Here is a 57,016-nt window from a genome sequence, read left to right as displayed (position 1 = left end):
GTGATCCCGTTCAGGCTATTCGTTGAGTTCATGGAAGAGTCTCCTGTGTAAAAGTGCCGGTGATGGCGCGTGCTTCGGATCCCGGGAGGACCTGAAAACACGCGCCATCAGCAAAAGTAAGGGAGGGGCGGGCGGGGCCCCTGCGCGGCGACGGAGTCGCTGGGAAAGGGCCCGCCCATCCCGTTAGTGGAACTGCTGGGCTTCGGTGGAGCCTGCCAGTGCGAGGGTGCCGCTGTTCGGGTTCAGGGCGGTCGCCACCAGATCGAAGTAGCCTGTGCCTACTTCACGCTGGTGCTTGGTTGCGGTGTAGCCGCGGGATTCGGAGTCGAATTCACGCTCCTGCAGTTCGACGTAGGAACTCATGCCGTTGCGGGCGTAGCCATGGGCAAGATCAAACATCGAGTAGTTCAGGGAGTGGAAACCAGCCAGTGTGATGAACTGGAAGGTGTATCCCATGGCGCCAAGCTCTCGTTGGAACTTGGCGATCGTTGCGTCGTCCAGGTGCTTTTTCCAGTTGAACGACGGTGAGCAGTTGTAAGCAAGCATCTGGTCGGGGAACTCGGACTTGACGCCTTCGGCAAACTTTTTGGCGTGCTCAAGGTCCGGAGTTCCGGTCTCCATCCAGATGAGGTCTGAGAATGGTGCGTAGGCGCGGGCCCTGGCAATGGAAGGCTCCAGCCCGTTCTTGACGTGGTAGAAACCTTCCGCCGTGCGCTCGCCGGTGAGGAACGGCTGATCGCGTTCATCCACATCCGAGGTGATCAGGGTTGCTGCCTCGGCGTCGGTGCGGGCAATGATCACCGAGGGGACGCCGGCGACGTCGGCCGCGAGCCTTGCCGCGTTCAGCGTGCGGACATGCTGGGCCGTGGGGATCAGGACCTTGCCGCCCAGATGCCCGCACTTCTTCTCGCTGGCAAGCTGGTCTTCCCAGTGCACGCCGGCTGCGCCGGAGGTGATCATGGACTTCATAAGCTCGTAGGCGTTGAGCGGGCCACCAAAGCCGGCCTCGGCGTCGGCCACGATCGGGACCAGCCAGTCTTCAACGCTTTGCAGGCCTTCGGAGAATTCAATCTGGTCGGAGCGCAGGAGCGCGTTGTTGATGCGGCGGACCACCTTGGGAACCGAATCAACGGGGTAGAGGGACTGGTCCGGGTAGGTGTTGCCGTTGGAGTTTGCATCTGCAGCAACCTGCCAACCGGAGAGATAGATGGCCTTCAATCCGGCCTTGACCTGCTGGACGGCCTGGTTGCCGGTCAGTGCACCCAGTGCGTTGGTGTACCCGCCCGGTGCTGCGGTGGTCAGCTGGTTCCACAGTTTCTCGGAACCGCGGCGGGCCAGGGTGTGTTCCTCCTGGACCCGGCCCCTGAGGTTGACGACATCATCGGCAGTGAAGGAGCGTTCGGTGCCATTCCAGCGGGGGTTGGCTGCCCACTCGAGTTCGAGGGCTGCGGCAGCCTGTGCGTTGCTCTGCTCCGGCGTCGTTGCGGGTTCAAATGCTGCAGTCATGGTGGAAAGCTCCTTGTAGTGGGCGATCCCGGTTGCTCTTGAGCGAGCTGGCCGGGATCCGTGGTTCTTCTTCGTGATTTCTACTATTCAGCGCTTTTCAAGGGGTTACTAGAGGAAAGTGGTGGAAAGATTTGCAGTTCTTCACGTATCATCAAGAAATGACTAATGTGGGCTGGAACACAGGCGAAGCGCTCGGGGTAGGCGGCAAGGTAGCTGCCCCAAGCAATGAATTGGACATCATTTCTCTGGGCCGCAGGGTGCGGCATCTGCGCAAAGCCTTGGGCATGACCCTGGACGATTTGGGTGCAAAGGTCGGGTCCGCGCCGTCGCAGCTTTCCTTGATTGAAAACGGCAAGCGGGAACCCAAACTGGGGCTGCTGCAGGCACTGGCCGGGGCACTCGGCGTCGGGCTTGATCAGATGCTGGGCAACGAGCCGCCCAGCCGTCGGGCGGCGCTGGAAATTGAGTTGGAAAGGGCGCAGCGGGGGCCGCTGTACCAGTCGCTGGGGCTGCCCACTGTCCGCGTCAGCTCGCGGCTTTCCAGCGAAGTGCTCGAGTCGCTGGTGGGGTTGCAGCATGAGTTGGAACGGCGCCTGGATGAGCAGTCGGCCACGCCGGAGGAGGCCCGGCGGGCCAACAATGAGCTGCGGCTGGAAATGCGTGAACGCAACAACTATTACCCGGAGATTGAACGTCAGGCTCAGGAGCTGCTGACGGCCGTGGGGCATGACAGCGGGCCGCTGTCCCATCACGTGGCTGCGGACGTGGCCGAGCACCTTGGTTTTGACCTGCATTATGTGGGGATCTGCCGCATTCAACCCGTTCCGTGACGGATTTGAAGAATCGCCGAATTTATCTCACGCATGGCCAGCGCTCCGACCATGACCCGCGATCGGTGCTGTTGCAGGCGCTGGGGCACTATGTTTTGGGGCATCGGACGCCGCGCAACTATGCAGATTTTCTGCGCCAGCGCGTGTACACGAATTACTTTGCGGCCTCGCTGCTCATGCCGGAACGGGCCACCGTGGACTTCCTGCAAGCCGCAAAATCTGCGAAGGAGCTGGCCATTGAGGACATTCGTGACGCCTTTGCGGTGTCCTATGAAACGGCCGCGCACCGGTTTACCAACCTGGCCACGGAGCATCTGGGGATTCCCACCCACTTCCAGAAGGTGCATGAATCCGGGATCATCCACAAGGCCTACGAGAACGACGGCGTGAACTTTCCTGCCGATCACACCGGCGCCATCGAAGGCCAAGCCGTGTGCCGGTTTTGGACCTCCCGAGCCGTCTTCGATGTGCCGGACAAGTTCCGCGCCTTCAACCAGTACACGGACACGGCCGCCGGGACGTATTGGTGCACGGCCCGCACAGAGCGGCACTCCTCCGGCGAATACTCGCTGAGCATTGGTGTGCCGTATGAGCAGGTGAAATGGTTCCGGGGCCGGGAAACCACTGAACGTTCACAGTCGCGGTGTCCGGATCCGGATTGCTGCCGCCGCCCACCGGCCGAGCTTTCGGCGCAGTGGGCTGGCAATGCGTGGCCGTCCACCAGGGCCAATTCCCACTTGTTGGCGGCCATGCCGCAGGGCGCCTTTCCTGGTGTCGATGAAACCGAGGTGTACAGATTTCTGGCCGCACACGAGGGAAAGTAGGGGGCAGGCGTAGCCCGCTGCACGGGGTGAAACGTTCCCTAGCTCTTCGTCTGACGTTCACTCGGAGCAGGGGGGCCTGTCCGGAAAGTCGCTTAGCGTGAAGAGGTCAGCTGAACCAAGGACTCCACGTTAAGGAACCCCATGACCACGCACCACATTCCCGTTGTCCTGACCGCCGCGGGCGCTGCCGGCAACAACGAGGACGTCGTCGGGGACAACGTCTCCGTTGTCAACGAAATGTACCGCTCGCTTCTCAACGCCGAGGAAATAGCACCGAACGCCCTGCGCAGCTACTTTGCTGACTTCTATCTCACACAGGCGCTCGACGGTGGATTTGCCCAGTATGTTTTCATGACGCCGGACCGCGCAGAACTCGATGGCTACATCCGCGAAGGACTTGAAGCCATGGGTGCCAAGGCCCACCTTGAGCTGTTCAACCGAGCAGCTGCGCTCTATGACCTGCTGACCGAAACGGAGCTGCAGGACTATCTTGAGGACGGTGCCACCACAGAAGACAACGCAGAGGGCACTGCAGAGGGCACTGCAGCAGGCGGTCACCGTGCCGACGGCGCCGCCGCGATGGAACTGCTGGACGCAGAGTTTGAGGACCTGTTTGAGGCCGAAGACGTCACGGGGCTCAATGCCGACTGGCTGCGCAACCAGCCCTCCCTGCTGATTCTGACGGAGCAGGAACTGGCCGCCCATATTGCCGACCGAGTGGCACAGGTCCCGGACATGGAGGAGCGCAGGGCCGAGGAAGAGCGTGAGAACGGCCCGGAATTTGAGCTCATCATCCGTGAACTCTGCGCCGTTGCCGGCCATGAACTGGTGAAAATCTCCATGGGTGACCCCAACCACGAGCACCATGGCGAAACCGTCCTGGCCTGGCACTTCACCACAGACCAGGGCGAATTCATCATGATTGACGACGACGAAGAGGCCGTCATGATCAACCCGCAAACCCAGGAGATCCTCGCCACCGTGGAATTTGAGCTGGATGAAGACTTCGTTGAGGCTTGAGGCTTGAGGCTTGAGGCTTGAGGCCTGAGGTTGCCGCAGTCCTTGCGTGCTGCAAGGCTGCGGCGAACCGGGCAACGGGAATGCCGCGGTATTGCCGTAAGGTCAACGCATGGAAGATCTCAAATGGACAAAGACTGCGCCTGCCAAAACCGCCTGGCAGGAGATGCCCTTCGGCCCCGGCATCTACAAGTGCTACCTGACGGGCGGCCTGCCCAAAAACGTGGTCTGGCCCGCCGAATTGAAACCCCTCAAGAAGGGGGATTTGATCTATGTGGGACGGGCAACGAACTTGCGCAGCCGGGCCCGCCACCACGACGTGCAAACATCAAAGTCCACTTTCCGCCGTTCGCTGGCCGCCATCCTGGGGCTCCAGGCGCAGTGGCACGGGCGGTCCGCGCATCCGCGGCTGACCGACAAGGACGAGGAACTCCTCAGTGCATGGATGGTGAGCAACCTCGGCACGTCCTTTAGCCTCGTTCCGGACGCGGACCGTGTTGTCGCCCTAGAAGATGCAATGCGCGCAGAACTCCGCCCGCCCTTTAATCGCGACGGCCTGACGCCCGAGCAGTTGTACGTCTCGAGCGCTACTACGGAAGCAAACCGCAACGCGCTCCGCGACAAGGGCTGAGAAGGACTACGGGCGCGCGGAAACGTTCGTCCGGGCCACGGTCCCTTGACCGTTGCCGAAAACGGCAGCATGCTGGCAGTGGTTACTGCCCGGTGATCGCGAGGCTCAACGATGAGGACCGCCATGCCCCACACAAGCATGCCAGCAACGCCGTATCCGGCCCAAAGGTTTACCGGCAAGAGCGCCATAGTCACCGGCGCCAGCCGGGGGATCGGGCTTGCCATAGCCCAAAGGCTCACACATGAGGGTGCGCGCGTCCTCATTACCGCCCGCCGTCAGGAACCGCTTGATGCGGCCCTGGCCGTACTAGGGGGCACGGCCCTTGCCGTTGCCGGGCACGCGGATGATCCGGACCACCGCGCGGAGGTGCTGGCCGCAGCAGAACATCATTTCGGTGGGCTGGACATCCTGGTCAACAACGCCGGCATCAACCCCGTGTACGGGCCGCTGGAGACGGCGGACCTGGACGCGGCACGCAAGATTTTTGAGGTCAATGTGCTCGGCACGCTCGCCTGGACGCAGGCGGTGCTAGCCCATCCTGGATTGCGGTTCCGTGAGCGGCGCGGAAATGTGGTGAATGTGAGTTCAGTCAGCGGCGACGTGCCCGCCCCGGGCCTGGGCCTGTATGGCGTCAGCAAGGCCGCCGTCTCGCACCTGACACGCACGCTGTCCATGGAGCTCGCGCCGGATATCCGGGTGAACGCGGTGGCGCCGGCCGTGATCAAGACCCGTTTTGCTAGCGCCCTGTATGAAGGGCGTGAGGCCGAGGTTGCCGCATCCTATCCGCTGGGGCGGCTGGGGGAGCCCGACGACGTTGCTGCAGCCGTTGCCTACCTCGCCTCCGCCGACGCGGCCTGGGTGACGGGGCAGGTACTCACGCTCGATGGCGGCCTGTGCAACGCGGGAGGGCTGGGATGAACGGCACACCCCCGGCCGGCCTTTACCCGGGCGCCGTTGAAGATCTTCGCCAGCGCACACGCACCTTCATCCGCAGCACGGTGATCCCGGCCGAGCCCCGGCCCGGGCAGGCATTGAACATGGCCGTCCGGAGAGAACTACAGGGGGCTGCGAGGGAAGCGGGAGTTTTTGCCCCGCACGTGCCCGTGGAATTTGGTGGGCAGGGGCTGGCCGTGGAGCACTGGTCGCCTGTGTTCCAAGAGGCGGGCTATTCGCCGATCGGCCCGGCTGTGTTGAATGCCATGGCGCCGGACGAGGGCAACATGCACATGCTGAACCTGATCGGCAGCGCTGCGCAAAAGCGGCAGTTTCTGGCGCCGCTGGCGGCAGGGGAGATCAGTTCGTGCTTTGCCATGACGGAGCCGCACCCGGGTGCCGGATCCGATCCCGACGCGCTGACCACCACCGCCGTCCGGGACGGCAGCGGCTGGCTGATCACCGGGCACAAGCGGTTCACGAGCGGTGCCACTTTCGCCTCCTTTGCCATCGTCATGGCGCGCACCGTGGTGGACGCGGCAGGCGGGCAGGGTGCGGAGCACGGTGAGGGTGGGCCGGGTCCAGGTGCGGCAGGCGCGCCAGCCTCGACTGCCGCCTCGGCCGGCGCAGTCTCGGTTGGCGCGGTCTGGGCGGGCGCCACGATGTTCCTGGTGCCCATGGACACTCCGGGGGTGCGGATCGGCACCCCCATCCACACCGTAGACAGGTACCTGCCCGGCGGTCACCCCAATGTCCATTTCGACGGCGTCCACGTTCCCAGATCGGCAGTCCTCGGCGAGGCGGGGCTGGGTTTCAAATACGCCCAGGTGCGGCTGGGCCCGGCACGGCTGACCCACTGCATGCGCTGGCTGGGGCTGGCCCGCCGCGCCATGGACATCATGCTGGACCGCGCCAACACCCGGGAAATCTTTGGGGCGCACCTCTCGCAGCTGGGCATCGCACAGGAGCTGATCGCCCAGTCGGTGATTGACATTGAAACCTCCGACGCCATCATCGCCAAGTGCGCGGCGCTGCTGGCCGTGGATGCGAAGGCAGGGTCGGCGCTGTCATCGGTGGCGAAGGTGCATGTTTCCGAGGCCGTGTACCGCGTGATCGACAGGGCCGTGCAGCTGTGCGGCGGCGACGGCGTCTCCGACGGGCTGCCGCTGGCCCAATACCTGAACGAGGTCCGCCCGTTCCGCATCTACGACGGCTCCACCGAAACCCACAAGTGGGCCATCGCCCGCCGCGCGGCGTCTGACCGCCGCCGCGCCGTCCACGGCGGGGAATCATTCCAGGGCGCTGCGAAAATCTATGAAGGGGAACGCTGATGGGCGCCAGCCAGGACATTGTGCGGACCACCGAAGAAGCCGCCCGGCAGGACTCGCCGCCACTGCTGATTCTGGAACGCGTGGAGGAATTCCTTGATGCCCGCGGCATCGGCTCCGGCCCGGTGCACGCCCGCCGCATTGGCGAGGGAGCGTCCAACGTGACGTTCCAGATCAAACGGAAGGGGTCCGACGTCGTGCTTCGCAGGGGGCCGCGGCCACCACTGCCGCCGTCCACGCACGACATGGTCCGGGAGGCGCACATCCAGTCGCTGCTGGCGCCGCTGGGCATCCCGGTGCCGAAGATCCTGGCCGTCTGCGCGGATGAGCACGTGCTCGGCGTGCCTTTTTACGTGATGAACCATGTGGACGGCGACGTCATCACCAACTCAATTCCGGCGCACCTGAACACGCCCGCCCAGCGCCGCGCCACGAGCGAGGTGGCCGTGGACATGTTGGTGCGGCTGCACGCTGTGGACATTGGCAGCGGCGACATCGCCGGAATCGGACGCCCCGAGGGGTACTTGAAACGGCAAGTCGCACGATTTGCGGCGCTGTGGGACATGGGCGCCACACGGGATCTGCCGCAAGTGGCGGAGCTGGCGACGTGGCTGGAATCGAACCGGCCGGACACGCAGCGCAACGCTTTGATCCACGGTGACTACCGGCTCGGGAACCTGATGTTCGCCCGGCAGGGTCCCGCGCACGTGAAGAGCGTGCTGGATTGGGAGATGGCAACGCTGGGCGACCCGCTGGCCGATCTTGGCTACTTGAGCGCCACGTATGCGCAGAACGGAACGCCCGCCACGCTGCTGGAACTCACGCCCGTGACGGGGCAGCCCGGATACTTGGACCGCGACGAGTTGGCGCAACGGTACAACGCGCACCTTGGCCTGGACCTGTCAGCGCTGCCCTGGTACCAGGCGCTCGCGCTGTGGAAGGCCGCCGTTTTCAGCGAGGCCATTTACACGCGCTGGAAGAACGGTGAGCGCGCCGATGGCGGGGATTTTGGGGCAGCGCTGAAGTCCGGCGTGCCGCGGCTGCTGGAAACCGCCGCCGCACATGCCGCCCGGCTGCCTTAGCGTTTCATGCTTCCGGCAGTCATGTCCGGCTGCCGCGAGTCGCTGCCATGTCCGGCTGCCACGGGTCACCGCATACCTCCCCGCTTCCCGCGCATGTACCTACGTATGCGAAAAGTGGGAACGTACGCGGCCACCCCTGAAGCGGCCGTCCGGTTCAAGCGAGTTGTGAAAATACTGCATCGATGGCGGAGCGCAGCATCCACTTGCGTGAGATGGCACACACAATTATGCTTAGTGTGCGCTATTGGAACTTGATGTTCAGATAGTGAATAACCTTGAGCGGTGGTGAACGAACCGCCCACAATGTAGTGAGGAGATTCTTGTGCAGTTCCACCACCACGGATATGTTTCCGGTGACCCGCGCGTCAAAGCAGCGGCAGGGACCGGCATTGACCGTCCCGAGGAGCTTCCTGACGAGGTGGATGTGCTCATTGTTGGCTCCGGCCCGGCCGGCATGCTGACGGCCGCCCAGCTCGCCCAATTCCCGGGCATCACCACACGGATCGTGGAGCGACGGGAAGGCCGTCTCGCCATCGGCCAGGCCGACGGTATTCAGGCCCGCAGTGTTGAAACCTTCCAGGCATTCGGCTTTGCCGAGCGAATTGTTGCTGAGGCTTACACCATTAGCGAGATGGCGTTCTGGCGTCCGGACACCGAAGATCCCACGCGCATCGTGCGCGGCGGCCGCGCCGTCGACGACACCACCGGCATCAGCGAATTCCCGCACCTCATCGTCAACCAGGCCCGCGTGCTTGACTACTTTGCCGAGGTCGCAGTTAACTCTCCCACGCGCTTGACTCCCGACTACGGCTGGGACTTTAAAACGCTGGAGGTTGCCGATGACGGCGAATACCCAGTCAAGGTCACGCTCGTGCGCACCGCAGGCCCGGACGAGGGCGCCGAGCGCATCGTCCACGCAAAGTATGTTGTGGGCTGCGATGGGGCACGCAGCAAGGTCCGCGCGGCGATCGGCTGCACCATGGCCGGGGACCAGGCCAGTCACGCGTGGGGTGTCATGGATGTGTTGGCCTCCACCGACTTCCCCGACATCCGGCTCAAGTGCGCCATCCAGTCCCACGACGGCGGATCCATTCTGCACATCCCCCGTGAAGGAGGGTACCTCTTCCGCATGTACGTCGACCTTGGCGTGGTGCCTGAGGGCGACAACGGTGCCGTACGCAAGACCAGCATGGAGGACATTATTGCCAGAGCCAATGCGATCCTGCACCCCTACACGCTCGATGTTCGCAACGTCGCGTGGAACAGTGTGTACGAGGTGGGCCACCGCCTCACGGACCGGTTCGACGACGTCCTGCCGGAGCAGCTCGGCACCCGGACCCCGCACGTCTTCATCACCGGGGATGCCTGCCACACACACAGTGCCAAGGCCGGCCAGGGCATGAACGTTTCCATGCAGGACGGTTTCAACATCGGCTGGAAGCTGGCCCATGTACTCGAAGGCCGCAGCCCGGAAAGCCTGTTGTCCACCTACTCGGCAGAGCGACAAGTGGTGGCGAAAAACCTCATCGACTTCGACAAGGAATGGTCTTCGATGATGGCCAAGAAGCCGGAGGAGTTTGACAGCCCCTCGGCCCTCGAGGACTTCTACGTGCGTACCGCAGAGTTCCCTGCCGGCTTCATGACCGAATACGCTCCCTCCATGCTCACGGGAGCTGCCACACACCAGGAACTGGCCAAGGGATTCCCGGTTGGCAAGCGCTTTAAGTCAGCACGCGCTTCCCGCGTCTGCGACACCAATCCGATGCATCTGGGCCACCACGCCACTGCTGATGGTCGCTGGCGCATCTACGTCTTCGCCGACCAGTCCCCCGCTGGTGCCGCATCGCCCGTCGCGGATTTTGCGCAGTGGCTTTCCGCCGCGCCGGAATCGCCTCTCGCAGCAACCCCGCAGGGGCTCGACGCTGATGCCTGGTTCGATGTGAAGGTCATCTACCAGCAGAAGCACGAGGACATCGATATCAATGCTGTGCCAGCGGTCTTCAAGCCGCTGGTTGGACCGTTTGCGCTCACCGACTATGAGTTGATCTACGGGACCGTTCCCGGCGATGACATCTTCGACGTGCGCGGACTCAGCCGTGACGGCGTGGTCGTGGTGGTCCGCCCGGACCAGTACGTGGCGAATGTTCTGCCGCTGACGGCAACCGCGGAGCTAGGGGAATTCTTCGGGCAGATCCTAAAGGGCAAGTAGCAGGGCGCAACAGAAACGCTGAAGGGCGGGGCCGGAATTAACCGGCCCCGCCCTTCAGCGTTTCTGTTGCTGTTAGTCCTGGTACGGGTCGGCGATGCCGATGTACTGGGTGGTGGTGTATTCGGCGATGCCCTCGGAGCCGCCTTCACGGCCCAACCCCGAGTGCTTGACGCCGCCGAATGGTGCCGCGGCGTTGGAGATGACGCCGGCGTTGAAGCCCACCATGCCGAATTCCAGCTGCTCGCTCACCCGCAGGAGCCGCGAAAAATCGCGGGTGTACAGGTAGGCTGCCAGACCGTATTCGGTGGAGTTGGCGATCTTGATGGCGTGGTCTTCATCGGTGAAGGTGGTCACGGGGGCCACGGGACCGAAGATTTCCTGCTGCAGGATCGCGGCGTGGTTGGGCACATTGCCCAGAACCGTGGGCTGGTAGAAGTACCCCTCACCCTCGACGACGTTGCCGCCGGCCAAGACCGTGGCACCCTCGGCAACCGCTGCAGTGACCAGTGCGTGGATGCCTGCACGCGCCTTTTCCTCGATCATGGGTCCGACGTCGGTTCCTGCCTCTGTGCCGCGGCCCACCGAGAGCGCGCCAATGCGGGCGGCGAGCCTTGCCGTGAATTCCGCAGCCACGGAGGTGTGGACCAAGAAGCGGTTCGCGGCCGTGCAGGCCTCGCCCATGTTCCGCATTTTGGCGGCCATGGCACCCTCGACGGCCTTGTCCAGGTCCGCGTCCTCGAACACGATGAACGGAGCGTTGCCGCCCAGTTCCATGGAGGTACGCAGCACGTTTTCGGTCGCGTCGGCCATGAGGGACTTGCCCACGGCCGTGGAACCGGTGAAGGAAATCTTGCGCAGGCGCGAATCCTTCAACAACGGCCCTGAGATGGCTGCGGCGCTGGAGCCGGAGACCACGTTCAGCACGCCGTCGGGCAGGCCCGCCTCCTGCATGACCTGAGCAAACAGCTGGGCCGTCAGCGGAGTCAGTTTCGCGGGCTTGAGCACCATGGTGCAGCCTGCAGCGACGGCCGGTCCCACCTTGCGCGTGGCCATGGCCAATGGGAAGTTCCACGGCGTGATCAACAAGCAGGGTCCCACGGGTTTGTGCTGGACCAGGATCTTGTTTTTGCCCTCCGGACTGGTGAGATAGCGGCCGTAATCACGTACGGCTTCTTCCGAATACCAGCGCAGGAACTCGGCGCCATAGGCCACCTCGCCGCGTGCCTCGGCCAGCGGCTTGCCCATTTCCAGCGTCATGAGCAAGGCAAAATCCTCGGCGCGCTCGGTGATGAGCTCAAACGCCTTGCGCAGGATCTCCCCGCGCACCCGCGGGGCAGTCCGTGCCCAGCTGGACTGCGCTGCGGACGCGGCATCGAGGGCCGCGAGGGCGTCCTCGCTGCCGCCGTCGGCGATGGAGGCCAGCACCTTCCCAGTGGCGGGATCGTGGACATCCAGTGTTCGGCCGCTGGCGGCGTCGCGCCACTGGCCGTTGATGAGCAGCCCGGTGGGGACGGATGCCAGTAGTTCTGCTTCGCGGTCAACTGTGATGGTCATGCGTGTGCTCCTAATAGCTTGAAGTGGGGGCGCCGGCGGCGGCGTCTGTGGAGGGGACGTCTGTGGCGGGGATGTATGTGGCGGCGAGGGCTTCGCTGCCCCGAGCCAGCAGGGCGACGTCCGCGCCGACCAAGATGAAATCCACGCCTGCGTCTAGGTAGCGGCGCGCGGTGGCCTCAGCAAAGGCATTGACGCCTACGGGCTTGCCAGCCGCCTTGGCGACCTTGATGCAATGCTCGACGGCGGCCACCACGTCCGGATGGTCCTGCTGTCCCAGCACGCCCATGGAGGCGGCGAGGTCCGAAGGTCCGATAAAGATGGCGTCGATCCCGTCCACCGCCAGGATTTCTTCTACGTTGTCCACGGCTTGGGCTGATTCAATCTGGACAATCACGGTGATGGTTTCGCTTGCGCGCGCCAGATAGTCCGGGATGCGGTTCCAGCGTGCAGAGCGGGCCAGGGCCGAGCCCACGCCACGGACGCCAAGCGGCGGGTAGTGGGCGGCGGACACAGCGGCAGCAGCGTCGTCGGCCGTGTTGACCATGGGGATCAGCAGAGACTGCACGCCAAGGTCCAGATACTGCTTGATGAGCACGGTGTCATTGGCCGGCGGGCGCACCACAGCCGTGACGGGGTATCCGTTGACGGCTTGGAGTTGCGCGAGGATTCCTTCGAGGCCATTGGGGCTGTGTTCGGCGTCGATCAGTAGCCAGTCCAGGCCAGCCCCCGCGCAAATCTCCGCCACAAGAGGACTTCCGGAACACACCCACATGCCGGACAGCGGCCGTCGGGCCTCGGCGAGGGTGTCCTTGAACGAAGGTTCCGGTGTTAGGCGAAGTGGCATGTGATGGTGCCCAGCTTTCCGTAGTCGGCAAAAACCGTGTCCCCTTCATTGACCCACATGGGGCGGGTGAAGGAGCCGGCGAGGATGAGCTCCCCGGCCTTGAGCGTATCCCCGTGCGGAGCGATCTTGTTGGCCAACCAGGACACGCCTTGGGCCGGATGGTTCAACACACCTGCGGCGACGCCGGTTTCCTCGATCGTTTGGTTCTTGTACAGCAGTGCCGAGACCCAGCGCAGGTCCAGCGCGTCCGGCTTCACGGGGGTTCCACCCACCACCATGGCGCCCATGGCGGCGTTGTCGCTGATGGTGTCCACGATGGTCCGGCCCTCCATCTCGATCCTTGAATCGAGGATCTCCAGTGCCGGAACCACGTACTCGGTAGCGCGGAGAACGTCGAAGATGGTGGCGTCCGGGCCGCTGATGTCCTCCTTGAGCAGGAACGCCAGCTCCACCTCGATGCGCGGATGCGAGTATTGCTTCCACTGAACCGTTGAGCCGTTTTCCAGGATCATGTCCTTGAAGATGATGCCGAAGTCTGGTTCCGTGATGCCCGTGGCGTACTGCATGGCCTTGGACGTCAGCCCAATTTTGTGCCCACCCAGTACGCGGCCGGATGCTTCACAGCGCTGTCGCCACAAACTCTGGACCCGGTATGAGTCCTCAACCGTCATCTCCGGATAGCGGGCAGTAAGCCGCGGCATCGGCACCCGGGTGCGTCCAGCCTCAACTAGTTCATCGGCGATGCGGGCAATCGTTGCGTCATCAAGCATGGTGTGTCTCCTTATTGTCGAAGGCCGATTATCGAATGCCGAGAGTCGCGGCAACCACCGAGAGCCGGGTGAGACATTTGCCCGCGGGAGCGGCTTCGGGCGTCCGCGAAGCGGGCGGCGGGCAAATGTCTCACACGGCGAAGGCGGTCGTCTCCGGCTCTCGGTATTTGCTAGAGCTGGTTGCCCATCTTGAAGCCAATCTCCTCGGCCGGTTCGCCGTTGATTGCATCGCCCGGGGCGCGGGTGTAGGAGAAACCGTCGGCGCCGACGGTGACGGCCATTTCTGAGGCGTGGGTGCGCTCGATGACAGGCTGGGGGTTGCCGTCTAGGTCAAGGACCAAGGAGGCCTCGGTGTACCAGGACGGGACCACGGGGTTGCCCCACCAGTCACGGCGCTGGTTGTCGTGAACGTCCCAGGTAATGGTGGGGTTGTCAGGATCGCCAGTGTAGTAGTCCTGCGTGTAGATCTCGATGCGGTGATCGTCCGGATCCAGAATGTACAGGTAGAACGCGTTGGAAACACCATGGCGGCCGGGGCCGCGCTCGATCCGGTCGGAGATGCGCAGGGCGCCCATCTTGTCGCAGATCTGGATGATGTTGTGCTTCTCGTGCGTGGCGAAGGCAATGTGGTGCATGCGGGGGCCATCGCCGCCGGTCAGGGCGGTGTCATGCACGGTCTGCTTGCGGTGCATCCACGCGGCATAGGTCACGCCGTCGGAGTCCTTGATGTCTTCGGAGACGCGGAAGCCCAGATCTTCGAGGTATTTACGGCCCTTGGGAACGTCAGGGGTGACCTGGTTGAAGTGGTCCAGACGGACCAACTCACCGGCGGTGTAGAGGTCATAGCGCTGGGTGAGGCGTTCAACGTGGGTGGTCTCGTAGAAGAATTCGTAGGGGAAGCCCAGCGGGTCCTCCACGCGGACGGCGTCGCCGATGCCCGTGACGAAGCCATCCTTGCGGCGCTCGGTGCGGCAGCCCAGCTCCTTGTAGTAGGCCTCGGCGGCGTCCACCTCGGCCGGGGACTTGACGCGGAAAGCTGCCACAGCAATGGCGGCCACGGGGCCCTGGCGCAGGACCAGGTTGTGGTGGATGAACTCCTCGAGGGAGCGCAAGTAGATGGTGTTCTCGTCCTCGCAGGTGACGTGCAGGCCCAACACGCCTACGTAGAATTCGCGGGACTTGGCCAGGTCGGTGACAACCATTTCCATGTAAGCGCAGCGAACAATGTCCGGAGCCGGGATGGTGGGGGTGGGGATGAAGTCAGTCATGGGGATACTCCTCTTTGAGCAGGGGTGTCGAGTGGGGTGGTCAGTTGGTGGCGGAGGCGCCGAATTTGGGGGTGTGGACGGTGCCGAGCGTGATGTGCACTGCCTGCTGGTCCGTGTAGAAATCGATCGAGCGGAAGCCGCCCTCATGGCCCAGACCTGACGACTTCACGCCGCCGAACGGGGTACGCAGATCGCGCACGTTGTGGCTATTGAGCCACACCATGCCGGCCTCGACGCTCTGGGAGAAGTTGTGGGCGCGGGTGAGATTTTGCGTCCATATGTAGGCAGCCAGACCGTACTTGACGCCGTTCGCAAGGGCCAGCGCCTCGTCGTCGTTCTCGAAGGGGGTGATGGCAACTACGGGGCCGAAGATTTCCTCCTGGAAGATCCGGGCCGAGGGCAGGACGTCCGCGAAGACGGTGGGGGAGACGTAGTTGCCGGTCTCCAGGCCTTCGGGGCGGCCGCCGCCGGCGAGCAGACGGCCCTCGGTCTTGCCAATCTCCACATAGGACATGACCTTGTTGTAGTGTTCCGGGTGAACCAGCGCACCCACCTCGGTCTGGGGATCGTGGGGATCGCCCACCACAATGTTCTTGGCCCGCGCGGCGAACTTTTCACAGAACTCGTCGTAGATGCTCCGCTCCACCAGGATGCGGGAGCCGGCCGTGCAACGCTCGCCGTTGAGGGAGAAGACGCCGAACAGGGCGGAGTCGATCGCGGCGTCGAGGTCGGCGTCGGCGAAGACCACACAGGGGCTCTTGCCACCGAGCTCCATGGACAGGCCCTTGAGGCTTGTGGCGGCGTTGCGGAAGATGGTCTGTCCCGTGGTGGTTTCGCCCGTGAAGGAGATCAGCGGGACGCCGGGGTGCTTGACCAGGGCGTCGCCGGCGGCTTCGCCGAGGCCGTTGACGAGGTTGAAAACGCCGTGGGGGAGGCCGGCCTCTTCAAAGATCGTGGCCCAGAGGGAAGCGGAGAGCGGGGTGAACTCGGCCGGCTTCAGGACCACTGTGCAGCCGGAGGCCAGCGCGGGGGCAAGCTTCCAGGATTCCAGCATGAACGGCGTGTTCCAGGGGGTGATGAGCCCTGCGACGCCGATCGGCTTGCGGTTGACGTAGTTGATCTGGGCGCCGGGGACCTTCATGGCGTCGTCGAACTGGGCCACGATCAAGTCCGCGAAGAAGCGGAAGTTTTCCGCCGCACGCAGGGCTTGGCCGCGGGCCTGGGTGATGGGCAGGCCGGAATCGAACGTTTCCAGTTCGGCGAGCCGGGCTTCTTGGGACTCGACGGCGTCGGCAATCTTGTTCAGGATCCGGGCACGCTCACGCGGCTTCATGCGCGGCCACGGGCCGTTGGTGAAGGCCTCGGTGGCGGCGGCCACGGCCAGATCGACGTCAGCCTTTTGCCCGGCGGCGGCTGTGGCGTAGTTATTGTTGGACACCGGGTCCAGCACGTCGAACGTTTCGCCGCCTACGGAATCAACAAATTTGCCGTCGATGTAGTGCTGGATGTGGGTGGGCAGGTTCTCCGGAAGGTAGTGCTCAGTCATTGAGAAAAGTCCTTTTCTTCGGGTTGCACGGATAGATAGTGGGGAGGCGACTAGTAAAAATGGGCCGGCAGAGAGGTGGGCTTTTGCCCGGATCCGCTGGCGGCCAGGTAGGCGTCCAGCGTGGCGGCGCGATGGGCGCGGGCCGTGCGTTCGATGGCCTCGGCCCCCGCATCGCTTTCCAGCAGTTGCAGGATCGACTCATGTTCGGCAACGGAGTCCCGGGCCCGGCCGGGGACGTAGCTGAAGGTGGAGGAGCGCAGGGCCTGCAGCCGATTCCAGCCCCGGTGGACCAGATCCAAGATGTGGGGATTAGGACAGTTTTCAAACAGGACACTGTGGAATTCCAGGTTCAACGCAGTGAAGCGGACGGGGTCAAAATGTTCCAGGCTTTCACGCATCTGCTCGTTGACGTCGCGGGCCCGGGCAATGTCGGACGCAGTGATCAACGGGGCCGACAGTGCGGTGGCTGCACCTTCCACGATGCTCAGGGTCTGCATGGTGTACAGGTATTCGGTGGGGTCGATCCCGGCCACCGTCGCTCCGACGTTCCTCTCAAAGGTGACGAAGCTTTCGGCTTCCAGTCTGCGAATGGCCTCCCGTACGGGCACCACACTGAAACCGAGATCATCGGCCAGTTTGGCCAGCACCAGCCGGTAGCCGGGGGTGTACTCACCGCCGATGATTCTGCCCTTGATGGCCGCGTAGGCGCGTTCCGATTTGCTGCCGGCCGGCTCCACTTCTTCTTGTGCGCCCATGCTCACCGTGGTGGTCACGGCTGCGCGGCCGGGTTTGGATGGGTGAGGGCCCACTGCGCGAACTTCTCTTTCCAGGCTGCGTTCATCGGGTACAGGCCTTCAACGCCGTTGCCCTCGGTGACCATCTGGGCGATGAAGGTTTCTTCATGCTCCTGAACAATGGCGGCGTCGGCCACTTCTTCCGCCAACGACGGCGGGATGACCAGCAGGCCGTCCGAGTCGCCGACAATGATGTCGCCGGGCTGGACGGTGGCGCCGCCGCAGGAAATAGTCAGGTCGGTGTCCCACGGGATGTGCCTGCGTCCCAAAACGGCAGGGTGCGCGCCGGTAAAGAAGGTGGGCATGTCCAGTGCCGCCACGGCGGCAAGGTCGCGCACGCCGCCGTCGGTCACGATGGCCGCGGCCCCGTTGATTTGGGCGCGCAAGGCCAGAATGTCACCGACGGTGCCGGTGCCAGGCTCGCCGCGGGCCTCCATGACCAGCACATCGCCTTCGTTGAGGGTGTTGATGATGCGCTTCTGGGCGTTGTAGCCGCCGCCGTGCGTCTTGAACAGGTCCTCACGGTTGGGCACGTAGCGCAGGGTGCGGGCAATTCCGGCGATCCGCAGCTCCGGACGGGTGGATTTGAGGCCGTCGATGCTGACATTGTTCAAGCCTCGCTGGCGCAATTGGGCGCTGAGGGTGGCCGTGCCGACGCTGGTCAGCTTGCGCTTGAGTTCGGCGCTGAGACCCTTAGGCGCTAGGCCGGCAGCCTCGGCGGAGCCCCAGGCGTCTTCGCGATCGGCATCGGTGACCTTGGGTCCGTTGCCGAAGTCGGCCAGTTCTGCGGTTCCTTGGGTGACTGTTGTGCGCAGCCGCCCCGTGCTCAGTCCTGCTGCGGGGGCATCGACCTCAACTTCGATGACATCGCCTGGGACGGCAACGGATGAACCTGCAGGGGTGCCGGTGAGGATCACATCGCCCGGTTCCAGTGTCATCAGCTGGGACAGGTCCGCCACGATTTGGCTGAACGTGAAGATCAGCCCGGCACTGGTGTCGTCCTGGACGAGTTCGCCGTTGAGCCAGGTGCGCACGCGCAGACCGGCCGGGTCGACGTCGGACGCCGGGATCAGTGCCGGGCCGAACGGGGTGAAACCGTCGCCGGACTTGGAGCGGACGTTGGAGCCCTTGTCGGCGTACTTAAGGTCGTAAGTGCCGAGGTCGTTGCTGGCGGTGACATGCCCAACGTGGGACCAGGCGTCCTCAAGGCTGACGCGGCGGGCGGGTGAGCCGATGACCAAGGCAATTTCGCCCTCATAGGCGAGCAGTTCGCAGCCGGCCGGACGTTCGATTTCCGAGCCACTAAGGCTTAGTGACGATGACGCCTTCAAAAAGTAGGACGGCTTGGCCGGGGTGAGTCCGCGCTGGTCGGCCCGCGACTGGTACGCCAGATGGACGGCGATGACCTTGCCAACGTGCTTGACGGTGGTTGCGGTGACTTGTTCCACGGAACGCTCCTGGGGTGGTGGACTGCGGCACGCTACTTGGCGGCCAGTTTATGAAATACGAAATCGTATACGATCAACTGTTCCATGTAATCCCCATCACGTCAAGCCCTAGGTGGGGTTGTATTGGGAGGCCAGTTGCCCGGCTAGCCGGAGTGCCGCCGTCGTCCTCTTATTTGAACTGTTATTGGAGCTGGGCTTCAATGGCGTGCGCACTGGTGGCCAACCTGGCGCCGATGGCCGCCGCATCCGTGCCGGGCCCCAGAAAGACCACGCAGATTGCCGCGGGCATGCCGCCGGTAACCTGGATAGGTGCGGCGATCGCGGAGACTCCAGGGAGTACCTCGTCGTAACTTGTGGCGAAACCGGCCACTTTGGCGGCACGCGCTTCGGGGCGGTACGGCAACCCCGGTGCGAGGCGGGCCCAGGCGTTCTCACTGATGGCTGACTGGATGGCAATGCCGGGGGCACCTGAACTAAAGGAATGGCGAGTGCCTGGGCGTTGGGCCAGGGTGGCGCCGGAATGCCGTGGCTCCACGGTGAGGAGGGTGACGGAATCGCGATGGTCCCACACGGCGATGAAGGCCGTCATGGATAATTCATTGGCCAGTTCCGTCAGCTCCGGCAGCGCCGCAGTTTGCAGGTCGCGCGAGACGCCGCGGGCCAGTACGGCCAGTCCGGGACCGGCCTGGACCCGGCCGGCGTCGTCCCTGATTAAGAGTGAATGGTCCTCTAGTGTGCGCAGGATCCGGTAGGCGACGGAGCGGTGCACGCCCAAAGCCTCCGACAATTCAGCGATGGTCATGGGGGACTGCGCTTCTGCCAAAATTTCCAGGGCGCGGATGCCGCGGGACAATGTTTGGGAATGGGCCGGCACCTTCGCTGTGCGGCTGTCTTCTGCGTCTATGCTCACGTCATCATCCTAGGTAATCGCCGGCCGCGGGCTGGCAGCGGTCATCGGGATGATTTCCGAGCCAAACACTGCGCGCGGACCTCAACCGTCATTCTGTTTGCCCCACAATCTACGAATACCCTATATGAGGACAATCAATTCAGGTATCGAACTCGAATTGGCCAAGAGCTGACCCCCGTCCCGATGCGGAAGGACGGCCCGGCACACGTCGGACCGCCCTTAGCTTTATGAAACGTCAGGCTGAGGTATCTGGCGCTCCGCCAAAGCCAATGCCACGGTAGATGTCCGGGCGGTCCTTTTTCACCCGCAAGCCCCACACCAAGCCGAGAACGCCTGGAACCACCACGAGCGCCGGCAGGATCCAGGACAGCGCGGAGTTGCCGTCCGAGCCAATCAGGACATTGAAATTGACCACTATCAGCACGAACACGGTGCCGAGTGTCACTGCTGACAGTGCCGGCGCGATGACCCTGGTCCACAGGGAGTACCCGGCACCGTGCTTGCGGAAGTAGCCAATGACTGCCAACGAGATCAGGACCAGCAGCAGTACCAGGCCGAAAGCTGCCGTGTTGGTTAGCCACGTAAAGAAGGTCAGGACCGGGTACATCTCACCGAGCGCCGACCCATTCCCGGCGAAGGCAAACACGGCCAGCATGACCAAGGCCAGCACTGACTGGGTCAGTGACCCGGCCACGGGGGCGTGACGGGCATTGACGCGGGCAAAGCTGCGCGGCAGCACGCTTTCCCGTCCTAGCGAGAACACGTACCGTGCCACCGCGTTGTGGAAGGCGATGAGCGCGGCGAGCAGGCTGGTGATGAACAGGACCTGCGCAATGTCGGAGACGATCACGGCGCCGTGGCTGGAGAGAAAGACGAACGGCAGGTTGGGACCGAGCTTCTGCGACTCCGCAATGATCTGGCTGGGTCCGGTACCTATTGTCATGGCCCATCCTGAAAAGGCGTAGAAGAGGGAAATGATGCCGACGGCGATGTAGGTGGCCCGGGCGATGGACCGGGCAGGATCCTTCGCCTCCTCGCTGTAAATGGCGGCCGATTCAAAGCCCATGAAGGCCGCCATGCTGAAGGCCAGGGCTGCGCCGACACCGGCTGTGAACAAGTTCGACGGCGCCAATCCGGCGCCGCTGACGCCTTCCGGGCTCACTGTGAAGGCGACGATGTCGAAAATGATGACGGCGACAAATTCGAGACCCACGAGGACGCCGATGATCTTGGCGGACAGATCAACTTTGTTGATCCCCAACCAGCCGACAATAACAAACCCCACCAGCGCCGACGCCCACCAGGGAACGCTGAGCCCAAGCTTGGCATTGAGGAAGGACGACGAGGCGAAGCCAAAGAGGCCGTAGATCCCAATTTGCATCGCGTTGTAGGAAATGAGCGCCACCCAGGCTGCGCCGACCCCCGTGGCCCGGCCCAGGCCTTGTGCTATGTAGGCGTAAAACGCCCCGGCATTGCGGATGTGGGCGCTCATGGCTGCGTAGCCGACCGCGAAGAGCGCCAGAGCGACCCCGAGCACAATGAACGACAGGGGGACGCCGACGTTTCCGGTGACGGCGAAGTTGCTGGGAATGCCGCCGGCCACCACCGTTAATGGGGCGGACGCTGCGATGATCATGAAGACGAGGGCGGGTACGCCGAGGGTGCGTTTGCTCAGTCCTTGGGCGGTCCCGCTGCCGGTGACGGTGCCCGTGGACGGGAGTGTTTGTTCGTGTGACATTAAAACCTCCATTGGGAGAATAAAGATGCCTTAAGTGTGTCAGCCATCACAGGTGCGGGCTTGTTGTTTGCGGCACCGCCGTTGACTATCAGCGCAGAAATACTTCGATGCTTGGGATGGCTGGGGCCAATGCCAACAGGGCCGCCGCCACTGCTGTGGCGACGGCCCCTTCCCAGCCCCTCCCGGAGCTCGCCGGCTCGCACCGGTGCCCTCGGGGCCGTGGGCCCATCAGGGAGGGAAAGTTAGCCGTTGATGACTTGCGGGACGCCGAGGGATTTGAGTCCTTCGACGCCGAATTCGAGCCCGTAGCCTGACTGCTTTGCTCCACCAAACGGAATGCGGGGGTCCACACCGCCGTGAGAGTTGATCCACACGGTGCCGGCCTGAATGCGCGCCGCGACACTGCGGGCCAGGTCTATGTCGGAGGACCAGACGGAGGCGCCCAGTCCCACGTCGAGTCCGTTGGCCATGGATACCGCCTCGTCAATGGTGCTGTAACGGATGATGGGCAGGGCGGGGCCGAACTGTTCCTCGGCGACCAGAGGGTTGTTGTTGTCGATGTCGGCCACGAGCGTGGCGGGGTAGAAGTAGCCGGGTTGCCCCGCCTCAGGGTTTCCGCCCAGCAGCACCCTGGCGCCGGAGTCCTTTGCGGCCGCCACGAGCCGGGCAACGATCTCGAACTGCGCCTTGTTCTGCAGGGGCCCCAGCACATTGTTTTCGTCCAGGCCCACGCCCATGGGCATGGCGGCCGCGACGGCCGTGAGTTCTTCGCAGACGGCGTCGTAGATGTCGTCGTGGACGTAGAGGCGTTTGAGGGCGGCGCAGGTCTGGCCGGTGTTGATGAACGCGCCCCAGAAAAGCTTCTCTGCGATGGCCGCCGGGTCGGCGTCGGGGAGCACGATTCCGGCGTCGTTGCCGCCCAGTTCAAGGGTTAGGCGTTTGACGGTGCCGGCCGAGGACTTGATGATGGCCTTGCCGGTTGCTGTGGACCCGGTGAACATGATCTTGCCGATCGCGGGGTGTTCGGCCAGGCGGGCGCCGACCTCCCTGCCTCCGCTGATCGCCGAGAGTAGGCCTTCTGGAAGTTCCTGGTTCAGCACGTGAACCAGTGCCAACACGCTCAACGGGGTGTATTCGGAGGGCTTGACCACTACGGCGTTGCCCATGCGCAGGGCCGGGGCGATCTGCCAGATGGTGATCATCATGGGCCAGTTCCAGGGGCCGATCGCACCGACGACGCCGATGGGCCGGTAGTGGATTTGGGCATGGGTTTCGCCGTCGTCGACAACGGTTTCCGCGGCCATCTCGAACGCGGCGGTGGCGCGCAGCCAAGCCGAACAGGCCCCGACCTCGAAGCGGGCGTTGGGTCCGTTGAGCGGTTTTCCCTGCTCGCGGGAGAGTAGGCGGGCGAGCTCCTCTGCATTGCGTTCGACGGCGTCGGCCGCTTTGAGCAGGGCTGCGCTGCGCGCCTCATGGCCCAGTGCAGCCCAGGCCGGCTGGGCGGCAGTTGCGGCATCGATGGCACGTTCCAGGTCCTCAATGCCGTGGACCGGGGCTTCGCCCACTGCTTCACCTGTGGCTGGGTCAAAGATGGTCCGGGTATCTCCTGCGGTCGGAGTGATCGCCGTGAGAAGGTCAGTATGCGTTTCCATGAGTGCTCCGCTTCGAGTTAGTTGGTGCAAAGCCAGTGGGGGCAATGACGAGATATTCCAAGTTTGCTGAACTACTGGACCGCTGTCTTGTCATTTAGTGAAGGGCTGTTGCCTCATGGCGAACAACTGCCGCCGAGCGACCGGCCAGTGCAGGCTCAGACAGTGCGACGGTATGTGCTGGGCGGTTCACCGAAGGCGGCACGGAAGATGCGGCTAAAGTGCGCCGCGTCCAAGAATCCCCACCGGGCGGCGACGGCACTGACGGAGCGGTGTGCCAGCAAGGGGTCCCGGAGCTCACGACGACAATTCTCCAGCCGCCGCGTGCGAATCCAGAGGGCCACAGTGGTTCCTGCCTCCTGAAAAACACTGTGCAGGTGCCGCGTGGAGATGAAGTGGGCCGACGCCACGCTTGCCGGAGACAGATCCGGATCCGCCAGATTGGTCTCGATGAAACGACGGACCCTGCCCAAAAGTTCCTCGTGCGGGCGTTCTGGGCCATCCTGTGCCGCATCCAACTCCGCGGCAAACAGAGTGCTCAACAAGTCCACGGTGTTGTGGGCAAGCCTGTGCCCGCTGGGTCCGGACAGCACGTCGAGGTTGTCTGCCAGCTGTGTCATGAACGGGCTGATCATCCGCCCGAGACCCTTGCTGGCCGCCATCCGGGTGGCCGTCAGCTTGCCCACTGATCCGGCTGGCAGGTCGAGGGCGTCATGGGGGAACATCAGCACCAATGTTCGGCAATTGGAGTCAAAGGCCAGCGAGTAGGGGCGGCTGGTGTCATAGACAGCAAGGTCACCGGGCGCCAGGACGGCCTCGCGGTTGTCCTGGACCAGAAGCCCGGTGCCCGCCAGCTGGAGGTTCAGTTTGAAATAGTCGCGATCCGAACGCGCGATGAGCGCAGGTGTGCGGTGCACGCTATGGCTGGTGGCCGTGACCTCGGTGATGGACAGCTCGTCCAGGAGGCGGGAGCGCAAGCGGCCATGGAAATGGTCTGGATCGCTGGAACGGACATGCAGCGGCACGAACGACTCGGAGACTAGCTCGTGCCACGCGGTGAAGGAATGTGCCACGGCGGTTTGGACGCCCTCGGCAGTGTCAAGTTCAAGTTGGGTGGTCATTCGAGAATTCCCTTGTGTTGGACAACACTTTTCCACCACTTTAGTGACTCATGTGGTCCTTGTCACTTATTTTCGACAGTTGGCGAATAAAACTTTAGGCTACTCACTTCCGGCTCCGTCCGCCGGGCTGAGGAGTAGCAGGTAGGCATCCAGTTGGGCGCTCAATTGGCCTGGCAGGTGCTTGCCGGGTGACATGGCGGCAATGATTTGGGCGCCCAGGAGCATGCTCATCAGCTGATTGACGATGTTCGCGTCTCCGGTGGCAACTGTCACTTCGCCCCGGCTCCGCGCCTGATGGAGGTTTTTTGCCAGGACGGCGCGCCACTGGTTCATGGACGATTCATGCAGCTCGGTTTTCGTGGGGTCGGTAAGGGCCTTTTGCCAGAAGGGGATGACGATGCGTGCCTCATTGATGCGGTCCTCGTCCAACGGCATTACCTCTTGGCAGAAGCCGCGCAGCGCCTCTAGGCCCACTGTTCCGGCGGTCCGTTCCGCAATGCGCTGGTTGGTCCGATTGAAGACGTGCCCGAAGGCGAAGGTAATGAGGCTGTCCTTGGTGGGGAAGTACGGCTTCAGGGCACCGTTGGCGAAGCCCGCCTCTGCGGCGATTTCACGCATCGTGGCGCCCTCGATTCCATGCCGGGCAATGATGCGCCAGGTGGCGTCGACCAGCTCAAGTCGCCGCTGGTCATGGTCGACAATTTTTGGCAATTAATTTCTCCAGAAGAGTGATGGGGGCTGGGCAATATGACTCGAACCCTTGTGATGAATCTTACGTGCATGTATTCTCTACAACCATAGAATAAAAATCTCGGCCGCCATGGCCACCACTCGCAATGAAAGGGCTGCCATGACTGCCGCCAAAGACCTTGAAGTCTCCGCTTATCAAATGACCACCAGCGCCGAGATCGCGGCTGTGCGTGAGATCCTGCACGCCGCCGGGCTGCTGGGGGAGTCGGCCCGGATCGCTTACCTGGGGCTGCTCGATCCACCGAGGGGCTCATCCGAGGGGGCCGCCGTCGACCGCCGTTTCCGGGTGTTCCTGCACGATGTAATCGGTGCGGCACCCAAGGACGCCGTGGTCTCTGTGACTCGTGGAACTGTTGAGTCCGCCGTCGAACTCGACACCGCAGTCACCGGCGAGTTGCCCGTGCTAGAAGAGGAATTTGAGGTTGTAGAGGCACTTCTAGCAACTCACCCCGAATGGCTAGAGGCTCTGGCCGCCCGGAACCTGGCGGTGGAAAAGGTGCGGGTGGCGCCGCTGTCCGCAGGCGTCTTTGAATACCCTGAGGAAAAAGGCCGCCGTATTCTCCGTGGGCTGGCGTTCTACCAAGACTTCCCGGAGGACAGCGCATGGGCGCATCCTGTGGATGGGCTGGTTGCCTATGTGGATGTCACCAACAAGAGCGTCGATGCGGTTCTGGATTTTGGTGTGGTCCCGGTTCCGGCCGAGCATGGCAATTACACGGATCCTGAACTGACGGGCCCTACGCGGACAACCCAGAAGCCCATCAACATCACCCAACCCGAAGGTCCTAGCTTCTCCGTGACCGCCGGCAATCACATTGAATGGGAGAACTGGAGCCTGGACATCGGCTTCGACGTCCGTGAAGGCGTTGTCCTGAACAATCTGGCCTTCAATGACCGCGGCCGCAAACGCCCCATCATTAACCGTGCATCCATTGCCGAGATGGTGGTCCCTTACGGAGACCCCTCACCGGTGCGGTCCTGGCAAAACTACTTCGATACAGGCGAATACCTGGTGGGCCAGTACGCCAATTCTCTGGAGCTGGGCTGCGACTGCCTGGGTGAAATCACCTACCTGAGCCCCGTCGTCGCAGACGCCTTCGGCAACCCGCGCGAAATTCGCAACGGCATCTGCATGCACGAGGAGGACGCCTCGATCCTGGCCAAGCACTCGGATCTGTGGACCGGTATCAACTACACCCGCCGCAACCGCCGCCTGGTGGTCTCCTTCTTTACCACCATTGGCAACTACGACTACGGCTTTTACTGGTACCTCTACCTGGACGGCACCATCGAATTCGAGGCCAAGGCCACTGGCATCGTCTTCACCAGCGCGCATCCGGGCAAGGGCTACCCTTACGCATCCGAACTGGCGCCGGGACTTGGTGCCCCGTACCACCAGCACCTCTTTGGGGCGCGCCTGGATATGGCCATCGACGGCTTTGCCAACCGTGTCGAGGAAGAGGACGTGGTGCGGGTGCCCATGGGTGAAGGGAATGAACGCGGCAATGCCTTCACGCGCAAGCGCACCATTTTGGGTACGGAATCCGAGGCTGTCCGTGAGGCGGACATGCGTGCCGGGCGGACCTGGATCATTTCCAATCCAACGTCGCTGAATCGCCTGGGCGAGCCCGTGGGCTACAAGCTGCACCCTCAGGGCCAACCGATGCTGTTGGCGGACCCCGAATCATCGGTGGCCCAGCGCGCTACATTTGCCACGAAGGACCTGTGGGTCACGCAATTTTCCGAGGATGAGCGCTACCCCACGGGTGACTTTGTCAACCAGCACGGCGGCGGCGCGGGCCTGCCGGCTTACATTGCCGGCAACCGAGAGTTGGACGGTGAGGACCTGGTGGTGTGGCACACCTTTGGCCTGACTCACTTCCCCCGCTTGGAAGACTGGCCCATCATGCCCGTCGACACCGTGGGCTTCAAGCTCCGCCCCGAGGGGTTCTTTGACCGCAGCCCCGTGCTGGACGTGCCAGCCAGTGTTCCAGCAGGTGGCACGCATTGTGGCGGAGCTAATAACCCGGGTGGAGCTGACGGCGATGACAACTGTCACTGCTGACACGCAAGGCCATGCTGGAAATACCGGAGCTGCCGGCGTTGTCGGTGCTGGCACGGCTGCGGGGCGGACCGGATTGCCGGTCCGTCTGTGCGCAGCCTTCGCACTGGCCTCCGTCGGCGCCCATCTTTGGATGGCGTGGGAACACCGTGCCATGCCGTGGGAAAGCGCGTTGATGCTGCTCATGGCCGCCGCCTGCCTTCCGTGTGCAGTGACGCTCTGGCAGCGCGGCCATGAGCGGGCCGTTCAGATTATGTTCACCATGTCCCTCGCCATGGTGGCCGTGCACGCTGCGCTGCTCCTTGGCCCTGCTTCCATGGCAGGATCCCACCACGGCGGCGGCCATCCCATCAGCACGCTGGCCGTTGGCCCTCATCCGCAGCCAGCAGCAATGCTGGCAGTGATCGCCCTTGAGCTGGCAGTGGCCCTGCTGGCCGCGTGGGCGATGCGGCGCTCGCGTGACTGCGCCGCTTAGGATTCTCTCGTCCCTGACCCGGGCAAAAAGTACGACGGCGGCATCCACGCCAGGTGGGTGCCGCCGTCGTACTTGCTTTGATTTAAGTTAGACGTTGGACGGCTGGCGCTTGTCGAAAATGGTGGCGCCAACCTCCTGCTCGGCCTGGTTGGTGATGCTGAGGTTGATTCCGGAGCGGTCCTTGAGCATGATGACCGCGGACAATCCGATGAGCGTGGTCAGCAACAGGTAGCCGGAGATGGCGAGGCTGGTGCCGGTGGCCTGCAGCAGCCACTGGGCGATCAAGGGGGAGAAGGCACCGCCCAGAATGGCGCCGATGGCGTAGGAGATGGAGACGCCGGAGAAGCGCACCGAGGCCGGGAAGATCTCGCTGTACCAGGCGGCCTGCGGGCCATAAGTCAGGCCCAATCCGAAGGTGAGCAGCAGCAGCGCCAGGTACAAGGCCCAGAGTTCGCCGGTGTTAATCAGCAGGAACAGTGGAAATACGGTCAGGGCCATGACGATGTAACCGATGATATAGGTACGCTTACGCCCAATTTTGTCGGCCATGCCGCCCGCCAGTGCCGTGAAGATGAGCCACATGGCTGCCGCAAAGGTCATAGCGATCAGCACGGGCGTCTTTTCCAAGCCCACGATTCCCTCGGGGTTGGTGGCGTAGCTGGGGATAAAGCCGCCCGTGGCCATGTAGCCGGCGGCGTTGTTGCCGACAAAGACCAGGGCCGCCAGGATGACCAGGCGCCAATGCTTGCGGAACAACTCGACAATGGGAACCTTGGGCTGTGCCTTCTTTTCCGCGATTTCCAGGAACACGGGGCTTTCTTCCACGGCGCGACGCACAAAGTAGCCCACGCCGATCAGGACGAAGCTGAGCAGGAACGGGATGCGCCAGCCCCACTCCAGGAAGGCATCGCCGGGGGCGATGACACCTGTCATCAGCGCCATGATGCCGGAGGCTAGAAGCAGGCCCAGCGGCACGCCGAGCTGGGGGAACGAGCCTGCCCGTCCGCGCTTATTGGCGGGCGCATGCTCGACAGCCATCAGGACGGCGCCGCCCCATTCGCCACCCGCGGAGACGCCCTGCAGGATGCGCAAGAGCAGCAGCAGGATCGGGGCGATGACGCCCGCCGTCTCATAAGTGGGCAGGACGCCGATGAGCATGGTGCTCAGGCCCATCAGCAATAGGGTCAGGACGAGCATGGCCTTGCGGCCGATCTTGTCGCCGTAGTGGCCGGCCAAGAAAGCGCCGAGGGGTCGGAACAGGAAGCTGATGCCGACGGAAGCGAAGGCAAGCAACAAACCGATCTGGGTGCCGGCTGGCCCAAAGAAAAGGTGGGCAAACACTAGGCCGGCGGCCGTGGCGTAGATGAAATAGTCGTACCACTCGACGGTGGTGCCGATGAGGGTTGCGAAGGCGACGCGTCGCTGCGTGCGCTTCGTGTCAACAGCTCTTGTGTTGCTCATGATGTGAAGTCCTTGAAGTTTGTCCGGGGCTGCCTAGTGCCTGCCGCGGACTGCGAACTAACTTGGCGGCAGGGGCGGGCTAACGGGGTGTAATCAGTGTCACAGTAAAACTTCCGTGAGTAAACTTAAGAAATTCAACAAACTAATTCGGTTATATGAAAGAGTGGCGCTATGTCCAATTTCACCCTCCGCCAGCTGGAACTGTTTGTGGCGATGGCCGACTTTCCAACGCTCAGCGATGCGGCCGCCTACCTGCACTTCTCCGAATCCGCGCTCTCCCAAGCCATCACGCGGCTGGAAAGCTCTGTTGGTGAGCAGCTTTGTATCCGCCGAAAAGCCCGCGGACTGCAGCTAACGCCTGCCGGGGAATACTTTGCTGTGCGGGCCCGGGCCCTGCTCAATGATGCGGAGAATCTGGTGGCGGAGATGAGTGGGGCAGCTGGGCGGTTAACAGGGCCGGTTAAGTTGGGCTGCTTCGCCAGTTTCGCCGCCAGCGTGCTGCCCGCAATCCTTGGCGGCTTTCCCAAAATTCATCCCGGCGTTGATGTGGAGGTCGTGGTGGGGACACACGACGAGCTGTTGCCCGCACTGGAGAACGGCCGACTGGACCTGGCGATTGTCTATGACATGGAATTGCCGGCAGGACTCCAGCGCCAAACCATCTACGGGACTGAGCTGCAGGCGGTGCTGCCCGTTGACCACCCGCTGGCCCAGCAGGACGTTGTCGATCTGGACCAACTGGCCCCGGAACCACTGATAATGTACGACGCCAGCCCTAGCTGGGCCAATACGAACCGGGTTTTTGCTGAACGAGGCCTGAGCCCGACAGTCATAGCGAACATGCCGCAGATCAACCTTGTTCAAGGATTAGTGGGCAGAGGACTGGGCTATGGGCTCCTGATGTCGCGCCCGAACTGGGCGCCCGTCACGATCGAGGGGCTGCCCGTCGCCTTAATACCGTTGGACCCGCCTGCCAGCCAGACCAATGTGGTGGGCATTTGGCCAGAACGCCTTCGGCTCAGCCCTCGCGCGCAGGCGCTGCTTGATTTCACCGTGGAGACGTTCCGAATCCCGCCACGGTAATCCCGCCGCTCGCGCAGACCTGACTCTTGTACTGGTTACTGCACGAGCGTTGGCCGACATCGCCCCAAAGGTGATGAAGCGTTGGCTAAAAAGGCCCGAAAGGTGATGAAGCGTTGGAAGGGACGGAGGTTGGGGCAGTGGCAGTCATTGAATGGGCGCTGTCCCGGCATGATTTCCAGCAGCGGGGCGCTGTCCTCCTGTGTCCCGGTATCCGCCTAGCCTGCAGTGCTAACCTCCAGAAAGAGAACGCGCGGCGGGAGGCCCCATGACAGCAGCACGGAAATCCGATTGGTGGGACAGATTCTTCTACGTCGCCATCATCTTCAAGGGCCTCGACGGTGTGCTGGAATTGATCGGCGGAACGCTGCTGCTTTTCGTTGCCCCGGACAAGATCAAGCAGCTGGCCATCCTCATCACCCAGCCGGAACTGACAGATGACCCCAACGACTTCATTGCCAACCACATCCTGCAGGGGACTGCCGGGCTGACCGACCATGTGGTGCTCTTCGGCGCCATCTACCTGCTGGCCCACGGCATCGTGAAGGTTGTCCTCGTCACCGCCCTACTGCGCCAGAAACTGTGGGCCTACCCGTGGATGATCGCCGTCCTGATCATCTTCATCCTGTACCAGCTCTACCAACTCAGCGTCACGCCGTCGGCCGGGCTGGTGGCGCTGACGGTGTTCGATATCCTCATAGTGGTGCTCACCTGGCACGAATACCGCCGGCACCGTGCGCGGAGAATAGCTGCGGCATGAAGATTCTCATAGTTGGGGCAGGCGCCACGGGCGGCTATTTTGGTGCCCGACTGGCCGAGGCTGGCCGGGACGTGACGTTCCTTGTCCGTGAGCAGCGCGCAGCGTTCCTGAAGCGGCGCGGCCTGCGGATTGCCGGGCTGGAGCGGGAGCTTCGGATCGAGCCAAAGGTACTCACGGCAGGGGAGCTGGGTGAGAGGTACGACGTCGTTCTTCTCACCGTGAAGGCTGCCGGACTTCAAAGCGCACTTGCTGACCTTGCCCCGGCGGTGGGGCCGGACACGTTGATTGTGCCGTTTCTGAATGGGATGGCGCACATGGATGCGCTGGCGGCAGAGTTTGGCGCGGACAAGGTGCTGGGATCCGTGGTTCATCTGGTCGGCACCATCAACGTGGACGGCGACATTGCCATCTTGGCGCCGATGGCGCGGTGGACCCTCGGGGAACAGGGCGGCGGCACTTCCGCACGGCTGGAGCGGATCCTGGCCGAGATTTCGGTCCCCGGAATTGACGTCATCGCAGCGCCCAACGGACTGGATGTGATGTGGCAGAAGTGGGTGTTCATAGTTGCTGCGGGCGTGGTGACATGCTTGATGCGCGGGCCTGTGGGTGCCATTGCCGCGGCGCCCGGCGGGGCCGCCTTTGTTGCCAGAGTGGTGATGGAAACGTGTGATGTGGCCGCTGCCGCCGGATTTCCCGTGCCGGAGGCCGAGGCGGCCAACACTCTGGCATTCCTGACCGCCCCCGGTTCGGCGTTCACCTCATCGCTGTACCGCGACGTCACGGCCGGGCTGCCCAATGAGGGCGAGCACATCGTGGGTGACTTCACCCGCCGCGCCCGCGAACTCGGGGTGGCAACGCCGCTCCTAGACCTGGCCCTGCTCCAGCTGCGTGTGCACGGGATCGGTCCGGGTACCGCAGGGCACTAACTCTTCTTACGACGCTCCCTCATCAATTGGGGTGTTTTGGCGAACGCTCCCTCAATGGGAGCTGTCAGCCTCAGTGATCATCTCGTCAAGGCTCTCGAGCACGGGCGTGAGCCCAAGGCGGACGGATTGTGGAACCACCAAAACAGTTCCTTGTTCCACAAGGCCGGCGGTGGCCAGATCGGTGAGCGAACGGGCCACTCGGAGCGCCTGCCAGTCGCTGAGATCAAAGGGGTGGCTAGCCTCTGCCGGCTCAAACGGGATGGCGATGTCAGGAGCGCTGGATGCGGCGGCTGCCAACAACCGGGCGACTGCGGCCTCGGTGGATCCGGCGGGGTCGGAGTCATCGTACGGGATGGTCTCGTCGTAGAACAGGCAATAGGCCAGCTGAGCCGTCGGCTGCAAGGCCAATGCGGGTGCACGAAGGAAAGCCCGTCCCGCCTTGGTCGGCTCAGCCTTCTTCCCGCGGACCCGGATCAACTTCGTGTCAATCAGGGCTTGCCAGTACTGCATCAGGCGAGGCACATGTGCCATTGATGTCACTGTACGTGCCGGTTCTTGGCCGTCGGATGGCAACTGAACGCTTGCACTTCCAAGGGCATCGACCTCAACGCACGCGGCGGCCGCAGCAATGTCTTTGCGGCGCAGCAATCCTGTGGCGGTCAGCTCCCGCCCATCACCGATCCACTCCAGAAGGGCTGCGGCCCAAAGGACATAGGGACGGGCCGCACGGTCTGCTCCCGCCGCCGCCGGGTCCGATCCGTCATGGTAAACATACAATGCCAATTCCTGGCTGGACGGGGCAAAGATTGTCTCGTCAGTGAGACTCAGCAAGGCCAGCAAATCAGTGTGGGGCCCGGTCCACGCCTGCGTTGTCAGCAGGAACTTGAGATAGGAATTCAGGGCCAGGGAAACACTGACCCGCATTTCGGGGTGGAAGCGCCCGGCATCCTCAAGCATTTGGCCGGTGAGCTTGACGTCCAGTTTTGTGGGGTCCGGGGAGGAGGCGCTTGCGGTGTAATTCCTGAAAAAGTTCATCAGCAGGCTGGCCAGTCTGGGGATCTCCTCAGTTGGCACCCCAGCCGCTGCCATCCAGTCTTTGAAGGCGGGAACCAGCCTGTCCATCGGTGCTGGCAGCAGCCCCGCCTTGGCACGTTGTGCAACAGCGTCGCTGAATGAAATGACATTGCTCGCGGTGGCGCCTTCCGCGGCGGCAGCCGTCGCGGGGTTGCCGAAACGGGTCTTTTTGGCTTTGCTGGACTTCTTGGCCACAGTATTCCTTGCGGTCAGGGGTTGGATGTCTTAACCGTAGCCTTTCGCTGCGGGAGCGTTTGCCGAAAGTGCCCATTCGCTGCGGGAGCGTTTGCCGAAAGTGCCCTTTCGCTGCGGGAGCGTTGGGTTTGAAGTACGACGGCGTTAGGCGCCTTGCGCTGGAAGTCGCCTGCCGCCGTCGTCCTTGAAAAAGGGTTTGGAAGGAAAAGGGTCAGTCCGACTCTGGCAGATTCCGTTCGGTTGACTCCGCGCCGGGGCCCACGGCCTGAACCGGCACATCGTCGCTGAGCATGTCAACCACGTCGGCGCGGTAGGCGGGCGGGACTTCAATGAATTCGCCCACGGTGACTAGGCCTTCATCGGCCCAATGGGCAATGTTGCTCGCGATGGCCAGCAGGTCCGGGTGGACCGAATCGGGCTCGGCCAACGCCTGGATCAACGGCGCAGATTCGGGCGGGTCAATGGAGGAGCACTGGGTCAGCCAATCGGTCATTTCCAGCTGCCAGTACTCGAGTTGCTCGCCTTCTTCGCCGTTGTCGGAACCGGCCAGTGTCACCGTGAAAATGAACAGACCCATGAGTTCACGCATGGTCTCGATGACGTCGTCGTCGGACTCCGGATCAAGGGCAGGCTTGGTGACGTGAACCTGTGAGCCGGTGAAGGTAATCAGCCCCGTGACATCGAGCATCTCCAAGTAGAGCGCCAACCGGGAGGCCTGACGATCCTCGGCAGTGGTGAGGTTGGCAGCATCGCTCAGCAACCCCAAGCCACTGTGGACCAGCGTTGCCGCTGCGCCCGTGGCATCACGCAGCGTGTTGCCCTCGGCCAGGTCCTTGCCCTCGCCAATCCACTCCAACAAGGCCATGGTGTTTTGCCACAAAGGGGTCTGTGCCACGGTTTCAAGGATTTCCTGGGACGTCATTTCCGGGACAAAAACGTCGGCGAACTCGTAGTCTTCGGCGGCCCAATCACTCTCCGCGGGTTCCACGCCGGTGCGGGCGAGCTCGGTTTGAACCGCCTCCAAAGCCTCGGCAGTGCCTGTCCAGAGCTTGACCTGAGTCAAATAATCAACGTAATCCCGCACGCCTGCGCGCAACGTCAATACCCCCAGCGGGTTTGCATGACTGGTGACCTCCATGACTTCCTGCACAGCGGCCGGGTCAAGATTTGTGGGGTCGGTGTGGGGCTCCAGCAGGCGGTACATGTCAAAGAAATCGTCCAGGATGGCCAGGCTCATATCGATCGATTTGTCCGGGCGGCTCTGGGATTCCAGCCACGCCACGAAACCCGGCGACAACGACTCCATGGCCCGGTCCAAGCGAGCCTCGAGGGACGGCCGGTTGGCAGATCGGGTGGCGGCGTCGGCGCTGGCGTTGGCAGGGTTGCCGAATCGGGACTTCTTGGTCTTCTTGGCCACAGGGTTCCTTGCGGTCGGCGTGATGGGACCCCTTAACCGTAGCTGTATTCGCCCAAAGCGCCACGGCCCCACCCAGCGACCCTCCCTCACCTTTTGGGGTGTTTCCTGCAACGCTCCTGCACTTGGTGACCGAGCGTCATTGGAAACACCCCAAAAGAGGGAGCGATGCTAGTTGGTGAATCCGGTGAGGACGATCTTGCCGTTGCCGTGGCCGGACATGCTCGCTTCGAAGGCCTGGACAGCCTCCTGCATCGGGAATGTTTGGGCCACATCAACGCTGAGGGTGCCGTCTTCGACCAGGGCGCTCAATCGTTCCAATTCGCCCGCATCGGGGCGGACCCACACATACGTACCGCCGTGGCCCATGACAGCCCAATCAGCGATGGAGGCGTGCCGCCCGCCAGTCTTCAGCAAAGCCAGGGTTTCTTCCACGACGTCGCCAATAAAATCAGCCACGGCATCGACCCCCTCCGGAGCCAGTGCCTGCACACGCTCCACCAACCCTGGACCGTAGGCCACGGGCTCGGCACCCAATTCGCGCAGGCGCTGGTGGTTTTTCGCGGAGGCCGTGGCGATGACCCGCACCCCTCCATTGACGGCAAGCTGGATGGCTGTGCGGCCCACGCTTCCGGACCCATTGTGGATCAACAGGGTCTGCCCGGCAGAGACCCCGAGCGTATCAAGGGTGCGCTGAGCCGTCATGCCTGTCAGGGGGAGTGCGGCCGCTTCCTCCCATGAAAGTGATGCCGGCTTGTGGGCCACAATGGCGGCCGGCAGGGCTACGAGCTCGGCAAAGGTTCCGCCATGGACGGTGTCGCGACGGCCGTAGGAGTAGACCTCGTCACCGGCCTTGAATTCTGGGGTGTCAAATCCCACGGCTTCCACCACCCCGGCCACATCCCAACCCGGAATGACAGGAAAATTGGTGTCCATGAGCGCATCCAGACCACCGGACATGATCTTCCAATCCACGGGATTGACCCCGGCCGCCTTGACCCGAATCAGCACGGCGCCGGGGGAGACCTTGGGCGTTGGCTGCTGCGTTTGGCTCAACACCTCGGTGCCGCCGTATTGTGCGTAGGTCATGGCTTTCATCGTTGAACTCATGGTGCTTTGTCCCTTCATAGCGCGTGTTCGGCGGAGCTTCTGTTCCTCTTAACCTCGGGGCGCCGCCGCTGATTCCCCGTCTTAGTTCACGTTGGCAGGGAGTAGTCCCGCCACCGTGTTTTAGCGTCCGCATCCAGTGCTGCCTCGAGCCAGCGGCCCATGCCAGCGTAGGCCTGATCACGAATCCCGCGCGGCGACAGGAAAACATCATGGAAGGCGCCAGGAATCCTGTGCAAAGTCACCTGAGATCCCAGGTCCAACGCCCGCTTAGCCACCGAGTCAACGTTCAGCACCACGTCCGAGGCCAGGGCGCTGGAGGACCACTTTGGTTGCAAATAGCTCTTATCGGAGAGCATCACCAGCACCGGAATTTCCAACCCCAGCCCGCGAGCTACTTGAGCCTGTCCTTGGAAAACGGCATTCAGGAACGACGGCGTGACAGGGAATCCGCGGTCCGGGCGCCACTGCGATTCGTACTCCCACTCGCCCTCAAAGCGTTTGGACACGGCCCGTGTATAGAAGCCGGGATCGATCGAGGGCAGCGGCACCATGGGCCTAAACCGGGTGCGCGCCTGAATCAGTGGCGCCACCATGGCCCGGCCCACCTCGCTGGCCTGGAATTCCAGCCATGGACTGTTGAGTACGACGGCGTCCGCGGCACCCGGGTGCCGCGCTGCCCACAAGCTCAGGGTGAGTCCGCCGGTGGAATGCCCCAGCAGCACCAGGGGCCGTTCACCGGACGCTTCGCCCGGTTCCTCGATGCGTTCTCGGCCAGCCAAGGCGTCAAAAGCAGCGCTAAGCCGGTGCCGGGCCTCCTCTAAGAAGGCCAGCTCAAAACTCTGTTGCTCGGGATCCTCAGGCGTGCCGGCATCGGCACCATTTCCGACACCGGCCGTAGCCCCAGCCCCGGCGTTAGCCCCAGCAAGGGTGGGGTGCTCTTCGGCCACCGCGCTGCGACCCATGGCCGCAAGCGCGGCGGCGATGTCGTCGTCGTACTCGGTCAGAGAAGTTATCTGTCCAGGGAGCAATCCGGGGCGCAGGCTGCGGCCATAGTTGTGCAGGTCAAGGGCGTAAAAATTCACGCCCGCACGGTGCCAAAATTCGGCAAGTTCATGCTGAAAGAAGTAGTCAGACCAGCCGTGGACGTAGAGGATATCGGCCCCGGCGAGCGTACTGGAGGCTCCCGGTGAAGGATCGCCGACGTACCGGACCAGCGTGGCGAGCGATCCGGTGGGCAGGTCCAAGGTCAGCTGCTCAAAGTTCGGGCCGAGAACATCTTGCTGCCATGAGGTCATGCTTCGATGCTAGCGGCTGCACCCGCGCATCGGGCGCATCTCTGGCGGCCGCGACAGGATCCGGTGCGGTTGTATGCTGAACGTGCGTACCCATGCGGCCACCTTTGGGACCGTGAGGATTGACGCGAAACTGGCACGTTGAGAAAGGCGAAGACATGGCTCTCTGGCAGGATTCTTTTCACGACTGGGCCCAAGCTTGGGCCACCTTGCAGGATGTTCAGTCCACTGCGGCCGGTGCCGTGGTCACCATCGGCGCGCAGCAGGTGATGGTGTGGCCGGGCGATGGAGCAGTTGCTGAGACCGTTGCTGCCGGAAGCGAGCTGGTCCTGGTCACGGATGACCCCACCGGAGCCACTGAATTTGCCCAGTCGCAGGGTCTGCGGGCCACCACCCGAAACGTGCTGTTGTCCGCCGAGACGGAGGACCTGGAATTGGTCCCGGATTTGCCGCCGGACGCTTACCTGGCCGAAGCTCCCATGGAGAATTACGACCTTGTTGAGGTGGCACTTTTTGACCGGCCCGTTGGCAGCGGCAGGCTCAAAATCGGCGACGGGATAGCCGTCATGGCCGCACTTATGGTCGATGAGGAGCATGCCACCCTTGCCCCCGCGTTCGAGCAAGCCATGGTTGCGGGACTAGGCGAAGAAGCCTTCACCCACGGCGCAGACACCCTGTACTTGATCGCTGGAGAGGAACAGGCTGACCGTTTTGCCGCCGTCGAAGGTTGGCGCAAAGTGGCGGATATCCTGCGCTTCACCAGGTAACCGACCGCTCCACGAAGCGCCCCGGACAAAGGCGCCCCAGAGAGACGGCGCCCCAGAGAGACGGCGACGGCGGCACCTTGGCGGGAGCCGCCGTCGTGCCTTGTCTGCAGAGCCGTGCCTTGCCTGCAGAGCCGTGCCTTGTCTGCAGATGGGAGCAGGCAGCAATCAAGGTTGCGGTTCGAGCATGAGCCGCTTGTTCTCCGCGAAAGACTCGGCGGTGCTCTCGGCAAAGGCTGTGCAGTTGCGTCCCACGAGCGCCTCCACAGCCGCCTCGATGCGCGGCGTTTCGGCAGACTGGCCCGCCGTGATCCGGCCCTTGGCATCCACCACGATGTAGCCCCATTCGTACAGGGCGTCACAGCCCAAGGCGCAGGTCAGCATGGCATTGCGCTCGAAGTCCAGGCGCTCCTCTTCGCTGCATTCCGGGCGCGGCTTGATGTGCCCAGCAATCAGCAAACGCGCCGGAAAATGCTCCCCGCAAATGGCGCAGGGGGCGGTCTGGCGTCCGCGCAACAGGTTTTTGCGCAGGTGGGCCTGTTCGAGGCGGATGGTGGTCAGGGTCTTCTCGTCGGGCTCGTCGGTGCCCCAAGCGCTGCCGGGCAGCCCACGCAGGCTGGAGGCTGATGATTGCGGGGCCATGACTCCGGCTTCTGCGAGAAGCTCCTGCCCCTCTTCCGCCGTCAGGGCGAAGATGTAGCGTTGCTGCGGCTTGCCGGCTGCGTTGAACGGGCCGGGCTCGCCCACGGCGGTGATGTCCGCGGCGCGTTGCCGGTGCAGCTGCAGGTTTTCCGCCAGCGGGTGCGTGCGCACCAGCCAGCCCTGGTCCGGTTCATCGAGCTGTTTTTCGAAGCCTTCGGGCCGCGGGCTGTCCTGCCATTTTTCCAGGACCGCGCTGATTGCCCGGACATAGGGGCCGAAATAGTTGAAGACAATGTCACCCTTGCGCATGTCCTTGATCCGCCCACGGTCTGCCTCCGGATCACCGTGCGGATCAGGGCAGTTCCAGAGCATTCCGTCGTGGATGGCTGCTTCATAATTGCGGCCATGGCTGACCCACCAGTAGTTCATGTGTATCTCCTGCTTCACTTGCGTTGGCATTCGGCGATCAATTCACCCTAGCGCTTTCGCGGCATGAGTGGCTGGACGGAGTACAAGTAAATTCCGGCCGCCGGTCATGCGTGGCAGAATAGAGGGTGGCCCGGGTGCAGACGGGCCCAGTGATAATACAGCCGGCCGGCCCCGCGGGGTGCGGCATGAGCGAACCACTTAAACAACAGAAATTTGAGATTGAACATGTCCCCGCTGCAGAGCAACGCTTCGGCAACCCCTCTTAAAACCACCACGCCCCCCATCTTTGCCGCCGTAGGCAGCCCCTATTTCGGCATTCTCTTGGCGTGCATGGCGGTCATCGTGATCCTGTCCAACATCGGCGCCTCAAAGGGTGTCCAGTTTGGCCCCATCATCACCGACGGAGGCTTTTTCCTCTTCCCCTTCGCCTACATTCTGGGCGATGTGATTAGCGAAATTTACGGCTTCAAAGTCAACCGCAAGGCCGTGTTCACCACGTTTGCACTGTCCATTTTTGCCTCGCTCAGCTACTGGGTGATCATCCTCCTGCCCGGATTCACCGACGACTATGGCATCTCCAAGCAACACGCACTTGAGGACGCTCTGGGCCCGGTGCCGCAGATTGTGCTGGCCAGCCTGCTGGCATTCTTGGCCGGGCAGACCGTCAATTCCTTGATCATGGTTCGCCTGAAAGCACACCACGGAGAACGGAAACTCTGGGTCCGGCTCATGGGCTCCAGCGGAGCCGGCGAGTTCCTGGATACCCTGATCTTCTGCGCCGTCGCAGCTCCCGTTATCGGGATCGTGGGCTTCGGCATGTTCGCGAACTACGTGTTGGTGGGCTTCTTGTACAAGGTTGGCGTGCAGTACGCGCTCATTCCGGTTACCTCGCTGGCGATCCGCTGGCTCAAGCGCAATGAACCCTCCTACCAGGCTGTCACTGCGGCCTAGTCTGTTACCTGTTCCCTGCGCCGAGTCAGACGGAGCGCCGTCGAGTCAGACGTTGCGCTCCGTCGGACTCGACGGGTGTCCGTCTGACTCGACGGGCGAGGTACTGAAACTCTGCCTGGGCTCAACCGTGAGCTGGATCTGGAAGTGGTGGGGGAAGCCTCGCATGGACAAGCGGCACTGGTGTTGGCAGCGCAACTGGATCCCGACGTCGTGCTTCCAGACATGAGGGCGCCCGCGGCTTCTTGTACACGGTTGGCGTGCAGTACGCGCTCATACCTGTTCCTTGCGTCGAGTCAGACGGAGCGCCGTCGAGTCAGACGTTGCGCTCCGTCGGACTCGGCGGGTGTCCGTCTGACTCGACGAGCGGGCCCGCCTAGCGCCTAGGGTAGTAGCGGCGCAGCGTCTCGGCCTTGAACTCAAAGAAGGTGCCGTCCTCGATGGCGAGCCGAGCGTCGTCGACCATTTTCACCACGAAGCGTTCATTGTGGATCGAGACCAACGTGGAGGACACCATTTCCTTGGCCTTGAACAAGTGGTGGATGTAGGCGCGCGTGTAGTGCTCGCAGGTGTAGCAATCGCATTCATCGGACAGCGGGGTGAAATCTCGCTTGTACTTGGCGCCTGAGAGGTTGAAACGGCCGTCCGGGGTGTAGAAGGCAGAGGTGCGGGCCACACGGGTGGGGGAGACACAGTCGAATGTGTCGGCGCCGTTTTCAATGGCTGTGAAGATGTCATCCGGCTCCGAAATGCCCAGCAAGTGGCGGGGCTTGTCCTCCGGAAGTTCCTCAGCACACCAGCGCACAATGGTGCCCAGATTCTCCTTCTCGAGTGCACCGCCAATGCCGAAGCCGTCAAAGTTCATCTCACCAAGATCGTGAGAGGCCTTGCGGCGCAGATCCTCGTACTGGGCGCCCTGGATCACGCCAAACAGCGCCTGATACGGCTTGCCCGTGCGCTCCTCGGTGAGGCGGAAGTGTTCCTCGATGCAGCGCAACGCCCACAACCGTGTGCGTTCTAGCGACATTTCCTGATACCCGCGCGAGTTCAGCAGGGTGGTCAGCTCATCGAAGGCGAACATGATGTCAGCGCCGATCTGGTGCTGAACCTGCATGGAAACCTCGGGGGTGAAGCGGTGCATGTCCCCGTTCAGGTGCGATTTAAACCAGACGCCGTCGTCGTCAATGTGCGCCAAGCGCTCCTTGCCCACTGCCACTGAATCGTCCGCGCCCGCATGCGGAGACGCAGCGACGGCATCCATGTTGATGACCTTCTTGAAGCCTGAACCCAAGGACATGACCTGGAAGCCGCCGCTGTCGGTGAAGGTGGGGCCCTGCCAGTTCATGAAAGCGCCGAGGCCGCCAGCAGCATCCAAAATGTCCGCTCCAGGCTGCAGGTATAGATGGTACGCATTGGAGAGCAGTGCCTGAGCGCCGAGATCCTCCATGGACTCCGGCAGCACGGCCTTGACGGTGGCTTTGGTGCCCACGGCGATGAACGCAGGGGTCTTGATGGTGCCGTGGGGTGTGGTGATAACACCGGTGCGGCCTTGGAACGCCCCGCCGTTTTGCTCGATGGCTGCTGCGGTGGGCGCGCAGCTCTCGTTCAGGCGCGTGGTGACTTCAAAGCCAAATTCACGTTGCGACGCCGGCTGCCCGGGTGAGGCTGGCACGGCAGCCGGAGCGGGGGCAAGGAGATCAGCAGTAGTTTCTGGAGAAGGCATTCCTCCATTTTGCCAGTCTTTGCCAGCAGTCACGACCGGAGCCGGCGCAGGCAGTGGTTCTGCAGCCCCTTTGCAGAGAGTGGTTAAACGATTCCACCGCCCCGGCAGTAGATGCCCGGAGCGGTGGAATGACTCGTCTTGCGGAGCAAACCCAGCAGAGATGCTCCTCGGTGATGCGGCTAGCCTTGGGCGTCCACCAATACCGGTGTTGCCTGCTGTGTAGCCTCAGGTGTGGTGTCGCGGGACTGCTTATTCCGGGGAATGAGCGCGCCGAGAATCACTGCAGCGACTGCGGCGAGGATGGCGATGCCGAAAGTGGTGTGGAACCCATCCATGCTGGGCAGAGTTGCTGAGCCTAGTGACATGGTCATGTTGGCCAGGACAACGCCCATGACGGCAGCTGAAGTGGACGTGCCCACCGAGCGCATCAGGGAGTTCAAACCATTGGCGGCACCGGTTTCCTTCAGCGGCACAGCACCCATGATGAGGGCCGGCATGGCGGCATAAGCCAAACCAATGCCCGCGCCGATGACCATTCCGGCCAAGATCACTTGCCACACGGCAGACGTGAGGAAGAAAGCCAAAACGTAGCCAATGCCGATAACAACGGCGCCTATCACCAGCGTGAATTTGGGGCCGCGGCGTGCGGACAAGCGGGCGGAAACGGGGGAGAGCGCCATCATGACCAAACCGCCGGGAGCCATGGCCAGACCGGCCTGAACCATGGAGAGCCCCAGTCCGTAACCTGTGGCCTCGGGGGCCATGAGGAGCTGCGGGAAGGTCAAGCTCATGCCGTACATGCCGAAGCCGACGGCCACTGAGGCCAAGTTGGTGAACAAGACCTGGGGCCTGGCGGTAACACGAAGGTCAACCAAGGGTGAGTTGATGCGCAGTTCGAAGATTCCCCACAGCACCAAGATCACCACGGACGCTGCGAACAGTCCCAGCGTCAGCGGGCTGGACCAGCCCCAGTCCGCACCCTTGGAAACAGGCAACAGAAGGGCTACCAGGCCGGCGGCCAAACCGAAAGCACCAACGCCGTCGAACTTGGCAGGTGTGCGCAAGGGTGATTCCGGCAGGGCAACAAGCACCAAAACGAAGGCCACAACGGCCAGGGCCGCGGAAGCCCAGAAGAGTACGTGCCAGTCGGAATTTTGGGCAATCAGGGCCGAGATGGGCAGGCCAATGGCACCACCGACACCCATGGTGGCGCTAATGGTAGCGACGGCTGAACCGACTTTTTCCCGGGGGAGTTCATCACGCAAAATGCTGATACCCAAGGGGATGACACCCATGGAGAGGCCTTGGAGGATGCGCCCGGCAAGCAACAAACCCAGCGAGCTGGTGAGCGCGCAAATGACGGAGCCGATGATGAGCAGAGCCAGCGAAATAAGCAGGATGCGGCGCTTGCCGAAGATGTCACCCAAACGCCCGGCGATGGGGGTGACGACGGCGCCGGCCAGCAGCGTGGCCGTGATGACCCATGAGGTATTCGATGCCGTGGTGTGCAACAGTGCTGGCAGCTGGGGGATCAGCGGCACCACAATAGTCTGCATGAGTGAGGCGATGATGCCCACAAACGCTAGAACTGCGACGGCGGTACGGGGTGAGCTAACTTTGTGGCTGGATGATGGGCTGCTGTGAGTCACGAGGCTCCTGAAGAGGTGGATACGACGCGCATAAACGCGCTTGTGTATCGTACATGACGTATGCATCATACAAATAATTTGCACGATGCAAACCATTGCTATACTTCATCGGACAACGTTTTGAGCCGAAGGAATGAGCACGTGGACGATCGCGACGCAGTTCAGCAGATGCAGAACGAGCTCATGCTGCTATCCCGCTACCAGTTCCGCCCGCACCCGCGCTCGGCTGGAATGCTTGAGCGTTCGGCTTTTTTGCTGCTCAGCCGGCTGGAACTGGTGGAGGCGATGACGCTCAAGGAACTCTCTCAGGCACTGACCCTTGACACGTCTACCGTGCATCGGCAGGTAGCCGCGCTGCTGCGCTCCGAATATGTTCACTATGTGCCCGGCCTCCCGGGTGAAGTGGCCCGTCGCCTGGCCCCGACGGCAGCCGGGCTCGCGGCGCTCGTTGATACGCGGGCCATTAATGAAGAGGGACTTCGCGATGTTGTGGGCGACTGGCCAGCCCAGCGACGGGAGCAATTCCTGAGCCTTTTGCTCCGGTTCAACCAGGATGTTGAGGCGCTCGAAAACACGCCGTGGCCGCGCACGGGGAACCCGCCTGCAGCTGGATCTGAAACGGCGGAGTGAATCCGGCGGTTTAGTTTGAAGCTTTGTTGGCAGGACAGTTATTCGTCCGGGTAGTTATTCGTCCGGGTAGTGCTCTTCCATGAACGCGTCCCACTGGTCGGCGATGGCGTCAAGGGCTACTGCGCCCAGTCCGTAGGTGGAAGCAATGATCTGGGCGCCCGGGTGCTCCCGGACTCCATCCAGCGGAGCCTGCTGGGACAGGATCAACAGCCCGTCGCCGTGTTCTGCGTAGGTTTCCACCGTCAACCCCACTTGGGTTTCATTGCGGTACCAGACCTTGCCGGTCAGCGTAGCTCCGTTGTTCAGCGTGAGGCCATAAGGTTGGCCAGGTTCCGGGAGCCAGCCTGTGTCGATTCCCAAAACGTCCCACAAATTGGTGTGGGCGGCGCTGGTGCCATCGACAAAAACGGTGCGCCGGGCAGTTCGGGGGTGACGCTCCAACGCGAACCTGAGTTGTTGCAAGAACATGGACCAGCCCGAGGTGATATCGGCGTCGTACTTGGTCCACTCGCCCGTCGCCTCTCCCCGGGTCAGGGTCAGGAGCGTGCCGTCGGCGCGTGGCTCAAGGGTGAAAACATCACCCATTTCCAGCTCCAGGCGCAGATGGTCATTGCTTTCGGTCACCTTGGAGTGGAAGATCTGCTGGATCTCAGTATCCAGGCCCTCCATCTCCCAGCCATGCCACTGGGCAGTCCTGGCCGGATCACGAAGCATGAGCCACACCTGTTCGGCATCGGCGTTGACAAGGACGGAGAGCTGGGTGTTCACCATGATTGGTAATCTACGCCGGATCTACTGAACCGGCTAGCGTTCACCCGGTAACGCATGCAGAACTAGCCCAGAATGAACCAGAACTAGCCCAGAATGAACCCGGCGAGGGTCAGCGGCCCAGGCCTGCGTAGGAGATCGCTTGACGCACCAATGCCCCGCGGCCGCCCACAAATTCTTCTTGCACGCCGGGGCTGAGCACCTCTTCTGGCGTCATCCAGGTCAGCTCCAGGGCGTCCTGACGGGGTTCACATTCGCCGGTCACAGGGATGACATACACCAGGGCGACCGCGTGCTGGCGTTCGTCGGTGAATCCTGTTTGTGAGGGGGATGGCAGGAACTCAGCGACCGTGAACGGCACCGGGCTAACGGGGAGCTGCGGGAAGGCGAGCGGGCCCAGATCCTTCTCAATGTGGCGGATTAGCGCGGCACGGATGGTCTCGCGGTACAGCACACGCCCGGATACCAGGGTGCGGACCATGGAACCGTTCTCGTCGGCCTGCAGTAGCAGACCCACCTCGTTGACGTAGCCCAGCGGGTCCAGGCGCACGGGAACCGCTTCAACATAGACCATAGGAAGCCGGTTTCGGGCCTCGTACAGGTCCTCGGGGGACAGCCAGCCGGGATAAGGATCAGGGGTGCGCACGCTCATATCTTTAGTTCTACCCCATCGAAGCCCCACACGCTTCCCGCCGCCCCCGAAAAATCTCAGGATTCGCTCTCGGCACCAAAAGTGAGCGTCTCACCCTGATGCTTTATTTCAAGTTCGACGCCGGTCACCGCACCTTTCGCCGTGGCCACGAAACCGCCATTCTTGGCCCGGAACAGGGCGCCGCCGTCTGAATTTTCCTGCACAAACTTGGCGCCAATATCTGCCAGCACCTTGTTGGCCGCACCGAGATCCGGCGTGCGCCAGATGGCTGTTACGGCTGACGGAGCGGAGGGAACAGCATCGGGCTCGGGCAGGCGCAGATCCTCGGAGGCGGCCAGCTCAAAACTGAAACCGTCGGGGGCGGTGACGCGGGCGCCGGGCCCTGTGAAGGTGTGGGCCTCCTCGGCATGAGTCCCGTCCTCGAGCGTGCGGCGGACAAAGATCTCACAGTCGCGCACCTCAAAAGCTAGCGAAATACTGTGGCTCTCCACGGAGGGGTTATCCGCTGACGCGCGGCGCAACACCACCTTGCCGTTGCCGGAATCAAACTCAGCCCAGTCGCCGTCGTTCTCCAAGCGGCTCAGGCCCAGTTCACGTAACTGCGCAACTGTCTGTGTGAAATTCGAGGTCAAAATGATGGGGCGCACACGCAGCATGGTTCTCCTTGTGGTTCTGCAATGTCACCAATACTAATGTTGAGGCATGGTTGAACTCCCTGAACTCTTGGTCCCGGACGCTCCTGCCTGGCGTGCCTGGCTGGCCGAACACCACACAACGAACCCGGGTGTGCGGCTGGTGCTGCATAAAAAGGGTGGCAATGTGACGGAGCTGAATTACGCCGCCGCGCTGGAGGAGGCCCTCTGTTTTGGCTGGATCGATGGCGTGAGTGGCAAGCGCGACGACGGCAGTCACCTGCGCCGTTTCACCCCGCGGACCAAGACCAGTAAGTGGTCAAAGATCAATGTGGGGCACTACGAGAGGTTGGCGGCGGCGGGCCTCATGCAGCCTGCCGGTGTTGCGGCAGCTGATGCCGCCAAGGCCGACGGCCGCTGGGAAGCGGCCTACGCCGGGCAAGCCAGTGCCGAGGTCCCGGAGGATCTTGCCGCCGCAATTGCGGCCAGCCCGCCGGCCCAGGCCATGTTTGAGGTCCTGACCTCCGTTAACCGATACGCCTTGATTTACCGCACCAACTCGGTCAAATCGCCGTCCGTGCGGGCCGCAAAAATCGCCGGATTCGTGGCCATGCTTGAGGCCGGCGAGACGCCGCATCCGCAAAAGCGCCGGCCGAAGTAGCCGCCGGGCTGATCCCGGTCCGGATCTAGGTTTCTCTGGATCTAGACTGCTGCTGGCCTAGATTGCTGCGGCAGCGCTCAGGATGGTCCAGCGCTGGATGGCGGCCGAGAGGATCTCCGGGCGCTGATCGGCAACGGTGGCCGCTGTCTGCACAATGAGGTCCGACGCCGTTGCCCTGGTTTGCGCCGGGAGCCGGTCCTCCTGCGCGGCGAGGGCCAGATAGCGGGCGAGAATGCCGGTGAACAGGCTGCCGTCACCGCCGGGTTCGAGCCGCAGGCCCTGACCCGGCGTGTGGAGGTGCCGGCTAATGGCATCGATCAGCGTTTCTGCGTCGATGAGATCCTGAGGGCGGCCAAGCTTGAGCAAGGCCCCAAGAATGGGCCCCTGGTTGTAGGTGTAGATAGTGGCTTCCACATCGCGTCCTGTGATGGATGGATGAATGCCGTCTTGGTAGAGACCGGTTTCCGCATCGAAGAGTTCGCTGCGTAACCAGTCGGCGACGGCGCCAGCAATCTGGTGCTCCCCGATCCGGGCAAAATGCGCTGCCGCCGGGCCGTTCACGGGCGTGTTTTTGTAGTCACGTTTCCGGGACCAGTAGAGGCCGCCGCCAAGCACCGGGTCATGGGCTTTGTGGAGCTGCTTGGTGAGGGTTCGGGCGGCAGACCTGGCCAGCGTAGCGGGCTTGGAGGTCAGGTGCAGCGAGAGCTCGTTGAGTCGGGTGGCTGCCAGCGCCAGCCACGCCATGTCGTCGTAATAGTGGTTGGGGAAGCGGCAGAAATTACGGATCAAGATGCCGCGTAGGAGCGCTTTGCCAAGCCGCAACTCCCTCCGGGCTCCCGCCGCATCTTCCTGAGTCAGCGCGTGGTTTCCCGCGTCAACAATCGCGTCGAGATAGTGCGATTGCCACCAGTAATGCCATTCGGACCACGGCATTTCGGTCCAAGGCAAGGGGCGCTTTTTAGCTAGGGCAGCTGTGGCGGAACCGGTGCTCAGACTGCCACTTGGCGGGGGCGCTTGGAGAGAGCCGATCCACGTTCCGGGCAGGCCTATGAGCCGGTGGCCGAAGCGCGTGTTCACATCTGAGCCAGCCTCGGCGGCGAGCGCAGCCCAGTTGTGGGTGGGTGCGGGAGGTTCGTTGCGAGCTGCTGCGCCTGTCATGACCCCCAGCGTACGTCCCCTTTTCCCTGACGCCGCATCACTTTACGGCCCTTTTCTTCAAACGCGGCATCACTTTACGGCGGCGGGTCCGGATGTGGCGCCCGGAAGTGATGGAGCGTTGAGAAAGAATAGCCGTAAAGTGGTGCCGCGTTGGGGGCGAATTTTAGTTAGTATGCATTAACGCAAGTCCGCTGTTTCCGGTCTGGGCAGCACACACCTCAACGAGGAGGAACCATGGAGATTTCCAACAACGGCACTGTCGCTCTTATTGCCGGCGGAGCTTCGGGGCTAGGCGCAGCAACGGCGAGGCGCCTACATGCGGCGGGTGCCGCCGTCGTGCTGGTTGATCTGCCCACCTCAAACGGAGCCGAACTCGCTGCAGAGCTGGGGGAGCGGGCCGTGTTTGCCCCAGCCGACGTCACCAATGAAGACCAGGTGCGTGCCGCCATCGAGGCCGCCGCCGGGCTGGGGACGCTGCGGATTGTGGTGAATTGTGCCGGCGTGGCAACTCCTGGGAAGGTGCTGGGGCGGGAGGGAGTGCTGCCTCTGGAACAGTTCAGTCGCGTGGTCCAGATCAACTTGATTGGCACCTTCAATGTGGTGCGGCTGTGCGCCGAAGCCATGGCTGCCGCGGATCCGCTCGCCGGTGAGTTCGGTTCAGAGCGGGGCGTCATTGTGAATACTGCGTCTGTGGCGGCCTTCGATGGGCAGATTGGTCAGCCCGCCTACGCCGCGTCGAAGGGGGCCGTGGCTGCCATGACGCTGCCCATTGCCAGGGAATTGGCCCGCTCCTTGATTCGTGTGGTCACGATTGCCCCCGGCATCTTCGAAACTCCCATGTTGGCTGGTCTGCCGCAGGCGGCGCAGGATTCGCTGGGTCAGCAGGTCCCGCACCCCTCCCGCCTGGGTAAGCCAGCCGAGTACGCGGCACTCGTGGAACACATTCTCGCCAACGCCATGCTCAACGGCGAGACCATCAGGCTCGACGGCGCCATCCGAATGTCGCCGAGATGAGCAAGCAACACATGGAGCTGCCCGCCGCGGATTTCTACGATTTCGAGGCCCTGCTCAGCCCCGCGGAGAAGGCCAAGTTGACGCAGCTGCGCGAGTTCCTCACCGCCGAAGTGGCCCCGCACGCCGTCGGCTGGTGGAACGATGCGCAATTCCCGGCGCACATCCTGCCCAAGATCGCTGCACTGGACCTCGCTGCCCCTGACCGCCGCGAGTTCAGCCACTTGTTCACCGGACTGGTGGTGGCGGAGATGACGCGGGTGGACACCTCGCTGGCGACGTTTTTCCTGGTTCACCACGACCTCTTCGTTCAGGCGCTGCTCGATTTCGGCACCCCCGAACAGCGTGAACGGCTGCTCCCTGACGCACTTGCGCTGCGCACCACGGGAGCCTTCGCCCTGACTGAACCTGATCACGGCAGCGATGTGGCCGGCGGCATGGTTACCACCGCTCGCCATGTGAGCGACGACGGCGGCAGCTACTGGGTACTCAACGGCGCCAAACGCTGGATTGGCAATGGGACGTTTTGTGACCGGATGCTGCTCTGGGCGCGCGACGCTGACACCGGGCAGGTGCGCGGCTTCTTCCTCGATGCTGCGTCAGAGGGTGTGGTGCGGAACAAGATTGAAAACAAGATCGCCCTGCGCACTGTCCAAAACGCACACATCACCCTCACCGATGTTCGAGTTCCCGACGTGGACCGGATCGTGGCTGTCAGCTCCTTCGAGGACACCAACCACCTCCTCCTGGGATCACGTATCTCGGTGGCCTGGCAGGCTGTTGGCCAGCAGCTCGCCGCCTTTGACATTGCGCGAGCCTACGCCGTGGAACGCCAGCAATTTGGCCGGCCTCTCGCGGCGTTCCAGATGATCCAGTCGCAGTTGGTGAGGATGCTGGGCAACGCCACCTCATCGCTGGCCATGATGGTGCGGATTGCCGCACTCCAAGACGGTGTATCCAACGGCGGCGCTGCATCAGATGGGCAGCTGGTTCCATCCATGGCGCAGGTTGCACTGGCCAAGGCGCATACCACTGCGGCCATGCGTGAGACCGTGTCTCTGGGCCGTTCTATTTTGGGTGGCAACGGCATTGTCAGTGACTACGGCATGGCGAAGGTTTTTGCCGACGCCGAGGCCATTTACACCTATGAGGGTTCACACGAGATTAATACTCTGATCGCCGGACGGGCCATCACAGGCATCAGCGCCATCGTCTAGCCGGACATGCGGACCCGACTGCCTGGCTGCGGACCTGGCAGTGCGCTTATGCGCTGAACCCTGCCGCTAATTCCGAGCATAAGATTTCGCCAGTGCGCTTATGCGCTGAACCCGTCTCCAGTGGTGCGCATAAGCGCCTATGCGCACCACTCACACGGAGTCCGGCGCATAAGTTTGGGGCAGTGAGCTTATGCGCTGAACCCGAAAACAAGTTCTGCGCATAAGCTCAGAGATTGGCCGCGCGAGGGCAGGGATTGGCGGCGCTGGCTACTTCCGGGGGTCGCGCTCGCCGGCTTCAATCGACACCGGCAGGGTGTTACCGGTAACGGGTGCGGGGCAGGTGCCGTAGTCGGTGAAGGCGCTGGGATAGTTGATGGTGCGGTTGAAATCAATCACCACGGAGCCGTCCGGACGTGGCCTGGTGAGTTCCACCTTGCGCCAATGCGATGTTGAAATCTCATTGCTGGCGTCGTGGAAGGTGAGCACCAGCGATCCTAGCCCGCCCTCTTCGGCGGCCAGCCGGTACTGTGTCCCGTTGAGCTCAAAGGACACTTCACCCACCAGCTCCGCCACGCCGGGAACCAGTGGGTTGGCTGTAGCAATCACCGTTCGGCGGGGCGTATCCCAGCGCTCGAAGGTCCCCGTCACCACCAGATTCGGGTTGTAGGAAAACACCGGCACCGCCGAGAAGTTCGTGAGAACCGGGGACGCGGAGTCGCGGGTGCGGATCATGTAGCGGTTGGCACGCATGCCCAGCTCCACCACCACAGAGTCGCTGGAAACCCACATGATTGATTGCTCGTCGTCGAGCGCTGCCGTGATGGTTCCTACCACCGGTTCGCCGCTTTCCACCAGCGTCAGGTGGTCCGTGGCTGTTGCGGTGAGGGACGCCGTCGTACCTTCAAAACTCCACAAACCCGGGATTTCGGCCAAGGGAGCGGGAGAGGCGGGCAGCCATTGGAACGAGGTGAGGGTCAGCCAGCCGTGGTCGCTGGCCAAGGAGCTATTGCGCCCGGTTCGGAAGCGTTCCCAGCGCTGGGTGAGGCGGTCGAGTTCGGCGGTGGCGGTGCTCATGGGGCTCCTTCGGCTGTGCGGGTAATTCAGGGCTAGGCCCAACATTAGGCACAACGGGAGGCGGCGGGCAGCTATTCCATCGGTGACAGGGGGGAGTGAAACGGCGGGCGAGGCCGGGGTGATGGAAGAATGGAGCCATGGCATCAAACGCATCGAATGCAGAATTCAACAAGGACATGACACGATTCCCGCTGGGCACCGCCGCCACAGTGGATGAAGAGCGCACGGCACTGACGTACTCGCGGCACTACGCGGTGGCGCCAGAGGCTCTCTGGGCTATGCTGACCGATCCGGAAAAGACCCAGATGTGGTGGGCCAAGGTGCGCGGCCAGGCGAAAACGGGGTCCTCGTTTGATCTGAAGTGGCTCAATGTCAAGGACGAAGGCCACGGGATCGAAACCGACTGGTGGTACGGGCGGATCGTTGCAGCGGATGCGCCGAAGCTGCTGGAGTTCAGCAATGACATGCACGGACGGATCCGCATTGAACTGACCCCCACCGAGACCGGCACGGCGATGACGTTCACCAACACGGTGGCTGTGCCCGATGAGGCGGTGCTGATGTCGTTGGCTGGCTGGCACGTGCACCTGGATCACCTACACGAGGCCCTCGAAGGGAAGAGCGTTGATTGGCAGCACTGGTGGGACGATTTTTACCCGTGCTGGGAACAAATTTACGCGCACTACACGGCTGAGCGCCCGTAATTATTTGAGACTGATTGGCACCGGCTAAGTGTGTCAACGTAGGATCCAACAGGCCCGCTATTGGGCCGCCACCGTATTCAACGCCGCATACGAGAACCCAGAATCACAGACCGTAAGGACGCTGACTCATGAGCTCAGATTTGCAAGCTAGCACTCAAGGCCTAGGCCTTGGCCAAGGCACAGACCAAGGCACAGACCAAGGCACAGCCCCGGACCCGGAGCTGATCCCGGAACAGGACACCGACCTGCGGGCCGACGTCCGCCGCGTCAGCACCCTCCTGGGCGAATCACTGGTCCGCCAGCACGGCCCGGAGCTGCTCGCCATGGTGGAGCAGGTCCGCCTGCTGACCAAGGAATCCAAAGAAGCCGCCCGTGGTGAGACCGGCACCGGGCCGTGGAGTGCCAACGACGTCGCAGAACAGGTCCGCGAGGTCCTCTCTTCCCTGCCGCTGGAACAGGCAACCGATCTGGTCCGCGCCTTTGCGTTCTACTTCCACTTGGCCAACGCCGCCGAGCAGGTGCACCGCGTGCGTAGCCTGCGCTCGCGTCCGGAAAAGGACGGCTGGCTGGCTAAGGCTGTCACCGAAATCGCCGAACAGGCTGGCACGGAGGCGCTGCAAAAGGTTGTCAACGAACTCGATGTGCGCCCCATCTTCACCGCTCACCCCACCGAGGCCTCACGCCGCTCGGTGCTCGATAAGATCCGCAAGCTCTCCGATATCCTGGCCACCCCTTCCGAGGAAGGCAGCTCCTCCCGTGCCCGCCAGGACCGCAAACTGGCTGAAATCATTGACCAGATGTGGCAGACGGATGAGCTGCGCAAGGTCCGCCCCACCCCCATGGATGAGGCCCGCAACGCCATTTACTACCTGCGCAACATCCTCACCGACGCCATGCCGGAGGTGCTGACCGAGCTCAGTGACCTCCTTGGCGAGCACGGCGTGAAATTGCCGGCGGACGCGGCACCGCTGCGCTTCGGCTCCTGGATTGGTGGTGACCGCGACGGCAACCCGAACGTCACCCCAGAGGTCACCCGTGACGTGCTGATCCTGCAAAACCAGAACGCCGTCAAGATCTCACTGGTCCTGATTGATGACCTGCTCAGCGTCCTCTCCAACTCCAGCGCCCTCTACGGTGCGGACGCGGCGCTGACCGACTCCACCGCCGTCGACCTTGCCAACTTGCCCGGCATCGATCCGCGCGCCCTCGAGCTCAACGCCGATGAGCCCTACCGCCTCAAGCTCACCTGCATCAAGGCCAAGCTGCTCAACACCCAGAAGCGTGTTGCCTCTGACGCCTACCATGAGCCCGGCCGGGACTACAGTGCCACCTCCGAACTCATCGCTGACCTGGAACTGCTGGACTCCTCGCTGCGGAACAACTCGGCCGCGCTGGTTGCCGATGGCGCTCTCGCCTCGGTGCGTCGCGCCATTTCCTCCTTCGGCCTGCACCTGGCCACCCTGGATATCCGCGAGCACGCTGACTACCACCACGACGCCGTCGGGCAGCTCATGGACCGCGTGGGCGATCTGGGTACGCCGTACGCCGAGCTTGACCGCGCCCAGCGTTTGGCCGTCTTGGGCGCCGAGCTGTCCAGTCACCGTCCGCTTTCCGGTCACCCGATTAAGCTCGACGGCGCAGCGAACGGCACATACGACGTCTTCCGTGTGGTGCGCCGCGCCTTGCGCACGTACGGCCCGGATGTGATCGAAACGTACATCATCTCCATGACGCGCGGCGCTGACGATGTTTTGGCGCCTGTGGTGCTGGCCCGCGAGGCCGGTCTGGTGCAGCTCACCGGCTCGGAGCGGTACGCCAAGATTGGCTTCGCTCCGCTGCTGGAAACTGTTGACGAGCTGCGTGCTTCGGCAGAGATTGTGGACCAGCTGCTCTCTGACCCGTCCTACCGCGAATTGGTTCGCCTGCGCGGGGACGTCCAGGAAATCATGCTCGGATACTCGGACTCCAACAAGGAATCCGGTGTACTAACCAGCCAGTGGGAGATCCACAAGACTCAGCGCAAGCTGCGCGATGTTGCCGTGAAGCACGGCGTGAACGTGCGTATGTTCCACGGCCGCGGCGGCTCCGTAGGGCGCGGTGGCGGACCCACCTATGACGCCATCATGGCCCAGCCCAATGGCGTGCTCGAAGGCGCCATTAAGTTCACCGAACAGGGCGAAGTCATCTCCGATAAGTACTCACTGCCGGAACTGGCTCGTGAAAACCTTGAACTGTCGCTGGCCGCCGTCATGCAGGGTTCGGCCTTGCACCAGGCACCGCGTCACTCCGATGACGATCTGGACCGCTTTGGCGAGATCATGGAAGTCATCTCCGACGCCGCATTCGGCACATACCGGACGTTGATTGACCACGCTGACCTGCCGGCCTACTTCCTGGCCTCCACCCCGGTAGAGCAGCTCGGTTCGCTGAACATTGGCTCACGGCCGTCCAAGCGCCCCGATTCAGGCTCCGGCCTGGGCGGGCTGCGGGCCATCCCGTGGGTGTTCGGCTGGACCCAGTCCCGGCAAATCGTACCCGGCTGGTTCGGCGTTGGCTCCGGCTTGAAGGCTGCCCGCGAGGCTGGCCGCTCCGCTGATCTGCAGGAAATGCTGGCGCACTGGCACTTCTTCTCCTCCACCATCTCCAACGTGGAAATGACGCTGGCCAAGACCGATATGGACATTGCCGCCCACTACGTGCGCACGCTGGTCCCGACCGAATTGCAGCACCTGTTCGCCGTGATCCGTGCCGAGTACGATCTCACGGTGGCAGAACTTCAACTGCTGACGGGCGAATCCGAGTTGTTGGACAACCAGCCGCTGCTGAAGCGTTCACTGAACGTCCGCGATCAGTACCTGGACCCGATCTCCTACCTCCAGGTGGAGCTGTTGCGCCGCGTCCGCGAAGCTGACATCACCAAATCCGAGGTAGATGAGCGCCTGCAACGGGCCATGCTGATCACCATCAACGGTGTGGCTGCCGGCCTGCGCAACACGGGCTAAACCTCCTGTTCGCCCGTTATTTCGGATAAAGACGGCGCTTGCGGGAAAAGACACCGGTAGACGGCCGTCTTTTCCCGCAAGCGCCATCTTTTTTGCATGAGACGGGCCGCCGATAGGCTGGAACCATGCCTTCCTTCCGCGCCACCATCCAAATCACCGGCCTGCGCCCCGGCCACGCCCCCGAAGAAGTCATGGATATGGCGGTTGCTGCCGTGGGATCGGCTCATGTGGTTGAGGCAAACCAGCTGGACATTGTGGCCGGCATCCCGCGCATCACCGTCCGCTTCATGGTGGAGGCCAGCGAATACGACGCCGAGAACCAGTTTGCCCGTCACGCCGCCATCTCTTTGGCTCAGGGAGTCAACGAAGTGGCCACCACGGGTGCGTTGCGCACCTATCGCCGCTCTGCTGGCAAATGGCTCACCGTCTAAGTTTCTTAGTGCAAGGTGGCACCGAAAACCCCGCATTTCCGTCACCGAAATAGAATGTGACGCAGTTCACAGTGATTTGACCGTGACGATGTTACCGTTCAGTACGCCTTACTTGTGTAGGCGCCAATCGGCACCGAGCTTGAATAAATACTGACACGAAGAACTTCGGGAGTGATTATTTTGACTACTCAGCCTCAGATCAAGAACAACGCATCAACCAACAGTGCCAATAACTCAGCCAAGCAGACGGTCACCAGCCGCGGCACCACCACGGTTGCAGACGGCGTGGTGGCCAAGGTTGCCGGCATTGCCGCTCAGGACATCCCCGGCGTATACGCACTCGGCGGCGGCGCAGCACGCGCCTTGGGCAGCATCCGCGAAGCCGTGGGCCAGAAGGATCTGACCCAGGGCGTCAGCGTCGAGGTCGGTCAGACCCAGGTGGCAGTGGATGTGACACTCGTGGTGGAATACCCGCACCCGCTGCAAAAGGTTGCGGACGCTGTGCGCGACGCCATCTACGCAGCCGTCGAAGATGTAGTTGGCATGGAAGTGACAGAGGTTAACGTCTCCATCACTGACATCCACATCCCGTCCGAAGACGATGAGAAGCCTGCTGCGAACAAGCGCACCGACGTCGTTGCAGACGATCAGGTGAACCAGCGCGAAGCTCGCGTCTCATGAGTGCCACCTTGGCAGGAACGGCCATAGCTGCAACCCTCGCCATCTCGGCTTTGGCCTTCGGATTTTGGGCCATGCTGCTGGTGGCTCTGTTCATGGCAGTCGGCGCAGTGATCGGGCGAAGCATTGACGGCAGCCTGGACCTACGAGGTGTCATTGACGCCCTTCGCGGGAAGCGCACTTCCTCATGAGTGCCGGCACGCTGGGGATTAAGGGGGTTGCACAAGAGTCAGCTGTGCACAGCCGTCCACGAATGCGTGCCGGGTACACCAGCATTTCCGCCGGCACCATGGACAAGTTGGTAGCAGCTATTGCTGCTGACGCCTTCAACGTTCCGCTCAAGGACGTGCGGGCCGGGGTGCACGATCAGTCGGGACAAGTTAGCGTCTCGCTCGCCGTGCCCTTGGTTCTGCGCCTAGCTGCTGAGCTAAATGGCCGTAGCGAGACGAACGGTGGCACCGTGTTTGAGCGGGCCGCGTCAGGCCGGCAACGTGTTACTCAAGGCATTGAGGTGCTGGCTGGCTCAACTGTGGGTCGCGTAGATGTCCGCTTCACCGGTATTCATGAACCAGATCCAAGGAACGCGGGGAGAGTCCAATGAGAGATGAACAAGCGCGTGAGGCGCGGATCATCAACAGGCTGAACGTGCGTGAAACACGTTCCAGCAGGGCGGTGGTGTCCATCGCGGTAGCTGCGGTTTTGCTGGTGGCGGCGCTGTGGCTGGCTCTGGAACTGGTGCTTTCGACAACGCAGAATGCGCCAGTGCTCATGAGCCCTGCAGAGCTGGCTCAACGCCTCGCGTCGCTGGCCACGCAGACTGTCCCCGGGGCGCTTGTTGCCGTCGGGGTGGCCGCAGCATTGCTAGGGATATTCCTCCTGGCTATGGCGGTGCTCCCGGGAACAAAAGCACGTCAAGTGATCGCAAACAACCGTTCGGCCGTAGTGGTCGACAATGCCGTTCTTGCCTCAGCGCTCTCCCGGACTGCCCGTACGGCGGCCCGTCTGGCACCTGAGCAGGTTGCCACGAGTGTCGGCCGCAAACGCATTGACGTGAGCGTTCACCCCAGCTCAGGCCGGGTAGTTGACACAGAGCACATCCGGGAAAGCGTGGCACGTGAAGTGACGTTCTACGGGCTGCGCAAACCCTTGGCTGTTGGCGTCACGACCAGCACGGCGGTGGGTTCATGAACGGGACCCATCGCGGTCTGAACCGCGCATTGTTGGGGGTGCTCGGATTGGTCCTTGTCGCAGCAGGAGCCAGCACCATACTGGCGGGGACCAACCCGGCATTCGCCCGGCGCTGGACCACAGCCGGCACCGAAGTCTGGGCCGGGGTCCAGGGCAGCTTGGCAGCTGCCAAGATCCCCGGAGCGGACATCAGTTGGTGGAGTGTGGGCGTTCTTGCCGTGCTCGTCATCGTGGCTGTGCTGTTGGTGTGCTGGATCGCCTCGCAAGGGACCGGCCGCAGCAATCAGTTAGCTGCGCAGGACAATGACACCGGCAAAACTACCGTGGACACTGCGGTAGCAGCGCAAGCCATCAAGGCCGCGCTGGCAGATAACACGCATGTCCTGGCAGCGTCCGTCCAATCCTGGAATAACAAGTCCTGGACCAACAAGTCCCAGTCCGGCAAGTCCCGGAA

52 protein-coding genes and 1 pseudogene (2 of these 53 running past the window's edge) are annotated in these 57,016 nt (G+C 62.8%); 26 read left to right on the top strand and 27 right to left on the bottom strand.

Features of this window, described 5'->3' with window-relative positions; all coding sequences use genetic code 11:
• Together aceB and aceA are read right to left on the bottom strand one after the other, a co-directional pair.
• Positions 1-32, bottom strand: partial view of a malate synthase A gene (aceB, locus tag AS189_RS00945; protein WP_062285645.1) — the start only. The gene continues 1,624 nt to the left of window position 1, outside the view; 32 of the gene's 1,656 nt are visible here — the first part of the coding sequence; it begins with the start codon at positions 30-32; its stop codon lies off the left edge, out of view.
• 151 nt (positions 33-183) lie between these two features.
• Positions 184-1,506 carry an isocitrate lyase gene (aceA, locus tag AS189_RS00940; RefSeq protein ID WP_062285643.1) on the bottom strand — a complete coding sequence of 441 codons (1,323 nt, stop codon included), beginning with the start codon at positions 1,504-1,506 and terminating at the stop codon, positions 184-186.
• Positions 1,507-1,637: 131 nt separating this feature from the next.
• Here aceA and AS189_RS00935 point away from each other — a divergent pair.
• From AS189_RS00935 to AS189_RS00905, 7 genes and pseudogenes are all read left to right on the top strand, one after another.
• A pseudogene (locus tag AS189_RS00935) lies at positions 1,638-3,160 on the top strand (helix-turn-helix domain-containing protein).
• Between the two features lie 141 nt (positions 3,161-3,301).
• Positions 3,302-4,180, top strand: coding sequence for a DMP19 family protein (locus AS189_RS00930; RefSeq protein ID WP_062285641.1), 879 nt, complete (start codon positions 3,302-3,304; stop codon positions 4,178-4,180).
• 109 nt (positions 4,181-4,289) lie between these two features.
• Entirely contained in the window at positions 4,290-4,808 is a 519-nt protein-coding gene (locus AS189_RS00925) for a GIY-YIG nuclease family protein (RefSeq protein ID WP_062285639.1), read from the top strand.
• A 123-nt stretch (positions 4,809-4,931) separates the two neighbouring features.
• Positions 4,932-5,726, top strand: coding sequence for an SDR family oxidoreductase (locus AS189_RS00920; RefSeq protein ID WP_082633927.1), 795 nt, complete (start codon positions 4,932-4,934; stop codon positions 5,724-5,726).
• The gene (locus AS189_RS00915; protein WP_062285637.1) at positions 5,723-7,072 is read left to right on the top strand and encodes an acyl-CoA dehydrogenase family protein; all 1,350 of its coding nucleotides are present in this window, start codon (positions 5,723-5,725) and stop codon (positions 7,070-7,072) included. The genes AS189_RS00920 and AS189_RS00915 overlap by 4 nt, the downstream gene beginning before the upstream one ends.
• Positions 7,072-8,151: a phosphotransferase family protein gene (locus tag AS189_RS00910; protein WP_062285635.1), complete on the top strand. Its 1,080-nt coding sequence runs from the start codon at positions 7,072-7,074 to the stop codon at positions 8,149-8,151. The genes AS189_RS00915 and AS189_RS00910 overlap by 1 nt, the downstream gene beginning before the upstream one ends.
• Before the next feature lie 322 nt (positions 8,152-8,473).
• Entirely contained in the window at positions 8,474-10,360 is a 1,887-nt protein-coding gene (locus AS189_RS00905; protein WP_062285634.1) for an FAD-binding monooxygenase, read from the top strand.
• Between the two features lie 72 nt (positions 10,361-10,432).
• On the opposite strand, the gene AS189_RS00900 is transcribed toward AS189_RS00905, so the two are convergent.
• The 12 genes from AS189_RS00900 to AS189_RS00845 form a co-directional block, all read right to left on the bottom strand.
• The gene (locus tag AS189_RS00900; protein WP_062285632.1) at positions 10,433-11,914 is read right to left on the bottom strand and encodes an NAD-dependent succinate-semialdehyde dehydrogenase; all 1,482 of its coding nucleotides are present in this window, start codon (positions 11,912-11,914) and stop codon (positions 10,433-10,435) included.
• A 10-nt stretch (positions 11,915-11,924) separates the two neighbouring features.
• On the bottom strand, positions 11,925-12,758 hold the full coding sequence (locus tag AS189_RS00895) for an HpcH/HpaI aldolase family protein (RefSeq protein ID WP_193393501.1): 834 nt from the start codon (positions 12,756-12,758) through the stop codon (positions 11,925-11,927).
• Positions 12,743-13,528 carry a 2-oxo-hept-4-ene-1,7-dioate hydratase gene (gene hpaH / locus AS189_RS00890; protein ID WP_062285628.1) on the bottom strand — a complete coding sequence of 262 codons (786 nt, stop codon included), beginning with the start codon at positions 13,526-13,528 and terminating at the stop codon, positions 12,743-12,745. Before hpaH ends, AS189_RS00895 begins: the two co-directional genes overlap by 16 nt.
• A 170-nt stretch (positions 13,529-13,698) precedes the next feature.
• A complete protein-coding gene (gene hpaD / locus AS189_RS00885; protein WP_062285626.1) occupies positions 13,699-14,796 on the bottom strand; it encodes a 3,4-dihydroxyphenylacetate 2,3-dioxygenase in 1,098 nt (365 codons plus the stop codon).
• Positions 14,797-14,836: 40 nt separating this feature from the next.
• Positions 14,837-16,342 (bottom strand): 5-carboxymethyl-2-hydroxymuconate semialdehyde dehydrogenase, encoded by a 1,506-nt coding sequence (gene hpaE, locus AS189_RS00880; protein ID WP_062285624.1) that lies wholly within the window; start codon positions 16,340-16,342, stop codon positions 14,837-14,839.
• A gap of 50 nt (positions 16,343-16,392) precedes the next feature.
• Positions 16,393-17,097: a GntR family transcriptional regulator gene (locus AS189_RS00875; RefSeq protein ID WP_062292688.1), complete on the bottom strand. Its 705-nt coding sequence runs from the start codon at positions 17,095-17,097 to the stop codon at positions 16,393-16,395.
• Between the two features lie 14 nt (positions 17,098-17,111).
• Positions 17,112-18,584 (bottom strand): fumarylacetoacetate hydrolase family protein, encoded by a 1,473-nt coding sequence (locus AS189_RS00870; RefSeq protein WP_062285622.1) that lies wholly within the window; start codon positions 18,582-18,584, stop codon positions 17,112-17,114.
• A gap of 181 nt (positions 18,585-18,765) precedes the next feature.
• On the bottom strand, positions 18,766-19,494 hold the full coding sequence (locus AS189_RS00865; protein ID WP_062285619.1) for an IclR family transcriptional regulator: 729 nt from the start codon (positions 19,492-19,494) through the stop codon (positions 18,766-18,768).
• A gap of 235 nt (positions 19,495-19,729) precedes the next feature.
• Positions 19,730-21,232 carry an APC family permease gene (locus AS189_RS00860; RefSeq protein ID WP_062285617.1) on the bottom strand — a complete coding sequence of 501 codons (1,503 nt, stop codon included), beginning with the start codon at positions 21,230-21,232 and terminating at the stop codon, positions 19,730-19,732.
• Positions 21,233-21,474: 242 nt separating this feature from the next.
• Entirely contained in the window at positions 21,475-22,884 is a 1,410-nt protein-coding gene (locus tag AS189_RS00855; protein ID WP_062285614.1) for an aldehyde dehydrogenase family protein, read from the bottom strand.
• 155 nt (positions 22,885-23,039) lie between these two features.
• On the bottom strand, positions 23,040-24,002 hold the full coding sequence (locus AS189_RS00850; RefSeq protein ID WP_062285613.1) for a helix-turn-helix domain-containing protein: 963 nt from the start codon (positions 24,000-24,002) through the stop codon (positions 23,040-23,042).
• Between the two features lie 99 nt (positions 24,003-24,101).
• Entirely contained in the window at positions 24,102-24,713 is a 612-nt protein-coding gene (locus AS189_RS00845; protein ID WP_062285611.1) for a TetR/AcrR family transcriptional regulator, read from the bottom strand.
• Positions 24,714-24,852: 139 nt separating this feature from the next.
• Between AS189_RS00845 and AS189_RS00840 the strand changes: the two genes are divergently transcribed.
• Both AS189_RS00840 and AS189_RS00835 read left to right on the top strand, forming a co-directional pair.
• A complete protein-coding gene (locus tag AS189_RS00840; RefSeq protein ID WP_062292685.1) occupies positions 24,853-26,817 on the top strand; it encodes a primary-amine oxidase in 1,965 nt (654 codons plus the stop codon).
• A complete protein-coding gene (locus AS189_RS00835; RefSeq protein ID WP_062285607.1) occupies positions 26,798-27,289 on the top strand; it encodes a hypothetical protein in 492 nt (163 codons plus the stop codon). Before AS189_RS00840 ends, AS189_RS00835 begins: the two co-directional genes overlap by 20 nt.
• An 87-nt stretch (positions 27,290-27,376) precedes the next feature.
• Here the strand turns inward: AS189_RS00835 and AS189_RS00830 are convergent, their stop codons facing one another.
• Entirely contained in the window at positions 27,377-28,750 is a 1,374-nt protein-coding gene (locus AS189_RS00830; RefSeq protein ID WP_062285605.1) for an MFS transporter, read from the bottom strand.
• Positions 28,751-28,921: 171 nt separating this feature from the next.
• Between AS189_RS00830 and AS189_RS00825 the strand changes: the two genes are divergently transcribed.
• From AS189_RS00825 to AS189_RS00815, 3 genes are all read left to right on the top strand, one after another.
• Entirely contained in the window at positions 28,922-29,833 is a 912-nt protein-coding gene (locus AS189_RS00825; protein ID WP_062285603.1) for a LysR substrate-binding domain-containing protein, read from the top strand.
• 265 nt (positions 29,834-30,098) lie between these two features.
• Entirely contained in the window at positions 30,099-30,590 is a 492-nt protein-coding gene (locus AS189_RS00820) for a DUF2127 domain-containing protein (protein ID WP_062285601.1), read from the top strand.
• A complete protein-coding gene (locus AS189_RS00815; RefSeq protein ID WP_062285598.1) occupies positions 30,587-31,516 on the top strand; it encodes a ketopantoate reductase family protein in 930 nt (309 codons plus the stop codon). Before AS189_RS00820 ends, AS189_RS00815 begins: the two co-directional genes overlap by 4 nt.
• Positions 31,517-31,567: 51 nt before the next feature.
• Here AS189_RS00815 and AS189_RS00810 read toward each other — a convergent pair whose 3' ends face one another.
• The 4 genes from AS189_RS00810 to AS189_RS00795 form a co-directional block, all read right to left on the bottom strand.
• The gene (locus AS189_RS00810) at positions 31,568-32,785 is read right to left on the bottom strand and encodes a hypothetical protein (RefSeq protein ID WP_062285596.1); all 1,218 of its coding nucleotides are present in this window, start codon (positions 32,783-32,785) and stop codon (positions 31,568-31,570) included.
• A gap of 211 nt (positions 32,786-32,996) precedes the next feature.
• Positions 32,997-34,202, bottom strand: coding sequence for a hypothetical protein (locus AS189_RS00805; protein ID WP_062285594.1), 1,206 nt, complete (start codon positions 34,200-34,202; stop codon positions 32,997-32,999).
• Positions 34,203-34,370: 168 nt separating this feature from the next.
• Positions 34,371-35,297, bottom strand: coding sequence for an NADP-dependent oxidoreductase (locus tag AS189_RS00800; protein ID WP_082633926.1), 927 nt, complete (start codon positions 35,295-35,297; stop codon positions 34,371-34,373).
• Positions 35,298-35,395: 98 nt separating this feature from the next.
• Entirely contained in the window at positions 35,396-36,604 is a 1,209-nt protein-coding gene (locus AS189_RS00795) for an alpha/beta hydrolase (protein ID WP_062285589.1), read from the bottom strand.
• A gap of 155 nt (positions 36,605-36,759) precedes the next feature.
• Here AS189_RS00795 and AS189_RS00790 point away from each other — a divergent pair, with 155 nt between their 5' ends.
• A complete protein-coding gene (locus tag AS189_RS00790; RefSeq protein WP_062285587.1) occupies positions 36,760-37,368 on the top strand; it encodes a hypothetical protein in 609 nt (202 codons plus the stop codon).
• Between the two features lie 165 nt (positions 37,369-37,533).
• Here AS189_RS00790 and AS189_RS00785 read toward each other — a convergent pair whose 3' ends face one another.
• Positions 37,534-38,436, bottom strand: a complete 903-nt coding sequence (locus AS189_RS00785; RefSeq protein WP_062285585.1) for an HNH endonuclease — start codon at positions 38,434-38,436, stop codon at positions 37,534-37,536.
• A gap of 225 nt (positions 38,437-38,661) precedes the next feature.
• On the opposite strand from AS189_RS00785, the gene AS189_RS00780 reads away from it, so the two are divergent.
• Positions 38,662-39,387, top strand: a complete 726-nt coding sequence (locus AS189_RS00780; protein ID WP_062285583.1) for a queuosine precursor transporter — start codon at positions 38,662-38,664, stop codon at positions 39,385-39,387.
• A gap of 373 nt (positions 39,388-39,760) precedes the next feature.
• Here the strand turns inward: AS189_RS00780 and tgt are convergent, their stop codons facing one another.
• Positions 39,761-41,107, bottom strand: coding sequence for a tRNA guanosine(34) transglycosylase Tgt (tgt, locus tag AS189_RS00775; protein ID WP_062285581.1), 1,347 nt, complete (start codon positions 41,105-41,107; stop codon positions 39,761-39,763).
• 179 nt (positions 41,108-41,286) lie between these two features.
• Entirely contained in the window at positions 41,287-42,756 is a 1,470-nt protein-coding gene (locus AS189_RS00770) for an MFS transporter (protein WP_062285579.1), read from the bottom strand.
• 141 nt (positions 42,757-42,897) lie between these two features.
• Here AS189_RS00770 and AS189_RS00765 point away from each other — a divergent pair, with 141 nt between their 5' ends.
• Positions 42,898-43,386 (top strand): MarR family winged helix-turn-helix transcriptional regulator, encoded by a 489-nt coding sequence (locus AS189_RS00765; protein ID WP_062285577.1) that lies wholly within the window; start codon positions 42,898-42,900, stop codon positions 43,384-43,386.
• 54 nt (positions 43,387-43,440) lie between these two features.
• On the opposite strand, the gene AS189_RS00760 is transcribed toward AS189_RS00765, so the two are convergent.
• The 3 genes from AS189_RS00760 to AS189_RS00750 form a co-directional block, all read right to left on the bottom strand.
• Positions 43,441-44,157 (bottom strand): SRPBCC family protein, encoded by a 717-nt coding sequence (locus AS189_RS00760; protein ID WP_062285575.1) that lies wholly within the window; start codon positions 44,155-44,157, stop codon positions 43,441-43,443.
• A gap of 109 nt (positions 44,158-44,266) precedes the next feature.
• Entirely contained in the window at positions 44,267-44,806 is a 540-nt protein-coding gene (locus tag AS189_RS00755) for an NUDIX hydrolase family protein (RefSeq protein ID WP_062285574.1), read from the bottom strand.
• A gap of 56 nt (positions 44,807-44,862) precedes the next feature.
• Positions 44,863-45,462, bottom strand: coding sequence for a hypothetical protein (locus AS189_RS00750; RefSeq protein ID WP_062285572.1), 600 nt, complete (start codon positions 45,460-45,462; stop codon positions 44,863-44,865).
• Between the two features lie 46 nt (positions 45,463-45,508).
• On the opposite strand from AS189_RS00750, the gene AS189_RS00745 reads away from it, so the two are divergent.
• Positions 45,509-46,099, top strand: coding sequence for a YdeI/OmpD-associated family protein (locus AS189_RS00745; protein ID WP_062285570.1), 591 nt, complete (start codon positions 45,509-45,511; stop codon positions 46,097-46,099).
• Positions 46,100-46,156: 57 nt separating this feature from the next.
• Here the strand turns inward: AS189_RS00745 and AS189_RS00740 are convergent, their stop codons facing one another.
• The gene (locus AS189_RS00740) at positions 46,157-47,257 is read right to left on the bottom strand and encodes a glycoside hydrolase family 76 protein (protein ID WP_062285568.1); all 1,101 of its coding nucleotides are present in this window, start codon (positions 47,255-47,257) and stop codon (positions 46,157-46,159) included.
• Positions 47,258-47,491: 234 nt separating this feature from the next.
• On the opposite strand from AS189_RS00740, the gene AS189_RS00735 reads away from it, so the two are divergent.
• Both AS189_RS00735 and AS189_RS00730 read left to right on the top strand, forming a co-directional pair.
• Positions 47,492-48,271 (top strand): SDR family NAD(P)-dependent oxidoreductase, encoded by a 780-nt coding sequence (locus tag AS189_RS00735; protein ID WP_062285566.1) that lies wholly within the window; start codon positions 47,492-47,494, stop codon positions 48,269-48,271.
• Entirely contained in the window at positions 48,268-49,485 is a 1,218-nt protein-coding gene (locus AS189_RS00730) for an acyl-CoA dehydrogenase family protein (RefSeq protein ID WP_062285564.1), read from the top strand. The genes AS189_RS00735 and AS189_RS00730 overlap by 4 nt, the downstream gene beginning before the upstream one ends.
• A gap of 267 nt (positions 49,486-49,752) precedes the next feature.
• Here AS189_RS00730 and AS189_RS00725 read toward each other — a convergent pair whose 3' ends face one another.
• On the bottom strand, positions 49,753-50,559 hold the full coding sequence (locus AS189_RS00725) for a DUF1684 domain-containing protein (protein WP_062285562.1): 807 nt from the start codon (positions 50,557-50,559) through the stop codon (positions 49,753-49,755).
• A 137-nt stretch (positions 50,560-50,696) separates the two neighbouring features.
• On the opposite strand from AS189_RS00725, the gene AS189_RS00720 reads away from it, so the two are divergent.
• From AS189_RS00720 to AS189_RS00685, 8 genes are all read left to right on the top strand, one after another.
• Positions 50,697-51,263, top strand: coding sequence for an SRPBCC domain-containing protein (locus AS189_RS00720; RefSeq protein ID WP_062285560.1), 567 nt, complete (start codon positions 50,697-50,699; stop codon positions 51,261-51,263).
• A gap of 128 nt (positions 51,264-51,391) precedes the next feature.
• A complete protein-coding gene (ppc, locus tag AS189_RS00715; protein ID WP_082633924.1) occupies positions 51,392-54,265 on the top strand; it encodes a phosphoenolpyruvate carboxylase in 2,874 nt (957 codons plus the stop codon).
• Between the two features lie 125 nt (positions 54,266-54,390).
• Positions 54,391-54,696 (top strand): hypothetical protein, encoded by a 306-nt coding sequence (locus AS189_RS00710; RefSeq protein ID WP_062285558.1) that lies wholly within the window; start codon positions 54,391-54,393, stop codon positions 54,694-54,696.
• A gap of 180 nt (positions 54,697-54,876) precedes the next feature.
• A complete protein-coding gene (locus AS189_RS00705) occupies positions 54,877-55,377 on the top strand; it encodes an Asp23/Gls24 family envelope stress response protein (protein ID WP_082634460.1) in 501 nt (166 codons plus the stop codon).
• Positions 55,374-55,565: a DUF2273 domain-containing protein gene (locus tag AS189_RS00700; protein WP_062285554.1), complete on the top strand. Its 192-nt coding sequence runs from the start codon at positions 55,374-55,376 to the stop codon at positions 55,563-55,565. The genes AS189_RS00705 and AS189_RS00700 overlap by 4 nt, the downstream gene beginning before the upstream one ends.
• A complete protein-coding gene (locus AS189_RS00695) occupies positions 55,562-55,975 on the top strand; it encodes a hypothetical protein (protein ID WP_062285553.1) in 414 nt (137 codons plus the stop codon). The genes AS189_RS00700 and AS189_RS00695 overlap by 4 nt, the downstream gene beginning before the upstream one ends.
• Positions 55,972-56,562 (top strand): hypothetical protein, encoded by a 591-nt coding sequence (locus AS189_RS00690; protein WP_062285551.1) that lies wholly within the window; start codon positions 55,972-55,974, stop codon positions 56,560-56,562. The genes AS189_RS00695 and AS189_RS00690 overlap by 4 nt, the downstream gene beginning before the upstream one ends.
• On the top strand, positions 56,559-57,016 hold the 5' portion of the coding sequence (locus tag AS189_RS00685; RefSeq protein WP_062285549.1) for a hypothetical protein. Its footprint extends 199 nt past the window's final position; only the first 458 of its 657 coding nucleotides appear in the window; its start codon is at positions 56,559-56,561; the stop codon falls past the right edge of the window. The genes AS189_RS00690 and AS189_RS00685 overlap by 4 nt, the downstream gene beginning before the upstream one ends.

Origin of the sequence: Arthrobacter alpinus, assembly GCF_001445575.1 — a bacterium.
Taxonomy (GTDB): domain Bacteria; phylum Actinomycetota; class Actinomycetes; order Actinomycetales; family Micrococcaceae; genus Specibacter; species Specibacter alpinus_C.
This window is presented reverse-complemented; position numbering and strand designations above follow the sequence as displayed.

Excerpts from the sequence above, each read along its gene's own strand:
- aceA (WP_062285643.1), bottom strand. The coding sequence starts at position 1,506 with ATGACTGCAGCATTTGAACCCGCAACGACGCCGGAGCAGAGCAACGCA.
- AS189_RS00930 (WP_062285641.1), top strand. The coding sequence starts at position 3,302 with ATGACCACGCACCACATTCCCGTTGTCCTGACCGCCGCGGGCGCTGCC.
- AS189_RS00925 (WP_062285639.1), top strand. The coding sequence starts at position 4,290 with ATGGAAGATCTCAAATGGACAAAGACTGCGCCTGCCAAAACCGCCTGG.
- AS189_RS00920 (WP_082633927.1), top strand. The coding sequence starts at position 4,932 with ATGCCCCACACAAGCATGCCAGCAACGCCGTATCCGGCCCAAAGGTTT.
- AS189_RS00915 (WP_062285637.1), top strand. The coding sequence starts at position 5,723 with ATGAACGGCACACCCCCGGCCGGCCTTTACCCGGGCGCCGTTGAAGAT.
- AS189_RS00910 (WP_062285635.1), top strand. The coding sequence starts at position 7,072 with ATGGGCGCCAGCCAGGACATTGTGCGGACCACCGAAGAAGCCGCCCGG.
- AS189_RS00900 (WP_062285632.1), bottom strand. The coding sequence starts at position 11,914 with ATGACCATCACAGTTGACCGCGAAGCAGAACTACTGGCATCCGTCCCC.
- AS189_RS00895 (WP_193393501.1), bottom strand. The coding sequence starts at position 12,758 with ATGCCACTTCGCCTAACACCGGAACCTTCGTTCAAGGACACCCTCGCC.
- hpaH (WP_062285628.1), bottom strand. The coding sequence starts at position 13,528 with ATGCTTGATGACGCAACGATTGCCCGCATCGCCGATGAACTAGTTGAG.
- hpaD (WP_062285626.1), bottom strand. The coding sequence starts at position 14,796 with ATGACTGACTTCATCCCCACCCCCACCATCCCGGCTCCGGACATTGTT.
- hpaE (WP_062285624.1), bottom strand. The coding sequence starts at position 16,342 with ATGACTGAGCACTACCTTCCGGAGAACCTGCCCACCCACATCCAGCAC.
- AS189_RS00875 (WP_062292688.1), bottom strand. The coding sequence starts at position 17,097 with ATGGGCGCACAAGAAGAAGTGGAGCCGGCCGGCAGCAAATCGGAACGC.
- AS189_RS00860 (WP_062285617.1), bottom strand. The coding sequence starts at position 21,232 with ATGTCACACGAACAAACACTCCCGTCCACGGGCACCGTCACCGGCAGC.
- AS189_RS00855 (WP_062285614.1), bottom strand. The coding sequence starts at position 22,884 with ATGGAAACGCATACTGACCTTCTCACGGCGATCACTCCGACCGCAGGA.
- AS189_RS00850 (WP_062285613.1), bottom strand. The coding sequence starts at position 24,002 with ATGACCACCCAACTTGAACTTGACACTGCCGAGGGCGTCCAAACCGCC.
- AS189_RS00840 (WP_062292685.1), top strand. The coding sequence starts at position 24,853 with ATGACTGCCGCCAAAGACCTTGAAGTCTCCGCTTATCAAATGACCACC.
- AS189_RS00835 (WP_062285607.1), top strand. The coding sequence starts at position 26,798 with ATGACAACTGTCACTGCTGACACGCAAGGCCATGCTGGAAATACCGGA.
- AS189_RS00830 (WP_062285605.1), bottom strand. The coding sequence starts at position 28,750 with ATGAGCAACACAAGAGCTGTTGACACGAAGCGCACGCAGCGACGCGTC.
- AS189_RS00825 (WP_062285603.1), top strand. The coding sequence starts at position 28,922 with ATGTCCAATTTCACCCTCCGCCAGCTGGAACTGTTTGTGGCGATGGCC.
- AS189_RS00820 (WP_062285601.1), top strand. The coding sequence starts at position 30,099 with ATGACAGCAGCACGGAAATCCGATTGGTGGGACAGATTCTTCTACGTC.
- AS189_RS00815 (WP_062285598.1), top strand. The coding sequence starts at position 30,587 with ATGAAGATTCTCATAGTTGGGGCAGGCGCCACGGGCGGCTATTTTGGT.
- AS189_RS00800 (WP_082633926.1), bottom strand. The coding sequence starts at position 35,297 with ATGAAAGCCATGACCTACGCACAATACGGCGGCACCGAGGTGTTGAGC.
- AS189_RS00795 (WP_062285589.1), bottom strand. The coding sequence starts at position 36,604 with ATGACCTCATGGCAGCAAGATGTTCTCGGCCCGAACTTTGAGCAGCTG.
- AS189_RS00790 (WP_062285587.1), top strand. The coding sequence starts at position 36,760 with ATGGCTCTCTGGCAGGATTCTTTTCACGACTGGGCCCAAGCTTGGGCC.
- AS189_RS00785 (WP_062285585.1), bottom strand. The coding sequence starts at position 38,436 with ATGAACTACTGGTGGGTCAGCCATGGCCGCAATTATGAAGCAGCCATC.
- AS189_RS00780 (WP_062285583.1), top strand. The coding sequence starts at position 38,662 with ATGTCCCCGCTGCAGAGCAACGCTTCGGCAACCCCTCTTAAAACCACC.
- tgt (WP_062285581.1), bottom strand. The coding sequence starts at position 41,107 with ATGCCTTCTCCAGAAACTACTGCTGATCTCCTTGCCCCCGCTCCGGCT.
- AS189_RS00760 (WP_062285575.1), bottom strand. The coding sequence starts at position 44,157 with ATGGTGAACACCCAGCTCTCCGTCCTTGTCAACGCCGATGCCGAACAG.
- AS189_RS00755 (WP_062285574.1), bottom strand. The coding sequence starts at position 44,806 with ATGAGCGTGCGCACCCCTGATCCTTATCCCGGCTGGCTGTCCCCCGAG.
- AS189_RS00750 (WP_062285572.1), bottom strand. The coding sequence starts at position 45,462 with ATGCTGCGTGTGCGCCCCATCATTTTGACCTCGAATTTCACACAGACA.
- AS189_RS00745 (WP_062285570.1), top strand. The coding sequence starts at position 45,509 with ATGGTTGAACTCCCTGAACTCTTGGTCCCGGACGCTCCTGCCTGGCGT.
- AS189_RS00740 (WP_062285568.1), bottom strand. The coding sequence starts at position 47,257 with ATGACAGGCGCAGCAGCTCGCAACGAACCTCCCGCACCCACCCACAAC.
- AS189_RS00735 (WP_062285566.1), top strand. The coding sequence starts at position 47,492 with ATGGAGATTTCCAACAACGGCACTGTCGCTCTTATTGCCGGCGGAGCT.
- AS189_RS00730 (WP_062285564.1), top strand. The coding sequence starts at position 48,268 with ATGAGCAAGCAACACATGGAGCTGCCCGCCGCGGATTTCTACGATTTC.
- AS189_RS00725 (WP_062285562.1), bottom strand. The coding sequence starts at position 50,559 with ATGAGCACCGCCACCGCCGAACTCGACCGCCTCACCCAGCGCTGGGAA.
- AS189_RS00720 (WP_062285560.1), top strand. The coding sequence starts at position 50,697 with ATGGCATCAAACGCATCGAATGCAGAATTCAACAAGGACATGACACGA.
- ppc (WP_082633924.1), top strand. The coding sequence starts at position 51,392 with ATGAGCTCAGATTTGCAAGCTAGCACTCAAGGCCTAGGCCTTGGCCAA.
- AS189_RS00710 (WP_062285558.1), top strand. The coding sequence starts at position 54,391 with ATGCCTTCCTTCCGCGCCACCATCCAAATCACCGGCCTGCGCCCCGGC.
- AS189_RS00700 (WP_062285554.1), top strand. The coding sequence starts at position 55,374 with ATGAGTGCCACCTTGGCAGGAACGGCCATAGCTGCAACCCTCGCCATC.
- AS189_RS00695 (WP_062285553.1), top strand. The coding sequence starts at position 55,562 with ATGAGTGCCGGCACGCTGGGGATTAAGGGGGTTGCACAAGAGTCAGCT.
- AS189_RS00690 (WP_062285551.1), top strand. The coding sequence starts at position 55,972 with ATGAGAGATGAACAAGCGCGTGAGGCGCGGATCATCAACAGGCTGAAC.